The sequence below is a fragment of the Mesorhizobium sp. M1348 genome (assembly GCF_040317925.1).
GTDB lineage: Bacteria > Pseudomonadota > Alphaproteobacteria > Rhizobiales > Rhizobiaceae > Mesorhizobium.
Map to the genome: position 1 here is coordinate 1 of NZ_JAMYLH010000015.1, position 57,671 is coordinate 57,671.

Genomic DNA, 57,671 nt, shown 5'->3' on the forward strand with positions numbered 1-57,671 from the left:
CGGATCGCCTCTGTCGTTGTGGCGCTCCCATGCAGAACCTGGCCCATAGTGCATCCTTTGATTCGGACGACAATGATGAACCATCAAAGCCCGGGATCAAACATCTAGCTGAAAGTCGAGGCATGGCTGTGAGGGCCACTCGGGATAGGAGGGGATTATACGGTGGAGCGTATCTTCCAGTTTATTCGCTGAAGCGCATATTGAAATTTATCTTCCGAAGCGTATATCTCAGAGCTAGAGAGGTACGCTGTGGACCAAATCGCCCGAACGCCCAAGCAACTCGGAGTTGCCATCCGCCGGCAGCGCCGCAAACTCGGCCTGAATCAGACGACTGTCGGGGAGCGCACGATGCTGCGCCAAGCGACCATCTCGGCCGTCGAGAATGGTGCGCCCGGGACACAGCTCGGAACGCTTTGCGACATTCTCGCAGCGCTCGACCTTGAATTGGTTGTCCGCTCTCGGACCAGGGCAAAGTCGACCGAGATCGAGGACGTCTTCTGATGGCTCGTCCGCGGCGGCACCTCCCGCTCAATGTCTTCTTGAACAGCCGTCTCGTAGGGCGGCTGAATAGACAATCCAGCGGCGCGATCGATTTTCAGTATGATCCGTCCTGGCTTGCCTGGGAGCACGCGCTACCAGTCTCGCTGTCTCTGCCTCTACGCGAAGATCGCTATATCGGTGCACCGGTCGTTGCCGTCTTCGACAATCTTTTGCCCGACAGCATCCCGATTCGCCGCCGTATGGCGGAGCGTGTTCATGCTCAAGGGATAGATGCCTACGACTTGCTTGCCGTTGTCGGACGGGATTGTGTCGGCGCACTGCAATTCCTGCCGGATGATGTCGAGCCGGGCCCCGCCGGTATCGTCGACGGCAAACCCGTTGACGATACCGAGATTGCTCGTCTCCTCCGCGAACTGGCATCGGCCCCCCTCGGGCTGGGAGAGGATGAGGATTTCCGGATCTCGATCGCTGGCGCTCAGGAAAAGACTGCGCTCTTGTTCTGGAAAGGACGTTGGTACAAGCCGCTGGCGACGACTGCTACAACACACATCCTCAAGCCACAGATTGGACGCTTGCCAAACGGCATCGATCTTTCCTTCAGTGTTGAAAACGAATTTTTCTGCCTCAAGATGACAGCCGCCCTAGGGCTCCCGTGCGCCGTCGCCGCAATCGAGGAGTTCGAAGGCAATCGCGTGCTCGTAGTCGAACGTTTCGATCGCCGATGGACGAGTGACAACCGTCTCCTGCGCTTGCCCCAGGAAGACTGCTGCCAGGCTTTGTCTGTGCCTCCATCGCTGAAATACGAATCCGATGGCGGGCCTGGGGTTCCGGCTATCCTTGGTCTGATGAAGGGAAGCGACCAACCGGAGCTAGATCAAGCTGCGGTTCTGAAGGCCGTGGTCGCCTTTTGGCTTCTCGGCGCCACAGATGGGCATGCCAAGAATTTTAGCGTCTTTCTTTCTCCTGGCGGCCGGTTCCGCATGACGCCGTTATATGATGTGATCTCAGCGCAGACCAGCCTTGATGCGGGACAGATCAGGCGCAACAAGATGAAGTTGGCGACGGCTATAGGCGACGCACGCCACTACCTTATCGATAGCGTCATGCCGCGCCATTTCTTCCAGACCGCCGCCAAGGCAGGAATTGGTCCAAAACCCGTCACGGCGATCTTTGACGAGCTGCGCCAACAGGCGCTAACGGCAATTGAACTAGTTTCTGCATCACTCCCAAAGGGTTTCCCTTCGCAAGTCGCGGATGCCATTAGCAATGGGGTCAAAGCTCGCGTGCGCAGACTGGAAGAGGTGTGATGCTGAAGATCGAGGCACAACCAGACTGATAGCCATTGGGACGGTCCAATTGATCTTCCTTAGCAGCAGCAACGCCGCGCGGGATGTAATCAACCCAAGGACTTGCCAGCCTGTAACTTTCTAACCAGGCCAATCAGCTGATTCAGATCAGGGCGTGTGCAGTGACGCGTCCGCGGTCACGCGCTCGATGGCGCGCATCAGGCGCGCCGCGGCAGCCGGCTCGCCGAGATGCTCCAGCATCATCACCGCCGACCAGAACGTGCCGACCGGATTGGCGATGCCCTTGCGTGTGATGTCGAAGGCCGAGCCGTGGATCGGGTCGAGCATCGACGGAAACCGCCACTCAGGGTTGAGGTTCGCAGTCAGCGCGATGCCGATCGATCCGGCAAGTGCCGCCGAAATATCCGACAGGATATCGGCGTGAAGATTGGTCGCTACGATCGTGTCGAGCGAGCGCGGATTGAGCGTCATGCGCACCGTCATCGCGTCGACCAGCATTTTGTCCCGTGCGACATCCGGGAAATCGGCCGCGACCTCACGGGCGATGTCGTCCCAATGGCCGCAATCCTGTAGCTTCGCGTTGGTCCGGTCTCCCCTTGTGGCGCTAAACTCCGATGGACCACGTGGTCTTGGCAAACCGAATGTCGCCGTTACCGAAAATGTTCAATCAAACCGTTCAGCAGGAGCAGCAACGCCCCAGCGACAACAGCCGCGGCAGCATCGTCCAGCATGATGCCGGCCCCACCCCTTAGCTTGTCATGCATGATACGGATGGGCCAAGGCTTGACGACGTCGAAAAACCGGAAAGCTAGGAAGCCTGCTGCCCACCAGAGTGGGTCGAGCGGCAGCATGGAAAGTGTTACGGCGGCGCCGAAGGTCTCATCGATGACGACGATCTGCGGGTCCTCCGTCCCGGTACGAGCGATAACATGCGATGAGGCCCATATGCCGACGGCGAACAGGGCCGCATAGGCAAGCACGGTCAGCCAAGGCGATGCAGGTATCAGAGCCGCGGCAACAGCCACTCCAACCATTGCGCCGACCGTGCCCGGCCATATTGGAGATAATCCCGCGCCAAGAGAGGTCGCGAGCAGGTAGGCGAACTTGGGTGGAAATTTATGCATCAAGTTTCGGCCGGCTTCCCAAGAATGGCAAGCAATCATAGTCACATCGTTCGGGTGCGACCGCCAGACCGCCGGCCGATTTGCTCCGTCAGCTTGGCGAGCGCCTTAATCCGCCGGCCGCATTGCGGCGAGTTGAGAACGTTGCTGAGCCAGTTCTCCGTCTGCGTTGACCAAGTCGAACGGTAGCGACGGTGGAACAAACCCGCAAATTGCTGGTAAAGCTCGGTGAAACGACATCATCAGAGGAGCCGCCATGATCGCCGGTCTCATGAAAAGTCGCATCGACCCGCTATGGGAGCAGGCTGCCTCTCCGCTGATCGGGATCGGCATGACGCCGAACCAGGTTACGGCCAGCGGGCTCGTGCTCGTCGCTTTGTCCTCGGCGGCCTACCTCTACCACCATTCAAGTCTTGCCTTTGGCCTTTGCCTGGCGTTTGCCTTCACCTTCGACGCGCTGGACGGTGCGGTCGCCCGCCGGACAAATATGAGCACCAAGGCCGGTGGCTATTTCGACGCCGTCGTCGACCGTTATCAGGAATTGGCCGTCTTTGCGGCAATCGGCTGGGTCGCCGATCTGTGGACGATCGCAATGTTCGCGTTCGCCGGCGGGATCCTCACAAGTTACGCCAAGGCGCGGACGGCGCTGGAAATCCCTGTGGAAAACCACGGTTGGCCGGATTTCTTCGAGCGGATGGAACGTCTGGTGTTCATTTGCGTGCTGCTTGCCGCCGACGGAGTCGCGACCGCCATGGGCGCGGCTTCGCCCTGGATTCTGGCGGGCGGGTTCGCGCTTTACGCAGTGCTGGCCAACGCGACAGCGCTGCAACGGATCAGCCGCGCATTTGCGATGCTGAAACGAGCCGACGGGAAGCAGCCGTGAGACCGCTAGAACGTGAGCGTCGTATCGACCGCCGTGGCTTTTCCAACAAAGTCGCGTCAGCGCCAGCCCAAGCCAGGGGCGACATGGGTCAGGATCGCCTCGATAAGGTGGGCATTGTAGTCGACGCCGAGCTGGTTGGGGACAGTAACCAGCAGCGTATCGGCCTCGGCGATGGCTTCGTCCCCCTTTAGCTGCTCGATCAGCACGTCCGGCTCGGCGGCATAGGAGCGGCCGAACACGGCGCGTCTGTCTGCCTCGATGTAACCGAACTGATCTCCGCTCTGGTTGCCGCCGAAATAGGCGCGGTCGCGATCATCGATCAGCGCAAAAATGCTCCGGCTGACCGACACCCGCGGCTCGCGCGTGTGCCCGGCCGCCTTCCAGGCCTCACGAAAAGCCCGGATCTGTTCGGCCTGCTGGATGTGAAACGGCTTTCCGCCTTCGTCGAATTTGAGCGTGGAGCTCTGCAGGTTCATCCCCAGTTTCGCAGCCCATTCTGCGGTGGCGTTTGTGGCGGCGCCCCACCAGATGCGCTCGCGCAGGCCTTCCGAGTGAGGCTCGACGCGAAGCAGGCCGGGCGGGTTGGGAAACATCGGCCGCGGGTTGGGCTGCGCAAAGCCTTTGCCCAGCAACACTTCGAGCAGCACTCCGGTGTGTCTGCGGGCCATGTCGGCATCGCTCTCGCCCTCTTGCGGGGCGTAGCCGAAGTAGCGCCATCCCTCGATCACCTGCTCCGGCGAGCCGCGGCTGATGCCCAGCTGCAGACGCCCTCCGGCGATTAGATCGGCGGCGCCGGCGTCCTCGGCCATATAGAGCGGGTTCTCGTAACGCATGTCGATCACCGCCGTGCCGATCTCGATTCGGCTGGTCTTCGCCCCAACCGCTGCCAGCAGCGGGAAGGGAGAGGCGAGCTGGCGCGCGAAGTGATGCACGCGGAAATACGCGCCGTCCGCACCCAGCTCCTCGGCCGCGACGGCCAGCTCGACGGAGTGCAAAAGCGCATCGGATGCCGTCCGCGTTTGCGATTGCGGCGAGGGCGTCCAGTGCCCGAACGAGAGGAAACCAATCTTCTTCATGAAATAGCCAGCCTAGAGGGAAGACCGGAGGAGACTATGCTTCGCCGCAGAGCAAAGCACTTCAAAAAATTTGCCCTGACGGCAATCTTCAAAGCCGCTCCGGCCGATTTGGGAGAGGGGGCAGGGGATGAGTTTTGGCAATGCAGAAGGCCAATGTGCGACCGCAAAATGACAGATGGATACGGATCTAGCAGTTGAAATCCAGCACGACGGGTAATACCTTGGTGATTATTGGTATTACCGAGGTTCGAACATGACCACCAAAGTCACAGCCAAGGGACAGGTGACCATTCCAAAGCCGGTCCGCGAACTGCTTGGGATCGTCCCGGGCAGCAGAGTCGACTTCCGCCGCGCCGATGACGGCAACGTCGTGATTACGCGCACTGACAAGAAGCAGCCCGCGAGCCGCTTCGCGAAATTGCGCGGCCATGCCGGCAAGGGTCTCAGTACCGACGCGATCATGGCACTGACGCGTGGCGACGTGTGACGCTGGTCGACACCAACGTTCTGCTCGACCTTGTCACCAATGATCCGAACTGGGCGGATTGGTCGATCGCCCAGCTTGAGGCCCAAAGCCTGAATGGGCCGCTGTTGATCAACGATGCTGTCTACGCCGAGTTGGCCGTCCGATACGGGCGCATCGAGGATCTCGACGCTTTTCTTGACAAAGCTGGTCTCGAAATCGCTTCGATCCCACGGGCAGCACTGTTCCTCGCGGGAAAGGTCTTTATCCAATACAGGAGATCGGGCGGATTGCGCTCCGGCGTGCTGCCCGACTTTTTCATCGGCGCCCATGCCGTCGTCAATGGGCTGTCGCTGCTCACTCGCGATGTTGGTCGCTATCGTACCCATTTTCCATCACTCAAGCTGATCGCACCGAACTCGTGAATAGCCCGCCGAATAGGGTCCGCTAGGAAGGCGCCGCGAATGCGAGCACTATCGCGATGAGGATCAACAGCGGGCCCATCCATTTAAAATGGGTCCCAAAGTTGGTCCACCATGCCTGCTGTTGGCCGGGGCGAGCTTGAGAGGGGTCCGAGAAAAATCCGAAGCCGACGCCAGCCATCCACAGCCCGGCGCAGAACATTATGAACTCGTCGATGTAATCCGCGACCACGCTTCGAAACTTTCGAATTTATGCCGCCGCTACATGCGCCGAATTCGAGCCGATATAGTTACGGATCGTTTCGATGATCCGGTCCTGGTCGGCCTCGCTCAGATAGGGATGCATCGGGAGGCACAGGATGCGCTTCGGCAGCTCTTCCGAAACGGCAAGTCCGGTCGGCGTGCGCGGATAGTCGCGATAGGCAATCTGGCTGTGCAGCGGTTTCACATAGTAGATGACCGACGGAATGCCCTTTTCACCGAGATGTGCCTTGAGCCCGTCGCGTTTCGGCGTTTCGATGGCGTATTGCGCCCAGGCCGAGCGGCCGCCGCCCAGATTGCGCGCCGCCTTGACGATATCGCCGAGACCTTCGGCATAGCGATTGGCGACCGCTTGCCGCGCCACCATCTCGTCCTCGAGGATGGCCAGCTTCTCGATCAGGATCGCCGCCTGCAGCGTATCGAGCCGTGAATTGATGCCGACGCGGACATTGTCGTATTGCGTTTCGCCCTTGCCGTGAAAGGCGAACGAGCGCAGCTGTTCGGCCAGTGCATCGTCATTGGTGAACATCGCACCGCCATCGCCATAGCAGCCGAGCGGCTTTGCCGGATAGAAGCTGGTTGAGCCGACGGTGCCGAACGAGCCGCACATCTTGCCGTCAACCGAGCCGCCGGTCGCCTGCGCCGCATCCTCGATGACCATCAGGCCTTCGCGATCGGCGATGGCCATAATCGCCTCGTAATCGGCGGCGAGGCCGAACAGGTCGACGGGAATGATTGCCTTCGGCCTCAGCCGGCCCTCCGCCTTGATCATGGCGATTGCCGCCTCGAGGCTGGCGATGTCGATATTGTAGCTGTCGGCATCGACATCGACGAACACCGGTTCGGCCTTGGTCAGCGCCACCACTTCGGCCGTGGCGGCGAAGGTGAAGCTCGGCACGAACACCGCATCGCCCGGGCCGATGCCGGCGGCAAACAACGGCAGCAGCAGCGCATCGGTGCCGTTGGCGCAAGCGACCACATGCTTGGTGCCGATATAGGCGGCGAGCTTGTTTTCGAATTCGGTGACCTGAGGTCCGAGAATATAGCGGCCCTCGTCGACAACCCGGTCGATTGCCGCTTTCAGCCTGTCGCGGATGCGTTCGCGCTGCGCGCCAAGATCGATGAACTGCATGTCGGCCTCAAACGGTTTTAGCCAGATAACCGGCCGCTGGTAGCAGACTTGGCACGGCCGAGAAAGCCGCAGGGCAAAACCCTGAATTGCTCAAGTGTCGCAGCCTGTTACCTCTGATTTCCGATCTGCCCTCTTAAACGCGGGGAAATCCGGGCTTCGGCCGGCTCGATATGGGCTTTCACAGCCCCGCCCCGCCGGTCGGCGAAACATAAAGTGATCGCGGCAGGCAGGTCCGTGAGCGTGTTGCCAGCCGGTCAGGCGAGTTCATGCCGCCATGGCGGATTGGCGCCGGCCCGCGATACCGTCACCGCTGCGGCCTTGGCGCCGAGCGTCAGCGCCTTTTGGATGGCTTCTTCCGGCAGGCTGGCGATTGCCGTCTTCGACAGCAGGCCCTGCTCGTGCAAGGAGGCAAGGATGCCGGCATTGAACGTGTCGCCGGCGCCGACCGTATCGACCACCTCGACCTTGTCCGGCACGACCGTGACCCGGTGCTGGCTGCTGTAACCGACCGCGCCCTCGCTGCCATGGGTGACGACGATCAGCTTCGGACCGCGGTCCAGCCAGTTGCGGACCACGTCCTCATGCGAGCCGGCTTCGTCGAACCAGTTCAGATCCTCGTCCGACAGTTTCACAACGTCGGCCATCGCCATCATGTTTCGGATGCGCCTGAGGTGCTTGGCCTTGTCCGGAATGAAGTTTGGCCGGATGTTGGGGTCGAGCATCATCACGCGGCGCTCATGCTCGCGTCGCATGAACTCCTCATAGGCCGACCCGGCCGGCTCCGAGATCAGGCTAATGGCGCCGAACAGCATCGCCTCGATCTCGCTGCCGAGTTCCGGTAGGTCCTCGATGGTCAGCATGCGCCCGGCGGTGTTCTCGTCGTAGAAGGTGTAGGTCGCCTGGCCGTTGGTGAGGCGCACGAAGGCGAGCGTAGTCGGGCGCGGCGAGGTGTGCGCATAGGTGGAACTGACCTTGCTGGCTCCCAGCGCCTCCCTGAGCTGGCCCCCGAACAGATCCGACGACAGGCCGGAGAAGAAGCCGGCCGGCGCACCGAGCCGGCCAAGCGCAATAGCCGAGTTGAAGACGGCACCGCCGACATAGGGCGCAAAGGCCGGCTCGCCCTCCGTCGTGGTCCGCGGCAGCATATCGATCAGGGCTTCGCCGCAGCAGAGGATCATGAAGTCTTGCTTTCCGGCGGATAGATCACGCCCTTGCGGATGATGATGTTGGCATAAAGCCGCGGCTCACTCGTCGCGACGATCGCGTGCGCGACCTTGACCCGTGCATAGAAGTCGGCGCCGGCAAGCGCAACCACCTTGCGGCCCGGCGCACGCCTGGCGCAGATCGCTTCCATCTCGTGGTGAACCGGATCGGCGAGCAGCGGATCGCCTTTGGCCGAGGCGCGAAACAGCGCCTGCGGCACGGCGTCATCGACCGGCAACACGCTCAGTACCGCATCGAGCACGGGGACGAGATGATGACCGTCGGCGCGGATCAGCCGCTGTGCCTGCTGCTCGGCCGGGTAGTTGCCGTCGACCAGGGCGATCTCGTCGCCATGGCCCATGGCGCGCAATATCGCCAGAAGCTCCGGGCCGAGCAGCGCCGGGATGCCGATCAGCATGCTCAGAAGCTCCGGGAAATCGTGGTCGAGCCGATGAGGAAGCGCTCCGACAGCGGCAGGCTGGCGCCACCCAGCGCCCGCGCATGGATGCCGACGGTTCCCTCGCGAACGGCCGGCAGCCTCAGGCCTTCGCCGTCGATCCGGCCGATGGCCTGGATAACGGCATCGACAAGCCGCCTGCGCACGGCGAGCGGCATCCATCCGTCGATCACCGCGGCTTCGAAGTCAATGACGGAGGACGCCGAAACGATGGCATAGGCGAGCGCCTGCGAGGCGCTGGCGATCCAGTCGTCAAGCTCGGCGCCGATCTCACCCCAGTCCCCCGGTGATGTCCACAGATGCGAGGCTTCGATGCCGCGCGCGTTGAGCGCCTTTTCCAGCATGGCGATCGACGCCACGTCGATCAACTGCGTCGGCTTGCCGTCCGGCCCGGGCACCGGCATCGAGCCCAGCGCGCCGGCATTGCCCGTCGGGCCGCCAAACAACCGGCCGTTCAGCACGATGCCACCGCCGGCAAAGGCGCCGATATAGAAATAGACGAAATCGCGTGCCGCACCCGCCGCCTGGCCGAACACGAGCTCGGCGCCGCAGGCCGAGGTGGCGTCGTTCTGCAGATAGACTGGAAATTCGCATTGCGCCTGGATGTCGGCGCGGATGTCGCGGTGGCGCCATTCGTCCATGATTTCACGCGGCGCGCCGGCGGTGTCGGCCCAGTTCCACAACTCGAACGGCATGGCGATGCCAAGCCCGGCGATGCGTTTATCCTGCGCAGGGGTGAGTTCGCCGCGCATCTTCTTCATGCCGCTTGTGACGAATTCCACCGTCTCGCGCGGGGCAGGGTAGCGGTAGGAATGCTGCAGCATCGAGCGCACATTGCCGAGGAAATCAATCAGCACCAGCTCGGCGCTGCGGCGGCCGATCTTCAGGCCGATGAAATAGGCGCCGTCGGGATTGAGCGCCATGGGTATCGAGGGCTGGCCGATCTTGCCGCGCAACGGCGCCTGGCGGACGAGCAGATCGTCCTCCTCCAGCTCGCGCATGATGACTGACACTGTCTGCGCCGAAAGGCCGGTCATGCGTGCAATGTCGGATTTGGCCAGGCTGCCATGCTGTCGCACCAGCGACAGCACCAGCCGCTCATTGTGGTCCCGCATGCCACTTTGATTGGTGCCGCGGTGCAGACGGCTTTCGGCCGCATCGGGCGAGCCGTGCCTCGTAATGCCGGTCTCCACCCCTGTTCCTCCCGTCGTTTCCCCTCAATGCTTTTGGTCTAGAGTGAGTGAACAATCCAGCGTTGTCAATAATAAATAAGAGTGATTTAATTATTGACAGTGCTGGCGGACTGGTGTCTCTTGAGGTCGGCGCCGACACTGGGAGATTTCGTCGGACGCGCTGCAGATGCCGGTTGGCCGGCATCCTAAATGGTTCCATGGGAGGAAAATCGTGACCACGTCAAAACTGTTGAAATCCACCGTGTTTGCCGCGGCCGGACTGAGCCTGATGGCCTTTGCTTCGACGGCATCGGCCGCCGGGGTCGGCGCCTGCTTGATCACCAAGACCGACACCAATCCTTTCTTTGTCAAGATGAAGGAAGGTGCCGCCGCGAAAGCCAAGGAAATCGGTGTCGATCTGAAAGCCTATGCCGGCAAGGCGGAAGGTGACAATGAGGGCCAGGTTGCGGCGATCGAATCCTGCATCGCCGACGGCGCCAAGGGCATTTTGATCACCGCCACCGACACTGCGGCCATTGTGCCGGCGGTGAAGAAGGCGCGCGATGCAGGGGTGCTGGTGATCGCTCTCGACACGCAGCTCGAGCCTGCCAACGCCGCGGATGCGACGTTTGCGACCGATAATTTCAAGGCCGGCGAGCTTATCGGCTCCTGGGCAAAGGCTACCTTGGGCGACAAGGCCAAGGACGCGCACATCGCTTATATGGATCTGATCGCCAGCCAGCCCTCCGTCGACGTGCAGCGTGATCAGGGCTTCATGAAGGGCTTCGGCATCGACCTCGGCGATCCCAAGAAGATCGGCGACGAAACCGACGCACGCAACGTCTGTCATGATCTGTCGAGCGGCAATGAGGATGGCGGGCATACTGCCATGGAGAATTGCCTGCAGAAGGATCCGGATATCAACGTCGTCTACACCATCAACGAACCTGCGGCCGCGGGCGCCTACCAGGCGCTGAAGGCCGTCGGCAAGGAGAAGGACGTCCTGATTGTCTCGGTCGATGGCGGCTGCCCCGGTGTCAAGAACGTTGCCGAGGGCGTGATCGGCGCCACTTCACAACAATATCCACTGCTCATGGCCTCGCTCGGCATCGAAGCGATCAAGACCTTTGCCGACACCGGCAAGAAGCCGGAGCCGTCGCCCGGTCTGGATTTCTACAACACCGGCGTCACGCTGATCACCGACAAGCCTGCCGCCGGCATCGAATCCATCGACACGAAGCAAGGCCTCAGCAAGTGCTGGGGTTGATTTGATCCCCTGATCGGCTCAACTTCAAACAACAATAGAGAATGTGGAGCGGTTTCGGCCGCTCCACATCACAGGCGGGGAGGCCGACTTGAGCGTCGAAACAACCAAGAGCAAGGGACCGCAGGAATTCGAGACGGTCCTGGCCGCCAGCGACGCCAGCGTCGCTTCATTCGAGACGCATTCCCGCTCGACATTGGAGAGCATCCAGCACCGCTTGCACAAAAGCCCCGCCATGGTGCCGCTGATCATCCTGCTCATCTCGGTGGTTCTGTTCGCAGTCGTCGTCGGTGGCCGCTTCTTTTCTCCCTTCACCCTCACCCTGATCCTCCAGCAGGTGGCGATAACCGGCATGGTCGGCATCGCGCAGACACTGGTGGTGCTCACCGCCGGCATCGACCTGTCAGTCGGCGCCATCATGGTGCTGAGCTCGGTTGTTATGGGCCAGTTTGCCATGCATTACGGTGTTCCAGCGCCGGTCGCCGTTGCCGTCGGGCTGCTTGTCGGCGCGATTTGCGGCTTGATCAACGGCATTCTCATCGCCTGGGTGAAACTGCCGCCCTTCATCGTGACGCTCGGCACCTGGTCGATCTACGCTGCCATCAACTTCATCTATTCCGGCAACGAGACCATCCGCAGCCAAGATCTCGAGGCGACGGCACCGCTGCTGCAGTTTTTCGGCGGCTCGTTCAGGATCGGCGGCGCCGTCTTCACCTATGGCGTGCTGTTGGTGCTGATCATGGGGGCAATTGCCTGGTACGTGCTCAATCACACGGCATGGGGCCGGCATGTCTACGCAGTCGGCGACGACCCGGAAGCCGCGGAACTGTCGGGGGTGCGCGTCAGCCGGATGCTGGTCACGGTCTATACGCTGACTGGCATCATTTGTGCCATCGCCGGCTGGGCCTTGATCGGACGCATCGGATCGGTCTCGCCGCAGGCCGGGCAGTTCGAGAACATCAATTCGATTACCGCCGTGGTGATTGGCGGCACATCACTGTTCGGCGGCCGCGGTTCCATCCTCGGGACCATCTTCGGTGCGCTGATCGTCGGGGTGTTCGCGCTCGGCCTCAGGCTTTGGGGGACAGATCCTCAATGGACGCAATTGTCCGTCGGCGCCCTCATCATCATCGCTGTTGGTATCGACCAGTGGATCAGGAAGATCTCGGCATGAACCAGACTCAGGAACCGATCCTTACCGCCCGCAGCCTGGTCAAACGCTACGGTCGCGTCACTGCCCTCGACAATGCCGATTTCGATCTCTATCCGGGCGAAATCCTTGCTGTCATCGGCGACAACGGCGCCGGCAAGTCGTCGCTTATCAAGGCGATTTCCGGAGCCGTCACCCCCGACGAAGGCGAGATCCGGCTTGAAGGCAAGCCTATTGCCTTCAAATCGCCGATGGAGGCCCGCGAAGCCGGCATCGAGACCGTCTACCAGAACCTGGCGCTGTCGCCGGCGCTGTCCATCGCCGACAACATGTTCCTCGGCCGCGAGATCCGCAAGCAGGGCTTTCTTGGCAGCTGGCTGCGCATGCTCGACCGTCCGGCGATGGAAAAGCGCGCCCGCGACAAGCTGACCGAACTTGGCCTGATGACCATCCAGAACATCAGCCAGGCGGTGGAAACGCTCTCCGGCGGTCAACGCCAGGGCGTGGCAGTGGCGCGCGCCGCCGCCTTTGGCAGTCGGGTGGTGATCATGGATGAGCCGACGGCAGCACTTGGCGTCAAGGAGAGCCGCCGCGTCCTCGAATTGATCCTCGACGTGAAGAAGCGAGGCCTGCCGATCGTGCTGATTTCACACAATATGCCGCATGTCTTCGAGGTGGCGGACCGCATTCACATTCATCGGCTCGGCCGTCGCCTGTGCGTCATCGATCCGAAGCAGTATACGATGTCGGACGCAGTCGCCTTCATGACCGGCGCCAAGGTGCCGCCGGAAGCGGCCCTGGCGGCTTGAGCAAGAACTTGAGGCCCATCGCCGAGGGGCCCAAACGCGCTGTTTCAAAATACCAAATTGCCGCAGGGCAACCCGGCTTGCGGTCGCCTGAATCGATTGAACATTCGGTGAGATGCATTAGCATTGGCAGAGATGGTGAAAGCCGCATGATCCTGGCAACGTCACGAGAGGCAGCATGACGCGCGCGATGACAACCGAAGCTCCTCTGCCCACGCTCGAAAACCCGGATCCCAAGACGCTCGCCGACGAAGTCTTGCAGGCCCTCAAATACAGGGTCGGCAAGGGCACCAACGTTGCAACCCAGTACGACTGGCTCACCGCCTCGATCAAGGTTGTGCGCGACCGCATCGTCGATCACTGGATGCAGGCGACCCAAGAGGCCTACGCCCAGCAGGAAAAGCGCGTCTACTACCTGTCGCTGGAATTCCTCATCGGCCGCCTGATGCGCGATGCCTTCTCCAATCTCGGCCTGATGGACAACATGCGCGAGGCGCTTTCGTCGCTTGGCGTCGACCTCGACATCATTGCAGCGCTCGAACCTGACGCTGCCCTTGGCAATGGCGGGCTTGGCCGGCTCGCCGCCTGCTTCATGGAAAGCATGGCGACCGTCAATATACCCGCGCATGGCTACGGCATCCGCTACGCCAACGGCATGTTCCGGCAGGAGATCCATGACGGGTGGCAGGTGGAGCTGCCCGAGACATGGCTCGATCACGGCAACCCCTGGGAGTTCGAGCGTCGCGAACGCTCCTTCGAGGTCGGCTTCGGCGGCTCGGTGGAATCGGTCACCTCGAAGGACGGCCGGCTCGAGCGCCACGTCTGGAAGCCGACCGAACATGTTCTGGCAGTCGCCTATGATACGCCGGTTGTCGGCTGGCGGGCCAACCGCGTCAATACGCTGCGCCTGTGGTCCGGCATGCCGGTCGACCCGATCCTGCTCGACAAGTTCAACGCCGGCGATCACATCGGCGCGCTCGCCGAAAGCAACAAGGCCGATGCGTTGTCGCGCGTCCTTTACCCGGCCGATTCCCACAAGGCGGGCCAGGAGTTGCGGCTCAGGCAGGAGTATTTCTTCTCCACCGCCTCGCTGCAGGACATCGTCCAGCGTCATCTCAGCCAGTATGGCGACCTGCAATCGCTGCCCGACAAGGCGGCGATCCATCTCAACGACACCCATCCCGCGATCGCCGTAGCCGAGCTGATGCGCCTGTTGATGGATGTCCACGGCATGGATTTCGATCAGGCCTGGAGCATCACCAAGCGCACCTTCGGCTACACCAACCACACGCTGCTTCCCGAGGCGCTAGAAAGCTGGCCCGTGCCGCTGTTCGAGCGGCTGTTGCCGCGCCACATGCAGATCGTCTACGCCATCAACGCCGAGGTGCTGCTCGAGGCGCGCGCCTCCGACCAGTTCTCGGACGAGCAGATCAGCCGCATCTCGCTGATCCAGGAAAATGGCGATCGCCGCGTGCGCATGGGCAACCTGGCCTTTGTCGGCTCGCACTCGATAAACGGCGTCTCGGCACTGCACACGGAATTGATGAAGGAGACGGTGTTTGCCGATCTCCACAGGCTCTACCCGGACCGCATCAACAACAAGACCAACGGGATCACGCCGCGGCGCTGGCTGATACAGTGCAATCCCGGCCTCACGGCACTCACCCGAGAGGCGATCGGCGACGGTTTCCTCGACGACATCAACGAGATAAACCGGCTTGATCCTTTCGCCGAGGACGCCGCCTTCCGCGACAAGTTCGCCGCTGTCAAACGGGCGAACAAGACGAGGCTTGCCAATCTCGTTGCCGACCGGCTCGGTATCAAGGTCGACCCCTCGGCGCTGTTCGACATCCAGGTCAAGCGCATCCACGAATACAAGCGCCAGCTCTTGAACATTCTCGAAGCGGTCGCGCTTTACGACCAGATCCGCTCGCATCCGGAGCGCGACTGGATGCCCCGCGTCAAATTCTTCGGCGGCAAGGCGGCGCCCAGCTATCACAACGCCAAGCTGATCATCAAACTTGCCAACGACGTCGCCCGGGTCATCAACCGCGACCCGGCGGTGCGCGGTTTGCTGAAAGTGGTGTTCGTGCCGAACTACAATGTCAGCCTTGCCGAGATCATGATGCCGGCCGCCGATCTTTCGGAGCAGATATCGACCGCCGGCATGGAAGCGTCCGGCACCGGCAACATGAAGTTCGCGCTGAACGGCGCGCTGACCATCGGCACGCTCGACGGCGCCAACGTCGAGATCAAGGAATGCGTCGGCGACGACAACATCTTCATCTTCGGCCTGACCACAGAGGAAGTCGCCGAGCGGCGCAACAATGCTTATGATCCGCGCGTCGTAATCGAGGGATCGCCTGAATTGGCGCAGGCGCTTGCCGCGGTGTCGTCCGGGGTCTTTTCGCCTGACGATCCGGACCGTTATCGCGACCTGATCAACGGCCTTTATCAGAGCGACTGGTTCATGGTCGCTGCGGATTTCGATGCCTACGCCGCCACCCAGCGCGACGTCGATGCCGTCTGGCGCAACAGCCCGGACTGGTACGCCAGAGCGATCCGCAATGTCGCCCGCGTCGGCTGGTTCTCGTCCGACCGCACGATCCGCCAATATGCGAAAGACATCTGGCACGTGCCCGCCTGATGTGATTGCATGAGACCAGGAACAATGTGGCCCTAGTGGAGTGATTTGACCTTCGCATCCCTTGGAAGGTCAGGCGGCCTGCGACTGTCGAATTCAAAACTTCACTAGAAACACACACTTGGTGCCCGAGGAGGGACACTGCCTGATGAGCAAGCCGCGCGCGACCGTTGCGACAAGCGGGCCGGACGGACTGGCGCCAGCCGACGATGTCGCGGCGATTGTCGCCGGCACGCATGGCGACCCGTTCGCCGTGCTCGGCGTGCATGAGGCGGGGAAGGGCTTTGTCGCCCGCTGCTTCGTCCCTCATGCCGAGTTCGTCACCGCCTATACGCTGACCGGCAAAAAGGCCGGCGAGCTGTCGAGACGCGACGACCGCGGCTTCTTCGAAGGCAGACTGTCGCTGCGCAAACGCCAGCCGCTACGCTATCATGCCAGGAATTCCGGCGGTGACTGGTGGCTGACCGATCCATATTCCTTCGGCCCCGTGCTCGGTCCGCTGGACGACTATTACATCGCCGAAGGGTCGCATCTCAGGCTGTTCGACAAGCTCGGCGCCCATCTCATCGACCATGAAGGTGCATCGGGCGTGCATTTCGCCGTATGGGCGCCCAATGCAAGGCGCGTCTCGGTGGTCGGCGACTTCAACGAGTGGGACGGCCGCAGGCACACCATGCGCGACCGCCGCGATACCGGCATCTGGGAGCTGTTCATTCCCGACATCGGCGCTGGCCGCCCGTATAAATATGAGATCATCGGGCCGGATGGCGTGAGATTGCCGCTCAAGGCAGATCCGTTCGCCTTCAAGTCCGAACTGCGCCCGGCCACCGCCTCGGTGACGGCGCTGCCGCCGGCGCACGAATGGGGCGACGAGGCGCACCGGAACTACTGGCGCAATGCCGACCACAGGCGCGAAGCCGTATCGATCTACGAGGTCCATGCCGGGTCATGGCGGCTTCACGACGACGGCAGCTTCCTGTCGTGGGACGAACTCGCCGACAGGCTGATCCCTTACGTGGTCGAGACCGGTTTTACCCACATCGAATTCATGCCGATCTCCGAGCACCCCTATGACCCGTCCTGGGGCTACCAGACGACCGGTCTCTATGCGCCGACTGCCCGCTTTGGCGATCCGGACGGTTTTGCCCGCTTCGTCGACGGTGCCCACCGTGCAGGCATCGGCGTCATCCTCGACTGGGTGCCGGCGCATTTCCCGGTTGACGAACACGGTCTGGCAAAGTTCGACGGTACCGCGCTCTATGAGCATGCCGACCCGCGCAAGGGCTTCCATCCCGACTGGAACACCGCGATCTACAATTTTGGTCGTCGCGAGGTGGTCTCGTTCCTTGTCAACAATGCGTTGTTCTGGGCCGAGAAATATCACGTCGACGGTCTGCGCGTCGATGCGGTCGCCTCGATGCTTTATCTCGATTATTCGCGTAAGGCCGGTGAATGGATTCCCAACGAGAAAGGCGGGCGCGAGAACCTCGAAGCGGTCAGCTTCCTGCAGCGTATGAACAAGGAGGTCTACGGCCATCATCCGGGCGTGATGACCATCGCCGAGGAATCGACCTCGTGGCCGAAAGTCTCGCAGCCGGTGCATGAAGGCGGACTGGGCTTCGGTTTCAAATGGAACATGGGCTTCATGCACGACACTTTGGAGTATTTCTCCAAGGAGCCGATCTTCCGCAAACATCACCACAACGACATCACCTTCGGCCTGGTCTACGCCTTCAGCGAGAATTTCGTGCTGCCGCTGTCCCATGACGAGGTGGTGCACGGCAAGGGCACGCTGCTCAACAAGATGGCCGGCGACGACTGGCAGAAATTCGCGACGCTGCGCGCCTACTACGCCTTCATGTGGGGCTATCCCGGCAAGAAGCTGTTGTTCATGGGCCAGGAGTTCGCACAGCGCCGCGAGTGGAGCGAGGCGCGCGCGCTCGACTGGAACCTGCTCGATTTCCGGCTTCACCGCGGCGTCTGGCAGACGGTGCGCGATCTGAACTATCTTTACCGCTCGCGCCCGGCGCTGCATGGCCGCGACTGCGAGCCGGAGGGCTTTTCCTGGCTGATCGTCGACGACAGCGCGAACTCGGTATTTGCCTGGCTGCGCAGCGCGCCGGGTGGCAACCCGGTCGCCGTCATTTCCAACTTCACGCCGGTGCCGCGCGACAATTACCGCGTGCCGTTACCGCAGGCCGGAAAATGGCGCGAGATCATCAACACCGATGCCACGGATTATGGCGGTTCCGGCAAGGGCAATAGCGGCGTCGTCGACGCTCAGGCGGAAGGAGGAGGCATTTCGGCGACGATGCTTTTGCCGCCGTTATCGACGATCATGCTCGAATTCGTCCCGGACTGAGCTATGTCTGGAGCATCTAACCTGGGAGGATAGGAATGGCTGAAATAAAACGAACACAGCCGCTGGCACGCGACGCCATGGCTTATGTGCTGGCCGGCGGCCGTGGCAGCCGGCTCAAGGAACTGACCGACCGCCGCGCCAAGCCGGCGGTCTATTTCGGCGGCAAGACCCGCATCATCGATTTCGCCCTCTCCAATGCGCTCAATTCCGGTATCCGCCGCCTCGGCGTCGCCACCCAGTACAAGGCGCATTCGCTGATCCGCCATTTGCAGCGCGGTTGGAACTTCTTGCGGCCCGAGCGCAACGAGAGTTTCGACATCCTGCCGGCCAGCCAGCGTGTGTCGGAAACGCAATGGTATGAGGGCACCGCCGACGCCGTGTACCAGAACATCGACATCATCGAGGCCTATGGGCCGGAATACATGGTCATCCTGGCCGGCGACCACGTCTACAAGATGGACTACGAAATGATGCTGCGCCAGCATGTCGAGGCCGGCGCCGATGTCACCGTCGGCTGCCTCGAAGTGCCGCGCATGGAAGCCACCGGCTTCGGCGTCATGCATGTCGATCCCAAGGACACCATCATCTCCTTCATCGAAAAGCCCGCCGATCCGCCGGGCATTCCCGACAAACCGGATTTCGCGCTGGCCTCGATGGGCATCTATGTGTTCAAGACCAAGTTCCTGATGGAGCAATTGCGTCGCGATGCGGCGGAACCCGGCTCCAGCCGTGACTTCGGCAAGGACATCATCCCCTACATCGTCGAGCACGGAAAGGCCATCGCCCATCGCTTCGCCAAATCCTGCGTGCGCTCGACCGCCGAGAACGAGGCCTATTGGCGCGACGTCGGCACTGTCGACGCCTATTGGGAAGCCAATATCGACCTGACCGACATCACGCCGGAACTCGACCTTTACGACCGCGACTGGCCGATCTGGACTTATGCCGAGTTGAAGCCGCCGGCAAAGTTTGTGCATGACGAGGATGGCCGCCGCGGGTCTGCCGTGTCGTCTCTCGTGTCGGGCGATTGCATCGTTTCGGGCGCTTCGCTGAAGCGAAGCCTGATCTTCACCGGCGCGCGCATCAATTCCTATTCGACGCTGGAGGAGGTCGTCATGCTGCCGGACGTCCATGTCGGCCGCAACGCCAGGCTGAAGCGCGTGGTCATCGATCACGGCGTCAGGATCCCGGAGGGTCTGGTGGTCGGCGAGGATCCCGTCCTGGACGCCAAGCGTTTCCGCGTTTCGGAAAAAGGCATCTGCCTGGTCACGCAGGACATGATCAACAGGCTGGGATCGTAGTGCATGCAGGTTCTGTCGGTGGCGCCCGAGATCTTTCCGCTGGTCAAGACCGGCGGGCTCGCCGACGTAACCGGCGCCTTACCCGTGGCATTGGCCGGCAACGGCGTCACCATGCGCACGCTCGTCCCCGGCTATCCCCAGGTGATGGGCGCCTTCAGGAAAAAGAAGGCGGTTCAGCAATATCCATTGCTGCAGGGCGGCAAGGCTTCGGTGCATGCCGTCCATATTGCCGGGCTCGACCTGTTCGTGCTTGAAGCGCCGCATCTTTTCGACCGTCCCGGCGGTCCATATGGCAATGCGACCGGCGCCGACTGGCCGGACAATTGGCGACGGTTCGCGGCCTTGAGCCAGGTCGGCGGCGACATCGCCGGCGGCGCCATCTCGGGCTACCTGCCCGATATCGTCCATGCCCATGACTGGCAGTCGGCAATGACGCTCGCCTATATGCGCTACGGCAAGGCGATCGGCACGCCGTCGATGATCACCGTCCACAACCTCGCATTCCAGGGTCAGTTCGGCGCCGGCATCTTTGGCGAGCTTGGCCTGCCGGCGGCGGCGATGGCGCTCGACGGCGTCGAATATTATGGCGGCGTCGGCTTCCTCAAGGCCGGCCTGCAGGCTGCGTGGGCGATCACCACGGTCAGCCCGACCTATGCGCAGGAAATCCGCTTGCCCGAATTCGGCATGGGCCTCGACGGCCTGATCAATATGCGCTCCGTCGATCTCCATGGCATCGTCAACGGCATCGATACCGAGATCTGGAACCCGGAAACCGACACGCATCTGGTCTCCAACTACACGGCAAAGACGCTCAAGGCGCGAATGCTCAACAAGGCCGCGGTCGAGGATCGCTTCAGCCTCGATCGCGATGACAGCCCGATCGTCTGCGTCGTCAGCCGGCTGACCTGGCAAAAGGGCATGGACATATTGGCGGCTGCCGTCGACGGCATCGTCGCGGCAGGTGCACGGCTGGCAATCCTTGGGTCTGGCGACGCTGGGCTGGAAGGCGCGTTGCTTGCCGCCGCAGCCCGCCATCGCGGACGCATTGGCGTCGTCGTCGGCTATGACGAGGGGCTCTCCCACACCATGCAGGGCGGCTGCGACGCCATCATTATCCCGTCGCGCTTCGAACCGTGCGGGCTGACGCAGCTTTACGGCCTGCGCTATGGCTGTGTGCCGGTCGTCGCCCGCACCGGCGGCCTTGCCGACACGGTCATCGATGCCAACGAAGCCGCCATCTCGGCCGGCGTGGCGACCGGCTTCCAATTCGCGCCCGCCAATGCCGGCGCCTTGCTGCACGCCGTCCGCCGCCTTGTCGAGGCGCATGCCAATCCCGCTGTGTGGGCGTCGATGCAGCGGCAAGGCATGAAGGCCGACGTGTCGTGGGACAAAAGCGCCGAAAAATATGTCCAACTTTATCGCTTGCTGCTTTCGAAAAGGGCTGCCTGACTGATGATCCGCACTATCGCCACCAAACCCTATCCCGACCAGAAGCCCGGCACCTCCGGGCTGCGTAAAAAGGTCCCGGTGTTCCAGCAGGAGCACTATGCCGAGAACTTCATCCAGTCGATCTTCGACGCGCTGGACGGATTCGAGGGAAAAACCCTGGTGATCGGCGGCGACGGCCGCTTCTATAACCGCGAGGTCATCCAGAAGGCCATCGCCATGGCCGCGGCAAACGGCTTCGGCAAGGTGATGGTCGGGCAGGGCGGCATCCTGTCGACGCCGGCCGCTTCGCATGTTATCCGCAAATACAAGACCTTCGGCGGCATCATCCTGTCGGCCAGCCACAATCCGGGTGGCCCGCATGAGGATTTCGGCATCAAGTACAATGCCAGCAATGGCGGCCCGGCGCCGGAAAAGCTGACCGACGCGATCTTCGAAAAAACCAAGGCGATTTCGAGCTTCAAGATCGCCGATATCGGGCCGGTCGACATCGACACGATCGGCACGGTCAAGGCGGCTGACATGACCGTCGAAATCATCGATCCGGTCACCGACTATGCCGAACTGATGGAAAGCCTGTTCGATTTCGATGCCTTGCGGGCGCTGTTCAAATCGGGCTTCCGCATGCGCTTCGATGCCATGCATGCGGTGACCGGCCCCTACGCCAAGGAGATCCTCGAAAACCGGCTCGGTGCGCCGAACGGCACCGCCCGCAATTTTATCCCGCTGCCGGATTTCGGCGGCCACCATCCCGATCCCAATCTGGTGCATGCAAAACACCTCTACGACGAGATGATGGGGCCGGATGCGCCAGACTTTGGCGCTGCCTCCGACGGCGACGGCGACCGCAACCTGATCATCGGCAAGGGCATTTTCATCACCCCGTCGGATTCGGTGGCGATGCTCGCTGCCAATGCCCATCTGGCTCCGGGCTACAAGGCCGGGCTGAAAGGCATCGCCCGTTCGATGCCGACCAGCGGTGCTGCCGACCGCGTCGCCGAAAAGCTCGGCATCGGCATCTACGAGACGCCAACCGGCTGGAAGTTTTTCGGCAATTTGCTCGATGCCGGCATGGCAACGATCTGCGGCGAGGAGAGTGCCGGGACCGGCTCCAACCATGTCCGCGAAAAGGACGGCCTGTGGGCCGTGCTTTTGTGGCTCAACATCCTTGCCGTGCGCGGCGAAAGCGCCAAGCAGATCGTCACCCAGCATTGGGCGGCCTATGGCCGTAACTACTATTCGCGCCACGACTACGAGGAGGTCGAGACCGATCGCGCCAACGCGCTTGTCGACGAGCTGCGCGCCAAGCTTGGCTCGCTGCCTGGCACCAGCGTGCGCGGCATGACGATCGCCAGCGCCGATGATTTCGCCTATCACGATCCGGTTGACGGCTCGGTCAGCAAGAACCAGGGCATCAGGGTGTTGTTCGAAGGCGGCTCACGCGTCGTCTTCCGCCTGTCAGGCACCGGCACCTCGGGCGCGACGCTACGTCTTTATGTGGAGCGCTACGAGCCGGACAACAGCCGCCACGATCTCGACACCCAGGAGGCGCTTGCCGACCTGATTGCGGCCGCCGACGACATTGCCGGGATTCGCAGCCATACCGGTCGCGCCAAGCCGAGCGTGATTACGTGAGCTTGGCATCCAACTTTGTCCTCGCGCTTATCAGGAGGGTTGGACCGTATTGCCGATCGGGGTGCTGCTTTCGCGACGCAGATATTTGACAGGTCGGATGTGCTTGCGCTGGCGGATCGAATGCCTTGGAGATCGACCACAACACCTGTCGTTTCCTCATCCTGGGGCGAAGCAAGGAGCGAAGCGACGCGGCGCAGACCCCAGGATCCATGCCATGACTCCAGAGCGATGCCACGGTGCAGAATTCTGTTCGGCCGTGCACTTCGGCCGAGGCCACGGCATGGATCCAAGGGTCTTCGCGACGAAGCTTCGCTCCTGCTTCGCCCAGGGATGACGAAGTTGGAGAGGCCTGCTCGGCCAATCCCGAACCTTTGCGCTGCTCAACAACAAGGTTGGTCCGCGTGAGCCAGCTCGGCGCAACCATCACCAAGGAAGGTATCCGCTTCGCCGCATGGTCCTCGTCGGCTCGGCGCATCTGGGTCTCGATCTTCGACGAGCGCGGCAACCGCGAGATCGACCGGCTTGAACTCCAGCCCGAGGGCGACGGCGTGCATACGCTTTTTGTTGCCGGTCTCGCCGCCGGCACCCGATACGGGTTCCGCGCCGACGGCGACTACGCGCCGGAACACGGTCTCTGGTTCGATCCCGACAAGCTGCTGGCCGATCCCTATGCCGTCGAGATCGACAGGCCCTATGCCTATGACGGCCGGCTGGCCGCGCGCCGGGGCGAGGCGGCCGACACGGCGTCGCTGATGCCGAAGGCCATTGCTGGCGCCTTGCCGGAACCCTTGCCTGCCTTGCCGCCTCTGTTTCGGTCCGGCGGCCTCATCTACGAAGTGCCGGTACGCGCCTTCACAAAGCTGCATCCGGACATTCCCGAGAAGCAACGCGGCACCATTGCAGCGCTCGCTCATCCCCTTGTTGTCGAGCATCTGCAAAAACTCGGCGTCGCAGCCATTGAGTTGATGCCGGTGACTGCATCGATCGACGAACGGCATTTACCGCCGCTCGGTCTGCGCAACGCCTGGGGTTATAATCCCGTGACCTTCATGGCGCTCGATCCGCGACTGGCGCCCGGCGGTCTGGCCGAGTTGCGCGCCACGGTTGCCGCGCTGCGTGAGGCCGGCATCGGCGCCATCCTCGACCTGGTGTTCAACCACACCGGCGAAAGCGACCGGCTCGGCCCGACATTGTCGCTGCGCGGGCTCGACAACCGCGCCTACTACGGGCACGAGGCCGACGGCGCTCTGGTCAATGACACCGGAACCGGCAATACGCTCGCCTGCGATCATCCCGTCGTCCGGGAAATGGTCCTCGACGCACTTCGTCACTTTGCCCAGCACGCCGGTGTCGACGGATTCCGCTTTGATCTGGCGCTGATCCTCGGCCGCGTCGACGGCGTTTTCGACGCTGATGCGCCGCTGCTGAACGCCATTCGCAACGACCCTGTTCTTGGCGACCGGGTGCTGGTCGCCGAGCCCTGGGACATCGGACCGGATGGCTATCAGCTCGGCAATTTTCCGCCGCCCTTCCTCGAATGGAACGACAGATGCCGTGACGATATCCGCCGCTTCTGGCGCGGCGACGGCGGCATGATCGGCGCGCTGGCGACGCGGCTTGCCGGTTCGTCCGACGTCTTTTCCAAAGCAGGCCAGACAACGAGCCGCAGCGTCAATTTCATCGCTGCGCATGACGGCATGACGCTGGCCGATATCGTTGCCTATGAGCACAAGCACAACGAGGCCAATGGCGAACAGAACCGCGATGGTCACGACGACAACCTGTCCTGGAACAATGGCGTCGAGGGCAAGGCCGACGACCGCGCAATCGTTACGGCCCGTTTCGATGACCAGCGCGCGCTGCTGGCGACGCTCTTTGCCTCGCGCGGCACGATCATGCTGACGGCCGGCGACGAGTTCGGCCGCACGCAACGCGGCAACAACAACGCCTACGCGCAGGACAATGACATCACCTGGCTCGACTGGGCCGGGCGCGACCAGGCGCTTGAGCAGTACACCGTTCTGCTCGCCAAGATGCGTCGTGCCGTGCCGGCGCTTTTGGACGCAAGCTTTCTCACCGGCGAGCCAGCGGCCGGCTCGGAAATGCCAGACGTTGCTTGGCTGACTGAAACCGGCGTGACGCTCGACGAGGCAGCCTGGCACGATGCCACGCGGCACCGGCTGGTCATGGTTCTCGCTAGCGATCGGGACAGTCGTCTTGCAGTGATCATCAATGGCGACCGCCGGGCCTGCATGTTCACGCTGCCGGAACGGGCGGGTTTTCATTGGCGCCCAGCCATCGAAACGGATAGTGGCGATATCTCACGGCCGGTGCCTGGGCGAACGGTCATATTCATGATCGAACGCAGGACCGCGCAGGCGGGCGCAGAGGAGAGCCATGATGGCTGACAATGCCGAATGGTGGCGCGGCTGCGTCATCTACCAGATCTACCCGCGTTCCTTCCAGGACACGACAGGCGACGGCAGCGGCGATCTCAACGGCATCACCTCGAGGCTGGCCCATGTCGCATCGCTTGGTGTCGACGCAGTTTGGCTGTCGCCTTTCTTCAAGTCGCCAATGGCCGACGTGGGCTACGACGTTTCGGATTACTGCGCCGTCGATCCGATGTTCGGCACATCAGAGGATTTCGACGCGCTGATTGCAGAGGCGCATCGACTCGGCCTGAAGGTGATCATCGACCAGGTCTTGTCGCATTCGTCGGATCGGCACGAATGGTTCGTCGAAAGCCGCACGAGCCGCGACAACCCCAAGGCCGACTGGTACGTCTGGGCCGATGCGAAGCCCGACGGCACCGCCCCTAACAACTGGCTGTCGCTTTTCGGCGGCCCGGCCTGGGAATGGGACGCAACGCGCAGGCAATATTACCTCCACAATTTCCTCGCCTCGCAGCCGGACCTTAATTTCCACAATCCGCAGGTGCAGGACGCCTTGCTGGAAACGGTGCGGTTCTGGCTCGAGCGCGGCGTCGACGGGTTTCGGCTGGACACGGTCAACTACTATGTCCACGACCGCTGGCTGCGCAGCAACCCGCCTTTGGCGGAAAGCGTCGCCGGCGTCAATACGGCAACCAGCACCTATCTTTACCAGGAGCATCTGTTCGACAAGAGCCAGCCGGAAAACCTGGCTTTCCTCAGGCGCTTCCGGGCCTTGCTTGACGAATATGAAGGCCGCGCCGCGGTCGGCGAGATTGGCGACGAAACCCGTTCGTTGCAGACACTCGCCGCCTATACCGGCGGTGGCGACAAGCTCCAAATGTCCTACACCTTCGACCTGCTCGGCCCGCAATTCTCGGCGGCGCATGTGCGTGGCTGTGTCGAGGCCTTCGAGAGTACGGTGTTCGACGGCTGGGTTTGCTGGGCATTTTCCAACCACGATGTCGTGCGCCATGTCAGCCGCTGGGCAAGGCAGGGCGGCGCGCCGGACAAGCTGGCGAAATTCTCGATTGTGCTGCTTTCCTGCCTGCGCGGATCAATCTGCCTCTACCAGGGCGAGGAGCTCGGGCTGGAGGAGGCCGAACTGGCCTTCGAGGATTTGCGCGATCCTTTCGGCGTCCGCTTCTGGCCGGCAATCAAGGGGCGGGATGGGTGCCGAACGCCGATGGTCTGGGAGGCTAGCGTCGACAATGCCGGCTTTTCGACCGGCAAGCCGTGGCTTCCAATCCCGGCAAGCCATCGCGCCCGGGCGGTCGACGTCCAGTACGGCGAGCAAACCTCCGTCCTGGCGAGCTACCGGGCGATGCTGGCCTTGCGCAAGCAGCATCCGGCGCTGGTTCGAGGCTCGATCCGGTTCCTCGATGCCGAAGGCGACGTCCTTGCTTTCGTTCGAGAAGGCGGTGACGAAAAGCTGCTCTGCGTCTTCAATTTCGCCGACGAGTTGGCCGACTGGCAATTGCCGCCAGATCTGGATGCGATAGAACCGATAGATCTTGGCGGTGCTGACGGGGTCTTGCAGGAAAGAACTCTGTCGCTGTCGCCGCTAGGCTGCTTCCTCGGCCGGATCGGCTGATCTCTATTTCATCATCTCATTGAACAAGCACAGAGCGCCCGCAAGTCGCGCCGACAACCCGGACATCGGCCTCGCCGACATGCACACCAAGCGCCGCAAGCACGTTATAGACCAGTGCGTCGACCGGCGCCGTCACGCCGTTCAGAACCGTTACCACCGCCGGCTTAACCGTTCCGAGCAGGGCCGTCACGTCCAGCCCGAGGCCCAGTGCATTGACCGAGAGCGAGAGGCCGCTGACCAGCGATGTCGTGAGTGATTGCGTCAGGTTTTTTGTGGCGACAGTTTTTATCGTCTTGTTGGCGATATCGGTGCTGTCGAAGGTCAATGTGGTCGGATCGTTGTTGGTGATGGCAAGTGATGAAGAACCCTTCACATCGAGCAGATTGAGGGTGAGCAGCAGAAGCTTCACGCTTACCTGTGCAATCGTGGCATCGGAGAACGATTGCGGATTGCTGAAATCGGCGAAGGCCGATGGGTTGTTGTCGGCGTCGCTGGCGGCAAGGTGCAGCGAGGCCACACCGGGCTGCGCGGCGATCGAGACCTTGATGCTATCCGGCCGGCCCGTCGGGCAGCTGATGTCGGTTAGCTTGGCTTCCGCATAGGCGACTTCGACATGCAGAGGCAGGTTGACGGACAGCAGACTGATGCCGCCGCCGAGACTGGAATTGCCGATGCCGACTGTGGTGACCAGCTTGATGCGCGTCTGCGCGGTGCGCACCACGGTGCCTTTTTCCCCGACGGCCAGCCAGGGTGAATATTGCATCGGTTCACCGATAGCGATGGCGAGCGTGGTGGAGGTAAGTCCCGGAATAGTGGCGCCGAGATCGACCTGGACCTGGTTTGAGCCATTGGCCAGCGAGGCGGCGGCACCCAGCATGCCCATCGCGCTTGCGTCGACGGAAAAGCCGGGAGACTTTTGTCCGAGGCCGAGCCTACCGATCGAGCCAAGATCGATAAGATGACTGAGGGGTATCTTGACCGCGTTGGTGGCCCTGGATGCGATCGTCTGCAGCACAAGTTTGCTGGCGCTGCCCGACCCGGACGCATTGGCCATGGCGGTCGCGATCTGGCCTACCGTCGCTTTTGACGCCAGCACGTCGGAATAGCTGACACCTGTTAGTTGCAACTGTACGGCAAGGGCATCGACGAACGAAAGCACGTTGACATCGGCCGAGATCAGCGCGTTGTAGTCCATGACGCTGAGCGAGATGTTGGCGCCCAGCAGCTTGCTGAGAAGCGCGTTGAGGATGCCGCCATTGACGCTGAGCAACCTGGACCCGACCGAGAACATCGCTTGCGGGGTCACGCTGGCAATGGCTTCGGTGCCGACAACCGGGGTAGGGATGAGCGAACTGGCGAAATACCGGGCGGGGATTTTTTGGAGAGTGACGCGAACGGCGTTGTAAGGCGTTTTACCGGCTTCGAAGCGCTTGTCGACTTCGACGGAGGACGCCGCTGAGTATCGGCCGCCGGTGACGGACACGACGGTTTTCCCAACCGTGGGAACGATTGTCTCACCTGGCTTTTGAACAATGATGCCGGGCATTCGGTTGTCACTGAGCGTGGTTACCGCCGCGGCTTCCATATTGTTGATGTTCGACGCCGCGGTGATCGCCGCCAGATCGGTCATCGCCTGGGCTTCCCTGCGCTCCGTGTAGATCGAACCTTCGTCGACAGCGAAGGCCGCCAGCCCCAGCGCGAATGGCGCTATCAGCGCCGTCATGACGGCAAAGTTCGCCTTCTCGTCGCCAACCATCGAGCCAGCGATCCGGCCGATGCCCCTCAGCAAGAACTGCGACATTTCAAATGCCTCCAATCCTTATGGTAGACCTGCGTGAGATCGTGGTTTGGGGCATTGCAACGCTTGGTAACAGGTTCCAGATCGGCAGGTTGCTGGCATCGTACTGGATCGACACGACGAACTGATTTCCGTCGGCCGTGCTGTCCGTCGCCTGATAGGTCAGCTTGCCGGAATCGACGAACGGGTATCCACTGGCATTGTTTTTGACGAAACCGGCCACCAGCGCCTGGCGCTCGGTTTGATTCAATCCGGCAATTGCAGTGCGGGCGGCATCGGCGGCGATCTGCTGCAAGGAGTTGCTTGCACCAAAATAGATACCATATGCAACCATTCCGAGTATGAGCAGGATAAAGACCGGTGAAAGCAGGGCGAATTCGACCGCGGAAGTTCCCGACTCATCTCCAATTTTGCGTAGATTTGTCCTTATTTGGCGCGATATTTTACGCTTTAATGCGACAGTATTACTGTCTATCTTGTTCATTGCCCTTGCCCGTTGGACCATAAGGTCGATCTGCCGAACCCATCGAAATTTGTAACCCTTGGTTGCCTAAGAACCAATTAATACATTCCGGTAAACTGAAATGATCGGCCAGATTATTTCCCAGATCGGCGTTCTGGCCAGGAAACCCAGCCAAACTCATGGTTTCGATCATTGATTGGCCGCTCGCAAAGCGACTGCCCCGGCCCCCTTACTTTGGGTGACCCCGAGAGTCTGTTGAAATAAAAAATCTCCACGTTACTGTTTGGCCACCAGCTGCCGGAAAGGGAACCGGCTGCGCGCTCGAAAGGAACCAATCAATCGGTTTCGGGGCGTCAACACTTAGAGACGTGGCTGAAGGGCGACGTCATTAGGGAGAACTCCATGCTGAAACATGTGCTGAAGGCGACGGTACTCGCCACGACCATGGTCTTGGCCGCCGGTACGTTCTACACGCCGGCTTTCGCCGAAACCGTCTACAACCGCGGAGCCGCCGCCGAAGCGGAGACGCTCGATCCGCACAAGACCTCGACGGTCTACGAAGCCGATATCATACGCGACCTGTTCCAGGGCCTCGTCATGCATGACCAGAAGACGAATCTCATTCCGGGCGCCGCCGAAAGCTGGACGGTGTCCGACGACGGCACTGTCTACACCTTCAAGTTGCGCAAGGACGGCCTCTGGTCGGATGGCAGCCCGGTGACGCCGGACGACTTCGTTTATTCGTTCCGTCGGCTGGAAGATCCGGCCACCGCTGCCGAATACGCTTCCATGCTCTATCCAGTGAAGGGTGCCGAGGAAGTCAACACCAAGAAGGGCAAGCCGGAGGAAATGGGCGTCAAGGCGATTGACGCAAATACCCTCGAAGTCACGCTCAAGGCGCCAACGCCTTACTTCCTGGAGATGCTGACCCATCAGGCGACCTATCCGGTTAATAAGGCGTCTATCGAAAAGCTTGGCGCCGACTGGATCAAGGCAGGCAAGCTGGTCTCCAACGGGGCCTTTACAGCGGCGGAGTGGATTCCCAACGACCATCTGAAGCTGGTCAAGAATCCGAAATTCTGGGACGCCGCGAGCGTCAAGTTCGACGTGGTCAACTACATCCCGACCGAGGATCGCTCGTCGGCGATGAAGCGCTTCGAGGCCGGCGAACTCGACAGTTACGGTGACCTGCCGACCGAACAGCTCGCCGACCTCAGGGCCAAATTCGGCGACCAGGTCCGTGTCGGGCCATATCTCGGCACCTACTATTATGCGATCAAGACCGACAAGGCGCCGTGGGACAATGTCGAACTGCGCAACGCCATCTCGATGGCGATCGATCGCGACTTCCTCGCCGAAAAAGTCTGGCAGAATTCGATGCTGCCCGGCTATTCTATGGTGCCTCCGGGCATCGAGGGCTACACGCCGGCACTGGCCAAATACGCCGACATGTCGCAGATCGACCGCGAGGATGAAGCCAAGAAAATCCTGGAAAAGCTCGGCTATACGCCCGAGCATCCGTTGAAGATGGAAATCCGCTACAACACCTCGGAAAACCACAAGAACACCGCTGTCGCCATCCAGGAACAGCTGAAGCCGCTTGGCGTCGAGGTCAGCCTGCTCAACACCGATACCAAGACCCACTACTCGTTCCTCGAGCAGAAGGGCGACTATGACGTCGCGCGTGCCGCCTGGATTGCGGATTACAAGGATCCGGAAACCTTCCTTGGCATCTCCCGCAAGGCCAGTGGCAACAACTATTCCATCTACAACAGCCCGAAATACGAAGAGGCCATGGACAAGGCCGCCGCCGCCGGCGGCAAGCCCGAAGAGCGTATGAAGGAACTCGCCAAGGCCGAGCGCATCCTCGTCGATGAGGTCGGCAACATTCCGATCCTCTACTATAGCTATCACGACATCGTTTCCTCAAAGCTGCATGGCTTCGACGACAATGTGATGGACATCCATCCGTCCCGCTTCATCAGCAAGGACTGACCCTTAGCCAGGCCGCCGCGCACCTCAATGCCCGGCGGCGCTGGTTTGCCATCGCATCGGCCCGGGAACCGGATTCGATTTTCGACAATGTCGGTGCGAAGATTTGAAGGCTAGAGCGCAATCGTCCAGCTGGACGCGCGCTGCTCTGGATCAAGCGGGGCATCGATGCTGCGTTACGTATTTCGGCGGCTGCTGACCGCCATCCCGACGCTATTCGTCATCGTGACCATAGCGTTCTTCCTGATACGCGTCGCACCGGGCGGACCGTTCAACCAGGAGCGGGGCCTGAGCCCCGAGATCAGAGCTAATCTCGAAGCCCAGTTCGGCCTCAACGACCCGCTCTGGCTGCAGTACCTCCATTATCTAGGCAATCTTCTGCGCGGCAATTTCGGCCCCAGCTACAACATGCCGGATTTCACCGTCGGCGAGCTGTTCAGGGAAGGCCTGCCGATCTCGATCCAACTCGGCGCTTCGGCGCTCGTTCTGGCGCTGCTCCTCGGCAGCGTGCTCGGCACTGTTGCCGCGCTCAACCAGAACAAGCTTGCCGACTATTCGGTGATCGCGCTGGCGACCGCCGGCAGTACCATACCGACCTTCGTCATCGCCCCGGTAATCCAGCTTGTATTCGGATTGACCTGGAAGCTGCTGCCGATCGGTGGCTGGGGCGATGGAGCCCTCATCAACAAGGTCGGCCCGGTGCTGACGCTCGCTCTGCCGCAGATCGCCATCGTCGCCCGCCTGATGCGCGGCTCGATGATCGAATCGCTGCACTCGCATCACATCCGCACCGCGCGCGCGCTCGGCCTGTCCGACTGGTCAGTCGTCGTCAAGCATGCGCTGCGCGGCGCCATCCTGCCGATCGTCTCCTTCACCGGTCCGGCAGCCGCAGCCCTTCTCACAGGCTCGATCATCGTCGAGACCATCTTTTCTATCCCGGGCATCGGCCGCCATTTTGTCGTTGCCGCGCTAAACCGCGACTACACTCTGGTGATGGGGACGGTGGTGGTCATCGCGCTCTTCACCATTGTCTTCAACCTGATCGTCGACGTCCTCTATGGGGTCGTCGATCCGAGGGTGCGCTATGACTGATATCGCAGTTGCCGCACCGGTCGTCGGCCGATCCCTGTGGGGTGACGCCTGGGCGCGCCTCAAGGCCAATCGCGCGGCCATGTTCAGCCTCTATTATCTTGCCTTCATCGCCGTCATCAGCGTGTTTGGGCCCTATTTCGTGCCGCACCAATACACAACCATCTATGCCGACTATGTCCGGACGCCGCCGAGCTTCTCCGCCTATCCGAAGGCCGACATGATCGAAGGCGCTCTCGATGAGGCGATCAGGCGTATGCGCGTCGACATCAAGGAGTGGCGGCAGGAGGGCAGCCGTGTGTTCGTTACCGTCAGATCGTCCAAGCAGATCGACGACCGCAACATTCGCTACCTTGATCGTTCCGATACCTTTGATGACACAAAGATCGAGAGCAAATCGCCGGATGGTCTCGAAATGGTGATGAGTGCCTCGATCAAGCAGCAATATTTCCTGTTCGGCACCGACAATACCGGCCGCGATCTCCTGTCCCGAACGCTGATGGCCGGGCGCATATCGCTGGCCATCGGCCTGCTTGCCGGCATTGTGGCCGTGGTCATCGGCGTGCTCTACGGCGCCACCGCCGGCCTCGCCGGCGGCAGGGTCGACGAGGTGATGATGCGTATCGTCGACGTGCTCTATTCTTTGCCGTTCATCTTCTTCGTCATTATGCTGGTGGTGTTTTTCGGCAGGAATTTCGTGCTGATGTTCCTGGCCGTCGGCGCCGTACTGTGGCTCGACATGGCGCGCATCGTGCGCGGACAGGCGCTGTCGATCCGCCGGCAAGAATATGTCCAGGCGGCGGAGGCGATGGGCGTCAGGCAGCGCGGCATTCTGCTGCGCCATGTGATCCCCAATTTGCTCGGGCCGGTGGTGATCTACATGACGCTGCTGGTGCCGCAGGTCATCATCCTGGAGAGTTTTTTGTCGTTCCTCGGGCTCGGCGTCCAGGAGCCGATGACCAGCTGGGGCGTGCTGATCTCGGTCGGCGCCCAGAACATCGGCTCGGCCAACTGGCTGCTTTTGTTCCCGGCCTTCTTTCTCGTCTCCACGCTGTTCGCGCTGAATTTCGTCGGCGATGGGCTGCGCGACGCGCTCGACCCGAAGGATCGTTGAGATGGCTGCTTCCGAAACCATCCTCAGCGTCAAGGACCTTCGCGTCCGCTTCCGCACCCTCGACGGTGTGGTGGAGGCGGTGAAGGGCATCAACATCCACGTCAAATCAGGCGAAACCGTCGCCGTCGTCGGCGAATCCGGTTCCGGCAAGAGCCAGACGATGATGGCGGCGATGAGCCTGCTCGCCTCGAACGGCGAAGCCACCGGCACCGTCGATTATCGCGGCCGCAATCTTTTGACCTTGAGCAAGCCCGAGCTCAACAAGATCCGCGGCCGCAAGATCAGCATGATCTTCCAGGAGCCGATGACTTCGCTCGACCCGCTCTATTCGATCGGCAACCAGTTGATTGAACCGATCCGCAAGCATCGTGGACTTGGCGCCGCCGAAGCACGCGAGGAGGCGCTCAAGTTGCTGCGGCTGGTCCATATTCCCGATCCGGAGCGGCGGATGAACTCCTATCCGCACGAGTTGTCGGGCGGTCAGCGCCAGCGCGTCATGATCGCCATGGCGCTGGCCAACGACCCCGACATACTGATCGCTGACGAGCCGACGACCGCGCTCGACGTGACCATCCAGGCGCAGATCCTCATGCTGCTCGCCGAACTGCAGCGTAAGCTCGGCATGGCGATCGTCTTCATCACTCACGATCTCGGCATCGTCAGGCGCTTTGCCGATCGGGTCTATGTGATGCGCTATGGCGAGGTCGTCGAGGAGGGCGAGGCGGAAGCGATCTTCGCCAACCCGCAGCACGCCTATACCAAGATGCTGCTCGCCGCCGAACCGACCGGCACCAAGGCGCCGCCGCCTCCGAATGCCCCTGTCCTGCTTGAAGGCAGGAACGTCGAGGTGACCTTCAAGATCGGCGGCGGATTTCTTGGCGGAGAACCGCTGATATTGCGCGCTGTCGATCGCATTTCGATCCAGCTGAGGCGTAACCAGACCATCGGCATCGTCGGCGAATCCGGCTCGGGAAAATCGACGCTCGGCCGCGCCTTGCTGCGGCTCCTGCCCAGCGACGGCATCATCCGGCTTGGCGACCGCGACATTTCCCACGCCGACCGGCAGGCGATGCGGCCGCTGCGGCGCGAATTGCAGCTGGTTTTCCAGGATCCATTCGGCTCGCTATCGCCACGCATGACCGTCGGCCAGATCATCACCGAGGGGCTCCTGGTCCACGAGCCCAATCTGTCGGGCAGGCAGCGCGATCTCCGCGCCGTCGACGCCTTGCTCGAAGTCGGGCTCGACCCCAATACGCGCAACCGCTATCCGCATGAATTCTCCGGCGGCCAGCGGCAGCGCATCGCCATTGCGCGCGCCATGATCCTCAAGCCGAAAGTGGTGGTGCTGGACGAGCCGACCTCGGCGCTGGACCGCTCGGTGCAGAAGCAGATCGTCGAATTGCTGCGCAAGCTGCAAGCCGACCACGAGCTGTCCTATCTGTTCATCAGCCACGATCTCGCCGTCGTGCGCGCCATGGCCGACTACATTATCGTCATGAAGCAGGGCAAGATCGTCGAGGAGGGACCGGCCGAGGCGATCTTCAGCAACCCGCAGGCCACCTACACACAGACGCTGATGGCCGCGGCCATCGACGTGACGCGATTTCGCCTGAGCGCATAGCGCGATTGGTCAGAACTGCGGCGGATGGTGGTCGTTTCGGGAACAAGAACAGCTAAGCCGCTGTTTTTTCTGGTCGGAGTGGCAGGATTTGAACCTGCGACCCCATCGTCCCGAACGATGTGCGCTACCAGGCTGCGCTACACTCCGTGACCAGACCGCGGGCTTATAGCCGCCGCGTTTGGTTACTGCAAGCGCCAATGGCAGCGCTTCGGTCGCATTTCTTTCGCTTTAGCCGCCACGTCATACAGGTTTCAGTTTCCTGTCGCACAAACACGGCTTAAAGGGGCTTCTGGGTAATCGTCCACTTGCCTCGAAGCACCTGATTCAGCCGCCTGGAGTTTGCAGCCTTGTCGATGAAGATCGTTAGCGATGTCAGACCAAACACTTTTAAGTTTGAAACCTCGGCGCTGATCAAGCCGTCCGGGTTTCGCGAATATGATGCGCGCTGGTGGTTCGGCCATCCCGGCTCGAACGAGCCGCCGGAACTCAATCTGATCGGCGTCCAGGCGCTCGGCATGGGGCTCGGCACGCTGATCCGCCGCCTGGGTGCCGGACCCGACATCGTCACCGGTCACGATTTCCGCTCTTATTCGCTTGCCATCAAGCTGGCATTGGTTTCCGGGCTGATGGCGGCCGGCGCACGGGTCAAGGATGTCGGGCTTGCCCTGTCGCCGATGGCTTATTTCGCCCAGTTCGCGCTCGACACGCCCTCCGTCGCCATGGTCACTGCCTCGCACAACGAGAATGGCTGGACCGGCGTCAAGATGGGCGCGGCGCGCCCGCTGACTTTTGGTCCGGAGGAGATGAGCGCGTTGAAGGCGATAGTGCTCTCAGGCGATTTCGACCTTGTCGGTGGTGGCTCCTATGACTTCGTTGCGGATTTCCGCAAAACCTACCTTGACGATCTGACAGCGGGAAAGCGTATCTCGAGGAAGCTCAAGGTGGTGGCCGCCTGCGGCAACGGCACCGCCGGGGCTTTCGCTCCCGAGGCACTGGAAAGGATCGGCTGCGAGGTGATCCCGCTCGACGTCGAGCTCGATCATACGTTTCCCAATTACAATCCCAACCCCGAAGACATGCAGATGCTGCACGCCATTCGCGACAAGGTGCTGGAAACGGGCGCCGATGTCGGGCTCGGTTTCGACGGCGACGGCGATCGCTGCGGCGTGGTCGACAATGAAGGCAACGAGATCTTCGCCGACAAGGTCGGCGTCATGCTGGCGCGCGACATCTCGCACCTCTACCCAGGCTCGACTTTCGTCGTCGACGTCAAGTCGACCGGATTGTTCATGACTGACAAGGTGTTGCGGGAAAATGGCGCGGTCACCGACTATTGGAAAACCGGTCACTCCTATATCAAACGGCGCGTCGCCGAACTCGGCGCCGCCGCCGGTTTCGAAAAATCGGGCCATTTCTTCTTCAATCCGCCGATCGGCCGCGGCTATGACGATGGCCTGGTAACGGCCATCACCATATGCCAGATGCTGGATCGCAGCCCGCAAAGCAGCATGGCCGACCTCTATCGCGATCTGCCGCTAACCTTCGGCACGCCGACCATGTCGCCACACTGCGCCGACGAGCTCAAATACGGCGTCGTCGAGCGCGTCGTAGGCGACTTTCGCAAGATGAAGGACGAGGGCGCGGTCTTCGCCGGCCAGAAGATAGCCGAACTGATCACCGTCAACGGCGTCAGGGTCGTGGCGGAGGATAGTACCTGGGGGCTGGTGCGGGCATCATCGAACAAGCCGGAGCTTGTGGTGGTGGTCGAAAGCCCGGTATCGTCCGAGCGGCGGCGGCAGATGTTCGAAGCCGTCGACGCGGTGCTGCGCCGCAGCCCGGAAGTCGGCGCCTACAATCAGACCTTTTGAACGCGGGGCTTGTTTTCATGACCGAACGGATCGTCAGTTTTGTGATGAGCGGCGGCGTCGGCTCGCGGCTGTGGCCGCTGTCGCGCGAGGACAATCCCAAGCAGTTCCATGATTTCTCCGGCGACGGCTCGATGCTGGCCAAGACGCTGCGGCGGCTGACCGCGCGGCCGGAGGGCGAAACGCCGGTTTTCCTGATTGCGTCGGAAAGGCATGCCGACCGCGTTCATGCCGACATTGCTGGTCACGAGCTTTCCGGCGGCGGCCCGCTATTCGAGCCGACCGGGCGCAACACTGCCGCGGCCGTCGCTTTGGCAAGCCTGCGCACCTTGTCGGAATTCGGCGACAGCCTGGTGCTGGTGGTGCCGTCCGACCATGAGATTGCGACCGCGCAGCAATTCTGGCGGAGCGTCGAGGCCGGCACGGCGGCGGCGCGCGAAGGCAGGCTGGTGGTGTTCGGCATCAAGCCCGCCCAACCCGAGACCGGGTATGGCTACATCGAGGTGGCCGGCGAGCGCGATGGTATCTGCGATGTCTCGCGTTTCGTCGAAAAACCCGATCTCGCCACCGCGCAGAGCTATCTCGAGGCCGGCAATTTCTACTGGAACACCGGCATCTTCCTGTTTCGCGCCAGTGCCATGCGCGACGCGTTCATGGCTTTCCAGCCAGACATCTGGAGCGCCACAGAGGCTGCCTACCAAGCTGCGACATCGGACCTTTCCGGCCTCTACATGCCTCTGGAGCTCTATGCCGCCATCCCATCGACATCGATCGACTATGCGATCATGGAGCGCGCCAGCGGCATCGCCATGGTGCCGGCCGGCTTTCGCTGGAACGATCTCGGCTCCTGGCAATCGCTGCTCGACGTCGGCCCCTCCGACACCCAGGGCAATGTCATCGTCGGCGACGTCGTCGCCATCGATTGCGAGAACTCCTATATCCGCAGCGACGGCCGCCTGCTGTCGGCCATAGGCCTGAAGGACGTCGCCATCGTGTCGACCGCCGACGCCACTTTCGTCGCTCCGGTCAGCCACAGCCAGAACGTCAAGAAGATCGTCGAGCAGCTCGAAAAGAGCGGTCGCCTGGAGACCAGGTTCACGCCCGCCGACGATCGAGTCATCGAAAGCGGCGCCTGGCAGCGCCGCGTTCACCATTGGCTGTTCGAGGAGACGGTGCCGTTATGGTCGACGGTCGGCGTCGACGAGCGCCATGGCGGGTTCCACGAGGCGCTCGGTTTCGATGCCGCCCCGCTGATGAAACCAAAACGCATGCGCACTCAGGCCAGGCAGATTTACGCCTTCGCGGTCGCCAAGGCGCGCGGCTGGAACGGCCCGGCCGATCGGCTGATCAGCCACGGCCTCGAATTCATGGCCAGGCACGGCCGCACCGACAATGGCGGCTGGGTACGCACGCTCAACATCGACGGCACTGTCGCCGACGCCGCCGAGGATGCCTATGACCATTCCTGCGTGCTCCTGGCGCTGGCGCATGCCCATATGTGCGGCAATCCCGATGCGTTGCGGCTTGGCGAGGAGACCTTTGCGTTCATCGACGCGCATCTCGAGGACGAACGCCTGACCGGCTTCCGCGAGACCTCGAGCGGCGAGGGCGAGCGCCGCTCCAACCCGCACATGCATCTGCTCGAGGCATTCCTGGCCTGGCATCAGGCGACGGGCGAGCGCGCCTATCTTCGCCGCGCCGCGCGCATCGTCGATCTGTTTCGCAGCCATTTCTTCGACCCGGAAAGCTGGACGCTGGGTGAGTATTTCGACAATGAATGGCGGCCGGCCCCTGGCGAGAAGGGCACGTGGACCGAACCCGGCCATCATTTCGAATGGGCCTCGCTGCTGGTCGACTTCGCCGGGCGCAGCGGCCAGAGCGGCTTGACCGGCCTTGCCCGGAAGCTTTACGCGTCGGCAATTGCCAATGGCCTCAACCGCGCCACAGGCCTCGCCTACGGCGCGGTCTCGCGGCAAGGGCTGCCGCTCGACCGCGTCTCGCGCAGTTGGCCGCAGGCCGAAGCGATCAAGGCGGCGATCGCGCTGGATGGTTCGGGCGGTCCCGACCTGAAGCCGGAAATCGAGGCGCGTGTCGGCCGGCTGTTCCGCTGGCACATCAATCCGGCACCGCTCGGCCTGTGGATCGACCGCATCGACGAGCGTGGCCGCTCGCTGGCAAGCGAGGTGCCGGCCAGCATCTTCTATCATCTCGTCTGCGCGCTGACGCAGTATCTGGACGGCACCGCCCGCAAGGATCAGTATGGGCTGGCGACGTCCCCCGTCTCGACATAGACCGACTTCAGCTGCGAATAGAGTGCCAGTGCCGCGAGCGAATTCTCGCGGCCGATGCCGGACTGCTTGAAGCCGCCAAAGGGGATTTCGACCGGCGTCAGATTGTAAGCGTTGATCCAGCAGGTACCGGCCTGCAATTCGGCGATGACGCGGTGGGCGCGCTGCAGGTCGCGCGTGAACACGCCGGCGGCGAGGCCGAATTCGGTGTCGTTGGCGCGCTCGACTACCTCGTCCTCGCTGTCGAATTTCAGCACGCTCATGACTGGCCCGAAAATCTCCTCGCGGGCGATGCGCATCGTGTCTGCGACACCGGTGAACACCGTCGGCTCGACGAAGAAGCCGCCCTGGAAGCCCTGCAACGCCGGCACGTTGCCGCCGCAGGCGAGCACCGCGCCATCCTGTTTGCCCGCTTCGATGTAAGAGACCACCTTGTCATGCTGCGCCTTGGAGACCAGCGGCCCCATCTGCGTGTCCGGATCGAGCGGATCGCCGATGCGGATTTTCTTGGTCCGCTCGGTCAGCCTCTCGACGAAACGGTCATGGATGCTGCTCTGCACGAACACCCGCGTGCCATTGGAGCAGATCTGGCCGGTCGAATAGAAATTGCCGAGCATCGCGCCGCCGATGGCGTTTTCGAGGTTGGCGTCTTCGAAGACGATCAGCGGCGACTTGCCGCCGAGCTCCATCGTCGCGTGCTTCATCTTCGAGCCGGCGAGCGACAGCACCTTGCGGCCGGTCGGCACGGAGCCGGTCACCGAGACCTTGGCGACGACCTCATGGCCGACAAGGCCGGCGCCGACATCGCCAAAACCTTGCACGACGTTGAACAGGCCGTCGGGCAGGCCGGCCTCGGTATAGATTTCGGCGAGCGCCAGTGCTGAAAGCGGCGTGTTTTCCGACGGCTTGAACACCATCGCATTGCCCATGGCGAGCGCCGGTGCGGATTTCCAGCCGGCGATCTGGATCGGGTAATTCCAGGCGCCGATGCCGACGCAGACGCCGAGCGCCTCGCGCCTGGTATAGGCAAAGGGTCCGCCGAGATCGACGGCCTCGCCATTAAAGGCGGCGACCGCGCCGCCGAAATATTCCAGGCAGTCGGCCGCCGACGGGGCGTCCGCAACCAGCGTCTCCTGGATAGGCTTACCGGTATCCAGCGTCTCGATGCGCGCCAGATCGGCATTGCGCGCGCGCAAGATGTCGGCGGCGCGGCGCAGGATGCGGCCGCGTTCGACCGGCTTCAGCCGCGCCCAGGCCGGTTGTGCCACACGCGCCGCCTCGATCGCGAGCTCCAGCACGTTCGGCGTCGCCGAGCGCAGCATGGCGATGGTCTCGCCGGTTGCAGGATAGATTACCTGCAGCGGCGCGCCGCGCTCGTCGTCGATATAGCGGCCGTTGACATAATGCGATGCCGTTGGCTGGGCGCGCATGACTGTTCTCCAAATCGTCTTTTCGCGGCATCGGAATATGCGTCCGCCGGATCATGGCCTATCTGTCCGACGCCTGCCAGCGCGGATTGATCCATGGTTCCTGGTTGGACGGTGGCAGCGGCGTACGCCCGAGAATGTGGTCGGCGGCCTTCTCGCCGGTCATGATCGACGGCGCGTTGAGATTGCCGTTGGTGACGCGTGGAAAGATCGAGGAATCGGCGACCCGCAGCCCTTCGACGCCAATGACGCGGCATTCCGGATCGACGACGCTCATCGCATCATCGGCACGGCCCATCTTGCAGGTGCCGCAAGGGTGGTAGGCGCTTTCGGCGTGGTCGCGAATGAAGGCGTCGAGCTCCTCATCCGATTGCACATGCGAGCCCGGCGACAGTTCCTTGCCGCGGTAGGGATCGAAGGCCGCTTGCCCGAAGATCTCGCGGGTCAGCCGGATGCAGTGGCGGAACTCCGTCCAGTCATCCGGATGCGACATGTAGTTGAAGCGGATCACCGGCTTCGACTTGGGATCGGGCGAGCGCAGCGTGACCGAACCGCGCGACTTCGACCGCATCGGCCCGACATGCGCCTGGAAACCATGCGCCTTGGCCGCCGCCTTGCCGTCATAGCGGACCGCGGCCGGGATGAAGTGATACTGGATATCGGGATAGTCGACGCCGGCGCCCGAGCGCACGAAGGCGGCCGCCTCGAAATGATTGGTGGCACCGAGGCCGGATTTGAAGAACAGCCATTGTGCCCCGATCAGCGCCTTCGAGAACGGGTTCAAGACGGAGTTCAGCGTGATCGGCTTTGTCGATTCCTGCTGGATGTAGAGTTCCATATGGTCCTGCAGATTGCGACCGACTCCAGGCCGGTCAGCGATCACCGGAATGCCGTTCTCCCTAAGGTGCTGGCCGGGGCCGATGCCGGACAGCATCAGGATCTTGGGCGAGTTGATCGAGGACGCGGCAACGATCACCTCGCGCCGCGCTCTGACCGCCTGAATCCGTTTGCGCACTTCGATCTCGACGCCGGTGGCGCGTTGATTCTCGATGATTACCCGCCGGGCGAAACCCTTGACCAGGCTGACATTTTTCCGCCTCAGCGCCGGCCTCAGATAGGCGCTCGCGGCCGACCAGCGACGGCCGCCGCGGATGGTCTGCTCCATCGGCCCAAAGCCTTCCTGCTTCGCGCCGTTATAGTCGTCGGTCAGCTCGAAGCCGGCCTGACGGCCTGCCTCGACGAAGGCGCCATAGAGTGGGTTCGTTCTCGAGCCGCGCTGCACAGTAAGCGGGCCGCCATGGCCGCGCCAGCCATCCTCGCCGCCTGCGCTGTCCTCCATGCGCTTGAAATAGGGGAGCACGTCGGCAAAGCCCCAGCCGGCCGCGCCCTGTTCGGCCCAGTGGTCGAAGTCGCGGGCATGGCCGCGCACATAGACCATGCCGTTGATCGACGACGAGCCGCCGATCACCTTGCCGCGCGGCGTCGCCAGCACGCGGCCGCCGAGGTGCGGCTCCGGCTCGCTGACAAAGCCCCAGTCGTAGAGGCTCATATTGAGCGGGATCGACAGCGCCGACGGCATCTGGATTAGCGGCCCGATATCGCTGCCGCCATATTCGATGACGATCACCGAATGCTTGCCGTCCTCCGACAGCCGGTAGGCCATGGCCGAACCGGCCGAGCCGGAGCCGATAATGACGAAATCCGCTTCAAGCATAGTTCATGCGCGTCCATGGTTCATATGGGCAATGAAATCGGCCAGCGAGACGTTGCCGCCGGTTGCCATTACGAGAACGGTCTTGCCGGTCACGTCGACCTTGCCGCCGAGCAACGCCGCCAGCGAAGCAGCGCCGGATGGTTCGAGCACCAGCTTCATCCGCTCGAAGGCGATGCGCATGGCGCGCCGCACCGAAGCATCGTCGACGGTGACGCCGCGAACGCCGGCGGCCTTCACCGCTGCGAACGGCGCGTCGCCGGGCCGCCGCGACATCAGCCCGTCGCAGATCGATTTCGGCCCGATCGGCATGGTTTCGATGGCGCCATGCGCCAACGACGAGCCCATGCCGTCAAAACCTTCCGGCTCCACGCCGATGATCTTCGTGGCTGGCGACAGGTAGTGGAAGGCCAGCGAAACACCGCCGATCAGGCCGCCGCCGCCGACCGAGCAGAACAAGAGATTGGCCTCGGCTTGCTTGGCGGCGAGCTGGTCGAGTGCCTCCAGCCCGGCACCGGCCTGGCCGGCGACGATCTCCGGATCGTCGAACGGGTGCAGCAGCGCCAGGCCTTCGCTCGCGGCGATCTCGCGCGCCTTCGCGGCAGCGACTTCCTCACGCGCGCGCTCGCCATGGTCGGTCAGCACGACACGGGCGCCGTAGCCCGACGTGGCATCGCGTTTGGCGGCAGGCGCGTCGATCGGCATGACGATGGTGACGGGAATGCCAAGCGCTTGGCCTGCCGCCGCCAGCCCTTGCGCGAAATTGCCGGAGGAATAGGCGACGACGCCCATTTTGGCTTCGTCGGGCGACAGCCGCTTCAGCCGCCAATAGGCGCCGCGCACCTTGAACGATCCGGCCCATTGCAGCGACTCGGCCTTGACGAAGACGCGTTCGGCGCCGGTCTCGCGGGCGAGTGCCGCCGATTCCAGCAGCGGCGTGATCTGCGTCGCCTTGGAGGTGACGGCATAGGCCTGCCTGAGATGGTCGACAGAGGGGACGAGACTGTCTGCCATCATTCGCCTCGGGGAAAGCGCTTCTGCTCTTCGAGCAGGTCGAGGTTCATGTGATTGCGCATGTAGCGTTCCGACGCCTTCTGCAGCGGCTGGAACTCCCAGGGATAATGGGTGCCGTTGCGCAGCGCCGGGTAGACCACCCAGCGGCGTGCCTGGCTGGCACGCACCGCGGCATCGAACGCCGCCATGTCCCAGCGCTCCCGCACCTTGTCGGTGAAAGCGGCCACCAAAGCCGCATTGGCCGGATCGGCGGCGAGGTTGGTCAATTCCCGCGGATCCGATTCAAGATCAAACAGTTGCGGCGGGTCGATCTCGCAATGGATGAATTTGTAGCGGCCCCCGCGCATCGCCACCATCGGCGCATTGGAGCCTTCGGCCGCATATTCCATCAGCACCGGCGCGGAGCGTTTCTTTCCGTTTAGCAGCGGCAGCAGCGACTGGCCGTCGGTCCACGGCGCAATCGCGCTGATGTCGATGCCGGCGAGATCGCAAAGCGTCGGCGTCACGTCGAGATTGGAAACCGGCGTCTCGATCAGCCCGGCGTGTATGCTCTTGCCGGCGATCATCAGCGGCACCCGCGCCGAACCCTCGAAAAAGCACATCTTGAACCACAGCCCGCGCTCGCCGAGCATGTCGCCATGGTCCGAGCAGAACAGGATGATCGTGTCGTCGAGCATGCGCGTGCGCTCGAGCACCGACAGCAGCTCGCCGAGCTTGTCGTCGAGATAGGAGACATTGGCGAAATAGCCGCGCCGCGCGCGGCGTATCTGCTCAGTGGTGATGTCGAACCTATCATAGTCGCTGGCGCGGTAGAGCCGCTGCGAATGCGGGTCCTGCCTGTCGTAAGGAATGAAGCCGACCTCAGGCTCGAGCGCCGGGCAATCCTCGTAGAGGTCCCAGTAGCGCCGGCGTGCGACGTAAGGATCGTGCGGATGGGTGAAGGAAACCGTCAAGCACCAGGGCCGATGTGCGGCATCGTCCGAGACGCGGGCAAAATCGTAAAGCTTCTGCACCGCATGGAAGGCGACCTCGTCGTCATATTCCAGCTGGTTCGTGATCTCGGCAGTACCGGCGCCGCTCACCGAGCCGAGATTGTGATACCACCAGTCGATCCGCTCGCCGGGCTTGCGATAGTCCGGCGTCCAGCCGAAATCGGCCGGATAGATGTCGGTGGTCAGCCGCTCCTCGAAACCGTGCAATTGGTCCGGGCCGACGAAATGCATCTTGCCGGAGAGGCAGGTGTGATAGCCGGCAGCGCGCAGATGATGGGCAAATGTCGGGATCGAAGACGCGAATTCGGCGGCGTTGTCGTAGACCCCGGTGCGTGACGGCAACTGGCCGCTCATGAATGCGGCGCGGCCCGGCGCGCAGAGCGGCGAGGCGGTGTAATTGTTGCAAAAACGCGCCGAACGTGTGGCCAGCGCCTTCAGATGCGGCGCGTGCAGGAAGTCCGCCAGCCCATCCGGAAACAGCGTTCCGTTGAGCTGATCGACCATCACGATCAGGATGTTGGGTCGCTTGGATGTCACTGCTTCTGCCGTCCGCTGAGCTTCGTTTCGAGATAGTCCTCGACCAGTGCAATCGCGGTCGCGGCATCGGGGACGCCGTCCTTCAGCGCGCGCCTGATATAGAGCCCGTCGATCAGCGCCGCCGTCGCTTCGGCGACCCGGTCCGCCTCGCTTCTGGGCAGGATGCCGGCCAGCCCGCTGAGCAGATTGGAATGCAGCCGCCGCGCATAGACCTTGAGCAGCCGGCGAAGTGCTGCCGATTTCTGCGCCTCGACGTAGAAGGCGAGCCAGGCGGCGATCGTTTCGGGCTGGAACTGGATGTCGGAGAAATTGACCGCGACCACTGCCGAGACGCGCTGGCGCGCCGTGCCGGCCGCGCGAAGTGCACGGCGTGTATCGGCGGTGAGCTCGCTCAGGATGTGCCGCATCGTCGCCAACAGCAATTCGTCCTTGGCGCCGAAATAATGGTGGGCAAGCGCCGAGGACACGCCGGCGCGCCCGGCGATTTCCGACATCGTCACATCAAGCGAACCGCGCTCGCCGATCGCCGAGATCGTTGCGTCGATGAGCGCCCTGCGGCGCAACGGCTCCATTCCGAGTTTCGGCATTCTTGCTCCGGTCTTGTCATGGCAAGATTATTTTTTATTGACGCATCAATCAACAAAAATCCAGCCTGATTTGCTGGCAAAAGCCAGGCACTATGACCAGATATCAAGATCAAGCGATTGTGCGGTTCTGGCCCCTTCACGACGCCGGGCGGAACGGTTCATGCTTGAACAATGCTGAGGCGCGCCGCAGTATCGCGTAGCCCAGGTCCACAGGATGGAGATCGCCATGACAGCATGCATCGTCGGTTGGGCGCATTCGCGCTTCGGCAAGCTCGAAGGCGAGACGCTGGAGGGCCTGATCACCAAGGTGGCAGTCGAGGCGCTCGACCATGCCGGCATCGGTCCAGATGACGTCGACGAGATCGTGCTCGGCCACTTCAACGCCGGGTTTTCCGCCCAGGATTTCACCGCGAGCCTGGTCCTCCAGGCCGACGACCGGCTGCGCTTCAAGCCGGCGACCCGCGTCGAGAACGCCTGCGCCACCGGCTCGGCGGCGGTCAGGCAAGGCATCCGCGCCATCGACGCCAATGCCGCCCGTATCGTGCTGGTGGTCGGCGCCGAGCAGATGACGACGACGCCCGGTCCCGAGATCGGCAAGAACCTGCTCAAGGCCTCATATCTGCCGGAGGACGGTGACACGCCGGCAGGCTTCGCCGGCGTCTTCGGCAAGATCGCCCAAGCCTATTTCCAGCGCTACGGCGACCAGTCGGATGCGCTGGCGACGATCGCCGCCAAGAACCACAAGAACGGCGTCGACAATCCCTACGCGCAGATGCGCAAGGATTTCGGCTACGAGTTCTGCCGGCAGGAAAGCGAAAAAAACCCCTTCGTCGCCGGTCCGCTGAAGCGCACAGACTGCTCGCTGGTGTCGGACGGCGCCGCCGCACTTGTCCTTGCCGATACGGCCACGGCGCTGAAGATGCGCCGCGCGGTCGCTTTCCGCGCCAATGAGCATGTGCAGGATTTCCTGCCGATGTCGAAGCGCGACATCCTCGCCTTCGAAGGCTGCGAGCAGGCCTGGAACCAGGCGTTGAAGAAGGCGGGCGTGACGCTCGGCGACCTGTCCTTCGTCGAGACGCACGACTGTTTCACCATCGCCGAACTGATCGAGTATGAGGCGATGGGCCTGGCAAAGCCGGGCGAGGGCGCCAAGCTGGCCTTGGATGGCGAGACGGCGAAAGATGGAAGGCTGCCGGTCAATCCGTCGGGCGGGCTGAAGGCCAAGGGCCATCCGATCGGCGCCACCGGTGTATCGATGCATGTGCTGAGCGCCATGCAGCTCGTCGGCGAGGCGGGCGGCATCCAGGTGCCGGGAGCAAAGCTCGGCGGCATCTTCAACATGGGCGGCGCCGCGGTCGCCAACTACGTTTCCATTCTCGACCGGATCAGATAAAAGCGGCCCCGCATTACAGCGCCGCGCGACCGTTCGGGAGCGCAAAGGACGCTGTAACACTTTGATTTTGCGCATGATCCTTTTCGAAATGGATTCCGATTTTCGAGATCATGCGCTAGCGGGGAATTCATGACAAATCCGGTTCTGGTCGAAGTCTTGCGCGGCGCAATCGTCGAGAGCGCGCATCGCGGCGCTGTTGCCGTCTTCGACGCTGACGGCAAGCCTGTCTGGGAGATCGGCGACACGGCACAGCCGGTGTTCCCGCGTTCGGCGGTCAAGGCGATCCAGGCGTTGCCGCTGGTCGAGAGCGGCGCTGCCGATGTCTACGGCTTCGGTGACCGGGAGCTGGCGCTGGCCTGCGCCTCGCATTCCGGCGAGCCGCCACATGTCGAGCTCGCGCGGGCCATGCTGGCGAAGGCCGGCCTGGACGAGGCGGCACTCGAATGCGGCGCGCATTGGCCGTCGAGCCATGGAGCGACGCTGGCGCTTGCCCGCGCCGGCAGCGTGCCGAACGCGCTGCACAACAATTGTTCCGGCAAGCACTCAGGCTTCCTATGCACCTGCGTTCACAGCGGCATCGCCCATCGTGGTTACGTCAAGGCTGGCCATGCTTCGCAGGAGATGGTGCGCGAAGCGATGGAGGCGGTGACCGGCGCTGCCCATGACGCCGATCACCGCGGCACCGACGGCTGCTCGATTCCGACCTATGCCGTGCCGTTGCGCAGCTTTGCCCTTAGCTTTGCCCGCATGGCGACAGGTGCCGGCTTCGAGCCGGTGCGCGCCCGGGCGGCGAAGCGGCTGCTTTCTGCCTGCATGGCCGAGCCGTTTTTCGTCGCCGGCACGGGCAGGTCCGACGTCGCGATGATGGAGGCCGCCCCGGGTCGGATTTTCGTCAAGGGAGGCGCCGAAGGTGTTTTTTGCGCCGCCGTTCCGGAGCTTGGCCTTGGCATCGCGCTGAAATGCGACGATGGCGCCGGCCGCGCCGCTGAAGTGATGGTCGCGGCTGTGCTGGCAAAGCTTTTGCACGCCGACCACGCGCTCGCTGCGAAACTGATCGAACAGGCAAATCCGCCTATCGAAAGCCGGATCGGCGCCAAAGTCGGCGCGCTCCGGCCGACGGCCACCCTCAACTGACGTGGTTGCGCTCGACGGTCAGATGCGCATAGCCGGCATTGCCTGACGCGGCGAGGTCGCCGGTCACCGGCTCGGCCCAGCGCTGGCCGACGATCGCGCCGTTCTGGACCCCGTCGATGACATTGTCGGAAATGATTGCCGTTCCGGCACCTTCGACCACGGTGACGACGATACCGGTCCCCGCCTTGCGGATGATGTTTCCCATGGCGACCACATTGCGCATGAACGGTCCCCAGCCGATCTGCATGCCGTAGAGCGGCGCATTCTCGACGACATTACCGGAAACGGTGCTGTCTGCCTCGACGCTGATGCCGACGCCGAAGCCGGGCGCGTCGGCAGGGTAGGGACCGCTGGTCGACAGATTGCGGACGATGTTGCCGGAGCAGACGCCCATGCGGCCGCCTTCGTTGAAATTGACGATCGAAATACCGTTCGCAGCGCCATCGACGATGTTATTGCCGATGACGGCACCTTCAAAGGAGAATTCGGAATACACGGCCGTTTCGCCCGAGCGCGAGCAGGTATTGCCGGTGATCTGCAAATTGCTGGCACTGTTGGCGCGGATCGCCGAAAACGCGCAGTCCGAAACAATATTGCCGGAGATGATGACATTGCCGGCGCGGAAGGCATTGATGCCATTGCCGTTCTGGCCGGTTCCGCCGCCGCGCGCCTGGATGCGTTCGATCCGGTTGCCGCTGACGATGGTGTTGTCTTCAGCCGCCTGCCAGCGGTGCACGAGGATGCCGCCATTGGCGCAGTCGGAGACGCTATTGCCTGATATTTCCAGGCCATCGGCCTCGACCGAATAGATGCCGGCATCGGCCGCACCGGATATCTCCGAGCGCTCGATGCGGCCCGAGGCGTGTTCGAGCGCCAGACCGTTCTTGCCGCTGTCGGTAAGCTGGCAGTTGTCGACGACCAGATGGGCGATGCGGCGCAGATCGAGCAGGCCATGCGTGTAGTCGCCCATCCAGCGGTTGCTGCCGTCGAACACCAGCCCGCTGAGTTCGATATGCTCGGCCTGTTCGGCCATGATGAGATGGCCATTGCCGCCGTAGACGATCCGCGATGCGCCCGGCACGCCGGACAGGCGCACGCGGCCGGGCAGCGACAGGTTGGAAACGATATAGATCCCCGGCGGCAGGAACACCGGCATGTCGCGGTCGTGCGCGTCGCGCAGCAGCTTGGTGAAGGCCTTGCTCTGGTCGTCAAGCGCGCCGGGCCGGACGCCGAGCTCGCTTGCGTTGATCGCGCTACGCATCGCGGCTTTCTCGATGCCGGGCAGGTTTTTCGCCGCTGCCTTGCCGAGCGAAAGCCCCATGACGGCAAAGCCGGCGGTCTGCGCAAGCAGCGTTCGTCTGTTCAACATCGGCACAGATTCCTTGCGTTCAACGGTCGCGCCGCAGGATTCGTGCCAGACAGGATCGGCCGGATCGGCCCCGACGTCGGTTCGCCGGCTACGGCTTGTGGAGTCGTCGCGTCAGGCATAAGTTCGATAAATGAGCAGGGCCTTCACCCGCGAGGAAGACAGCGAAAACGCCATCGCCGGCATCGGCGAGCGGCCGATCAGCCATCACCGCAATCTGGTGACGGAACGCGGCCTGGCGCTGATCGATGCGGAGGTGGCCGCTCTGCGCGACGAACTGGGCAGAGCCGAAAAGAGGGCCGACCGCGAGCGGATCGCGCTGGTGTCGCGCGATCTTCGCTATTGGACGGCAAGGCGGGAAAGCGCCGAGCTCTCCGTGCCGGAACCGGGTAGCGACCTGGTTCGTTTCGGCATGGGTGTCACCCTGGAAAGCGACGACGGCAAGAAGGTGCACTGGAAGATCGTCGGCGAGGATGAGGCAAATCCCGCCAAGGGGACAATTTCCCATATGTCGCCGATGGCGATGGCGCTGTTCGGCAAGAAGGTCGGCGAAATTGCCGCAGTCAACGGCAAGGAATGGGAGATCGTCAAGCTTTCCGACAGTTAGTCTTCGAGCTTCACCACATGATCGCGGAAGAACGCCGCGGCACCAGCCTCGTCGATTTCGCCGGCGGCGACCATCATGACCAGTTGAATAATGTCCGCCTGCTCGGCTTCGATGCTCAAGCCATTGAAATAAAGGAACAGATCGGCCGCCGCGAAAGCAGTACGCTTATTGCCGTCGACGAATGGATGGTTTTTGGCAATACCGAAAAGGTAGCCGGACGCCAACTCACAGAGATCGGGCTCGCCATAGATTTCCCTCTGCTGCGGCCTGTAGAGCGCCGACTCCAGCATTCCTTCGTCGCGGATGCCCGCTGCGCCGCCGTGGAGGCGCAACTGCTCGGCATGAAGCGCCTCCACGAACTCCCGCGAATGATGCTCGGTCATTTTGCGAGCGCGCGGTAAGCAACCTCGTACTTTTTCATCCGCTCGCGCGCGATCTTCATCTTGCGCTCGAATTCTTCGGCAGTGTCCTCGGTGCGGCGCAGGCGAAGCTCATCGCCTTCCTGAACGATGACGATGCTGTCGCCCGCCTTCAGATTCATGCGATCGAGAATTTCCTTCGGCAGGATCACGCCTTCGGAATTGCCGATCTTGCGAATGGTCGTGTTCATGGTGACATCCTGTTGCAACGCCGATTATAACTCAGCGTGTTTTCGTTGCAACAGACATTATAACAAAGCGTCAGCCCCCTGCAGCAGCCGGTCCATCAGCCGGTCCGCCGCTTCCGGGATGACCGTGCCGGGTGGGAATATTTCAGTGGCGCCTGCCTGCCGGACTGCATCGTAATCCTGCGGCGGGATGACGCCGCCGGCGACGATCAGCATGTCGTCGCGGCCGAGCTTCTTCAGTGCAAGCTTGAGTTCGGGAATGAGCGTCAAATGGCCTGCTGCCAGCGACGACGCGCCGACGACGTGCACGTCATGCTCGACCGCCAGCCTGGCGATCTCGTCCGGCGTCTGGAACATCGGCCCGACGGTGACGTCGAAGCCGAGGTCGGCAAAGGCGGTGGCGATCACTTTCTGGCCGCGATCATGGCCGTCTTGCCCCATCTTGGCGACCAGAATGCGCGGCTTGCCGCCGGACTTCTCCTCGAACGCTACGATCTTGTCCTGCAGCCGGTCGACCACTGGATTGTCGCCGAGCGCGTTGCGGTAGACGCCGGAGATCGTCTGCACCGAGGCGACATGGCGGCCGAAAACCTTTTCCAGCGCCAGCGAAATCTCGCCGACCGTGGCGTTGGCGCGTGCGGCCCGGATGGCGAATTCCAGCAGGTTTTCGTTACTCCCGGCAGCACGGGTCAGCGCATCGAGCGCGCTCTCGACGGCGGCGACGTCACGCGTGCCTTTCAGCCGCTGCAGCTTCGACAATTGCCGTGCCCTGACTTCGGCATTGTCGATCCTTAGTACGTCGACATCGATATCCGTCCCAGGCCGGTGGGCATTGACACCGACCACGATCTGTTCGCCTGAATCGATGCGCGCCTGGGTGCGCGCGGCAGCCTCTTCGATGCGCAGCTTCGGTAGGCCCTTTTCGATCGCCGCGGCCATGCCGCCGAGGCTCTCGACCTCCTCGATATGCGCAAGCGCACGCGCCGCCAGATCATGCGTCAGCCGTTCGAGATAGGCGGAGCCGCCCCACGGATCGATGATGCGCGTCGTGCCGGATTCCTTCTGCAGGATGAGCTGTGTGTTGCGGGCGATGCGGGCCGAATGGTCGGTCGGCAGCGCCATTGCCTCGTCGAAGGAATTGGTGTGCAGCGACTGCGTATGCCCTTGAGTCGCCGCCATCGCCTCGATCATGGTGCGGATGATGTTGTTGTAGGGATCCTGCGCCGTCAGCGACCAGCCCGAAGTCTGGCAATGGGTGCGCAGTGACAGCGAGCGCTCGTCCTTCGGCGAAAAGTTCTTCAGCATCAGGCTGGCCCACAAAAGGCGCGCTGCTCTCAGCTTCGCGACTTCCATGAAGAAATTCATGCCGATCGCCCAGAAGAAGGAAAGGCGCGGCGCGAAACGGTCGATGTCGAGGCCGGCCGCGACGCCGGCGCGGGCATATTCGATACCGTCGGCAATCGTGTAGGCGAGTTCAAGGTCCGCCGTCGCTCCCGCCTCCTGCATGTGGTAGCCGGAGATCGAGATCGAATTGAACTTCGGCATGTGCTTCGACGTGTAGGAAAAAATGTCCGACACGATCCGCATCGAAGGTTTTGGCGGATAGATGTAGGTGTTGCGCACCATGAACTCTTTCAGGATGTCGTTCTGAATGGTCCCAGTGAGGTCCTTCTGCGCAACGCCCTGTTCCTCCGCCGCGACGATATAGAGCGCCATGATCGGCAGCACCGCGCCGTTCATCGTCATCGATACCGTCATCTCGTTAAGCGGGATGCCATCGAACAGCTGGCGCATGTCGAGAATGGAATCGATGGCGACGCCGGCCATGCCGACATCGCCGGCGACGCGCGGATGGTCGCTGTCGTAGCCGCGATGCGTGGCGAGATCGAAGGCGACCGACAGGCCTTTCTGGCCGGCGGCAAGGTTGCGCCGGTAGAAGGCGTTGGATTCCTCTGCCGTCGAGAAGCCGGCATATTGCCGGATCGTCCAGGGTTGCTGGACATACATCGTCGGATAGGGGCCGCGCACGAAGGGCGGCAGGCCCGGATAGGTATCGAGATGCGGCAAGCCCTTGAGATCGCCCTGGTTGTAGAGATGCTTGACGGCGATGCCTTCCGGCGTCATCCGCTGACCTTTGACCTCGACCGGCACCCGCCGCGGCGGCGACCAGCCGATCTGGCTGAAATCCGGGATCATGGTACGGCTCCGATCGACTGATCGATGCGGATCGGAAACAGCGGCTCGCACACCGCAACGCCTTCGGTGAAGGCAGGCCGCCGCTCCGCCGCCAGCGTCTCGACAGGACGCTCGGTTTTCGAGGGGTGCAGCGTCGTGCCGACGATCGCCCGTTCGCCCGCCTGGTAGGCTGCGTTGCGGCGGGCGGAAGCTGCCTGGACGCGTCTCTGGATGTGGCCTTGTTCGAGGCTGGACAGCACGCCGCCTTCCGCCTCGATCTGCTGGAACTCCTGCCAGGCCGCCGCGCAGAGCTCCGCAGTCAGCGCTTCGACGGCGCCCGAACCGCAAGCCGGATCGGCGACGTGGTCGATGTGGCCCTCATTGGCCATGATCAGTTGCGCGTTGCGGGCAACGCGGCGGGCAAAACTCGCAGGCAGGCCGTGCGCGATCGTGTGCGGCAGGATGGCGATCGAATCCGCGCCGCCGGCGGCAGCCGCAAAAGCGGCAATGGTGGTGCGCAGGATGTTGGTTTCCGGGTCGGCCGCCGTCATCATCTGGAAGGAAGTTTCGGCATGGATGCTGGCGGTGGAGGGCGGTATCGAGCAGGCCTCCTGGACACGCGCCCACAGCCTGCGCAACGCCCTGACCTTGGCCATCGACACGAACTGGTCCTGGTCGACGCTCAGCGCAAAGCCGATATGCGGCGCCGCATAGACAAGCGGCTGGCGCGCCTTCTCGAACAGCCTCAGATAGGAGACGGCCGACGCGAGCATGGTGCCAAGCTCCTGCGCCTCGGTGGCGCCGGCATTGTGGAATACCCGCCCGTCCGCTTCCAGCAGGACACCGGGCACACCCATCGAAAAGAAATGCGCCAGCGACTGCGGCATCGAAGCCTGCAAAGCCTCGATCGACATGCGCAGCCTACCGGTCCCGGCAAAGATCGCCGCCGGATCGATGCCGAAGGAGAGATTGAGCTTTGCCGGGTCGGAGCGGCGCTTGGTCAAAAACGCCACCAGCCAGTCGGCCACGGCGCGGCTCCAGGGATGGGCGTCGATGCGGATCTGGATGCGGTTGAGCGGCACGCCGTCGAGTACACCCTCCAGCGCCTCCGCCGTCCTCGGCAAGCCGTAGCCGAAGGCGTTCGGCGCACCTTCGAAGACAAGCGACAGTCCGGTAGCACCCTGCGCGACGTCTTCCAGCGCCTGCGCACTGGCGCGGCCTATGTCCGGATCGTCGATACGCTGGCTGACGATCCACGGTGATTCCGGGTTGGCGCGCACGACAGGCTCGGCGGTTACCGAACGCTCGTAGAGCGGCTCGATGCGGATGGCGTCGTCCGTATGCGAGACGAGCTTTTCCTCGAAGGACCCGCCGGCCAGCGCCTTCTCTGCCAGCGCCAGCCATCGTTGCCGGTCGACGTTCGGAAGTTCGGCATCCTGGGTCAAGGCACCGGCGCCCATCGGTTCTCCTCGTTCTAGCGGCCGCAGCGGCCGACTATGTCAGTCTACGGTCCCCGGCCCGATATCACAATGCAGCACACATGCCGTGCAACACGCCTTCCGTGATGGTGACCGTCAACCGATTGCCAAACATGGGCAGGTTCCGCAAGCTCCAAAAGCCATTTTCGACGACGCCCATTGTCGCTGTGCAATGGCCTCACTATACCTGCGGCGGGGCTCCCTTTTCTTCAAGGGATCAGGGCATTCAACCCTATAGGTTTGCGGAGACCGGACACATGGCCGACGACACCAGTATCTTCATAGGAGCCAGCCGCAAGCCGGACGACAGCTATCAGCGGCCCGAACGGCTTTTGCTGCAATATGGAAATCGTCACGGCCTGGTCACCGGCGCGACCGGCACCGGCAAGACGGTGACCCTGCAAATATTGGCCGAGGGTTTCTCCAATGCCGGCGTGCCGGTATTCTGCGCCGACATCAAGGGCGACCTGTCGGGTATCGCCATGATGGGCACAACGCAGGATTTCCTGGTCAAGCGGGCCGAGCAGGTCAAGCTCGATCCCTATGAGTTCCAGGAATTCCCGGTCATCTTCTGGGATCTGTTCGGCGAGCAGGGCCACCCGATCCGCGCCACCATCTCGGAGATGGGGCCGCTGCTTCTGTCGCGGCTGATGAACCTTTCCGAGGCACAGGAAGGCATTATGAACATCGTCTTCCGCATCGCCGACGAGGAAGGCCTTTTGCTGCTCGACTTGAAGGACCTGCAGTCACTGCTTGCCAACATCGCCGACCGCGCCGAAGAGATCGGCGCCCGCTACGGCAATGTGACGAAACCTTCGGTCGGCGCCATCCAGCGCACGCTGCTGGTCCTGGAGCAGCAGGGCGCTGCCAATTTCTTCGGCGAGCCGGCATTGCGGATCGCCGACATCATGCGCACCACGCGCGATGGACGCGGCGCCATCAGCGTGCTCGCCGCCGACAAGCTGATGATGAATCCGCGGCTCTATGCGACGTTCCTTCTGTGGCTGATGTCGGAACTGTTCGAGGAACTGCCCGAGGTCGGCGACCCGGACAAGCCGAAGCTGGTCTTTTTCTTCGACGAGGCGCACCTTCTGTTCGACGACGCGCCGAAGGTGCTGGTCGACCGGGTCGAACAGGTGGTCCGGCTGATCCGCTCGAAGGGCGTCGGCGTTTATTTCGTCACGCAAAATCCGCTGGATATCCCTGAAACGGTGCTGGCCCAGTTGGGCAACCGCGTGCAGCACGCACTTCGTGCCTATACGCCGCGCGAACAGAAGGCCGTCAAGACAGCGGCCGAGACGTTCAGGCCCAATCCCGATTTCGACTGCGCAACCGTGATCACGCAGCTCGGCACCGGCGAGGCGCTGGTCTCGACGCTGGAAGCCAAGGGCGTGCCGTCCATGGTACAGCGGACGCTGATCCGCCCGCCATCGTCGCGCCTTGGCCCGATCACGCCCGAAGAGCGCCGCAAGCTGATCACTGAGAGCCCGGTTGCGGGACAATACGACCAGACCGTCGACCGCGAATCGGCTTTCGAGATGCTGCAGAAAAAGGCCAAGGACGCCCAGGAGGCGCAAGCGCAGCAGCAGGAGAGCGGCCGTTCGCGCTGGACCATTCCCGGCTTCGGCAACGACGATCCCCAGCCGACCGGCGGCCGCCGCGCGCCGCGGCCCTCCAACCGCCAGACGGTGGCGGAGGCGGCGATCAAATCCGTCGTGCGCTCGGTCGGCTCGTCGGTCGGACGAGCGATCGTGCGGGGTATTCTGGGGAGTTTGGCCAGGGGGCGATGAGGCAGGGCGAAGGTCAGCTTCGCGCCAGGAGCGGTCATTGCCGCGCAGATCACTCTAAATTCGCATTTGGGGCGAGACCAAAATGGCAGCTTTACATAAAAAAGGGAGAAGCAGACGCACGTCCATCATCTCACCATGACTTCCCGTACAAGAGCCCGGCGCGGTAGAAATGATTTGTTTGGTAGCAGGTCGCCTTCGACCTATCGCTGCCGCGCCGGAAGGCAGAAGCTCAGCTAGACAATCTGGTTGACCTTCCATCCGACGAGATAGAGAATGTCGAACGTCCCCTTGATCGCCTGCTGTCCGCCGACAACGACCTTGGCCGCCATTTTCAGAGTAGCCGAGATGCCGAGGCTGACCAGCTTCTCCAGTTCGGCCGAGCCCTTGAGTTCGCGCGCCAGATCGCCGGAAAGCTCGCCGCTTTCATTGACCTGGAGCGTGATCTCGATCGATTTCTTCTCGATCTCGGCGATCCCGCGAAGGCGGATGACGCTCGACCCTTGCGGGAATTTGAGGTCGTCCACATTCGAGTCCAGCTCCACGGGGAAATTGTTCGCAACCGAGCGCAGCGGGAGCTGGTAGGTCTTTTCCTTGAGCGCGAAGCCGTCGATGTCGAGTCCGGGGATGTTGACGGAAAATTGATCGGTGAACGGCTCGATCTCCGTCGCGATCATCGAGATGCCGACCGTTCGGCCCTGAGCACGATATTGTCCCATTTGACGATCTGGTTCGACGCGAACGGGGTTGGGTTGAGCAGCGTCGACTCCTCGCCCGCCACGAAGACCTCGCCCACATAGGACGCCTTCATCGGCTTCTTGGTGATCTCTTTGCCCTGCCATTCGGAGTTAAGCGATACGGTCCATTTCTTGCCCTTGGCCCAGTCATTCTCGATGACCTGCTTGCGGACGATGGCCTGCTGTGCCGGCGGCAGGAAGCCGGTCGCGGCCTTGAGCTTCTTGGTGCCGTTATCGATCTGATCGCTCTCCACTTGCTGGGGGGTGCGCGCGGGGGGTTCAGGACGAGGGGTAGGCTGGCTGGGCGGTGGCGCCGGCGGACCCGAAGGCGTCGCGCCCGCGCCTGGCGCTGCCCCGCCACCGCCTGGACCGCCTCCGCCCCCGACCGCCGCCTTTTGCGCCTGCACCGCCGCCTCGGCGATCTTCACGCTGTTGTCGGACAGGGTCTTGAGGAGGTCGGCGACCTGCGCCTGGCCAGACATGTCGCGGAAGATGTTGGCGGTGGCGAGCACGCCCAGCGCCGCGCCGAGGCCGGCCGGATCGGGCGCAGGCGACGGATTGACGATGTTGACGAGCGACTGTGGAAAGGCGGTCGGCACCACGCCCGCGTCCTGCGGGCTTGGCGTGACGGGGGTGACCGGCGCTATCTCCGGCGCCTGGATCGGGATCGGGTGCTCGTCCCATTTCCAGAAGCGGGTGTTGTCGATCTCTTCCGAGACGTTGCAATGGCCCAGCTTGCCTTCGGCGAAGACTCCGCGGGTCGGCAGGGTGATCAGCCGCTCCGACTTGGCTGTGGCGAGCGGCAATCGCTCGATCACCGAAGCCCGGTCGGCATCGCTCATCGCGGCCAGCTGGTCCGCGGCGCGCTGGCGCTGCGCGGGGTCGGTGCCGTTCAGCGCCGCGGCGATATCGACCACCAGAGTGTCGTCGATGCCCGACAGGGGCTTGACCAGCGGATAGGCGACATAGCTGCCGAACACTTCGAGCGGGATCGGCTCGACGTGATCGTCCATCGTCGTGGGGGCCCAGGGCACGGCTTCGAACTGGCGGGCTATCGCGTTCACGTCGGTGCCGAGCTGCACGGCCGAGGCGTAGTGGTCGAGGTGCCCCACGACATGGTCCTTGAGCCGCTTGATCTGGTACGATTCCTCCAGCGACAAGCTGCGGTCGGGTGACAGGACGGGACCGATCGGCGGGGGCGGTGGACCTGGGCGCTTGATATCGGAAAAGGCCTGGGACCCGGGTTCGGAATCGTCG

At 62.6% G+C, this 57,671-nt stretch carries 47 protein-coding genes, 1 tRNA gene and 1 pseudogene (1 of these 49 running past the window's edge); 25 read left to right on the forward strand and 24 right to left on the reverse strand.

The window, feature by feature from the left end:
• The first annotated feature begins 249 nt into the window (after positions 1 to 249).
• Positions 250 to 501 carry a helix-turn-helix domain-containing protein gene (locus tag NKH13_RS22460; RefSeq protein WP_352914399.1) on the forward strand — a complete coding sequence of 84 codons (252 nt, stop codon included), beginning with the start codon at positions 250 to 252 and terminating at the stop codon, positions 499 to 501.
• Positions 501 to 1,808, forward strand: coding sequence for a type II toxin-antitoxin system HipA family toxin (locus tag NKH13_RS22465; RefSeq protein WP_352914402.1), 1,308 nt, complete (start codon positions 501 to 503; stop codon positions 1,806 to 1,808). The genes NKH13_RS22460 and NKH13_RS22465 overlap by 1 nt, the downstream gene beginning before the upstream one ends.
• 150 nt (positions 1,809 to 1,958) lie before the next feature.
• On the opposite strand, the pseudogene NKH13_RS22470 reads toward NKH13_RS22465, so the two are convergent.
• Positions 1,959 to 2,363, reverse strand: a pseudogene (locus tag NKH13_RS22470) (isocitrate/isopropylmalate family dehydrogenase); the annotation flags it as partial.
• Between the two features lie 95 nt (positions 2,364 to 2,458).
• Complete coding sequence (locus NKH13_RS22475; RefSeq protein ID WP_352914405.1) at positions 2,459 to 2,971, reverse strand: phosphatidylglycerophosphatase A family protein; 513 nt, start codon at positions 2,969 to 2,971, stop codon at positions 2,459 to 2,461.
• Positions 2,972 to 3,185: 214 nt separating this feature from the next.
• Here NKH13_RS22475 and NKH13_RS22480 point away from each other — a divergent pair, with 214 nt between their 5' ends.
• Positions 3,186 to 3,812 (forward strand): CDP-alcohol phosphatidyltransferase family protein, encoded by a 627-nt coding sequence (locus NKH13_RS22480; RefSeq protein WP_352914407.1) that lies wholly within the window; start codon positions 3,186 to 3,188, stop codon positions 3,810 to 3,812.
• A gap of 56 nt (positions 3,813 to 3,868) precedes the next feature.
• Here NKH13_RS22480 and NKH13_RS22485 read toward each other — a convergent pair whose 3' ends face one another.
• Positions 3,869 to 4,888: an LLM class flavin-dependent oxidoreductase gene (locus tag NKH13_RS22485; protein ID WP_352914409.1), complete on the reverse strand. Its 1,020-nt coding sequence runs from the start codon at positions 4,886 to 4,888 to the stop codon at positions 3,869 to 3,871.
• Between the two features lie 253 nt (positions 4,889 to 5,141).
• Here NKH13_RS22485 and NKH13_RS22490 point away from each other — a divergent pair, with 253 nt between their 5' ends.
• Positions 5,142 to 5,375, forward strand: a complete 234-nt coding sequence (locus tag NKH13_RS22490; RefSeq protein WP_352914412.1) for an AbrB/MazE/SpoVT family DNA-binding domain-containing protein — start codon at positions 5,142 to 5,144, stop codon at positions 5,373 to 5,375.
• Positions 5,372 to 5,776: a type II toxin-antitoxin system VapC family toxin gene (locus tag NKH13_RS22495; protein ID WP_352914415.1), complete on the forward strand. Its 405-nt coding sequence runs from the start codon at positions 5,372 to 5,374 to the stop codon at positions 5,774 to 5,776. The genes NKH13_RS22490 and NKH13_RS22495 overlap by 4 nt, the downstream gene beginning before the upstream one ends.
• A gap of 22 nt (positions 5,777 to 5,798) precedes the next feature.
• Here NKH13_RS22495 and NKH13_RS22500 read toward each other — a convergent pair whose 3' ends face one another.
• From NKH13_RS22500 to NKH13_RS22520, 5 genes are all read right to left on the reverse strand, one after another.
• A complete protein-coding gene (locus NKH13_RS22500; RefSeq protein ID WP_292653636.1) occupies positions 5,799 to 6,005 on the reverse strand; it encodes a hypothetical protein in 207 nt (68 codons plus the stop codon).
• Positions 6,006 to 6,023: 18 nt separating this feature from the next.
• Entirely contained in the window at positions 6,024 to 7,166 is a 1,143-nt protein-coding gene (locus NKH13_RS22505; RefSeq protein WP_352914418.1) for a DegT/DnrJ/EryC1/StrS family aminotransferase, read from the reverse strand.
• A 254-nt stretch (positions 7,167 to 7,420) separates the two neighbouring features.
• Complete coding sequence (locus NKH13_RS22510; protein WP_352914421.1) at positions 7,421 to 8,344, reverse strand: carbohydrate kinase family protein; 924 nt, start codon at positions 8,342 to 8,344, stop codon at positions 7,421 to 7,423.
• Positions 8,341 to 8,787 carry an RbsD/FucU family protein gene (locus NKH13_RS22515; RefSeq protein WP_352914424.1) on the reverse strand — a complete coding sequence of 149 codons (447 nt, stop codon included), beginning with the start codon at positions 8,785 to 8,787 and terminating at the stop codon, positions 8,341 to 8,343. The genes NKH13_RS22510 and NKH13_RS22515 overlap by 4 nt, the downstream gene beginning before the upstream one ends.
• Positions 8,788 to 8,789: 2 nt before the next feature.
• Complete coding sequence (locus tag NKH13_RS22520; protein ID WP_352914427.1) at positions 8,790 to 10,019, reverse strand: ROK family transcriptional regulator; 1,230 nt, start codon at positions 10,017 to 10,019, stop codon at positions 8,790 to 8,792.
• Positions 10,020 to 10,248: 229 nt separating this feature from the next.
• On the opposite strand from NKH13_RS22520, the gene NKH13_RS22525 reads away from it, so the two are divergent.
• The 10 genes from NKH13_RS22525 (at position 10,249) to bglA (ending at position 26,632) form a co-directional block, all read left to right on the forward strand.
• Positions 10,249 to 11,265 (forward strand): sugar ABC transporter substrate-binding protein, encoded by a 1,017-nt coding sequence (locus NKH13_RS22525; protein ID WP_352721264.1) that lies wholly within the window; start codon positions 10,249 to 10,251, stop codon positions 11,263 to 11,265.
• Between the two features lie 88 nt (positions 11,266 to 11,353).
• Positions 11,354 to 12,436, forward strand: coding sequence for an ABC transporter permease (locus tag NKH13_RS22530; RefSeq protein WP_352721207.1), 1,083 nt, complete (start codon positions 11,354 to 11,356; stop codon positions 12,434 to 12,436).
• A complete protein-coding gene (locus NKH13_RS22535) occupies positions 12,433 to 13,221 on the forward strand; it encodes an ATP-binding cassette domain-containing protein (protein ID WP_352721208.1) in 789 nt (262 codons plus the stop codon). The genes NKH13_RS22530 and NKH13_RS22535 overlap by 4 nt, the downstream gene beginning before the upstream one ends.
• 175 nt (positions 13,222 to 13,396) lie before the next feature.
• Positions 13,397 to 15,865, forward strand: a complete 2,469-nt coding sequence (locus tag NKH13_RS22540; protein ID WP_352914431.1) for a glycogen/starch/alpha-glucan phosphorylase — start codon at positions 13,397 to 13,399, stop codon at positions 15,863 to 15,865.
• A gap of 145 nt (positions 15,866 to 16,010) precedes the next feature.
• Positions 16,011 to 18,224 carry a 1,4-alpha-glucan branching protein GlgB gene (gene glgB / locus NKH13_RS22545; protein ID WP_352914434.1) on the forward strand — a complete coding sequence of 738 codons (2,214 nt, stop codon included), beginning with the start codon at positions 16,011 to 16,013 and terminating at the stop codon, positions 18,222 to 18,224.
• Between the two features lie 35 nt (positions 18,225 to 18,259).
• Positions 18,260 to 19,525, forward strand: a complete 1,266-nt coding sequence (glgC, locus tag NKH13_RS22550; protein ID WP_254819896.1) for a glucose-1-phosphate adenylyltransferase — start codon at positions 18,260 to 18,262, stop codon at positions 19,523 to 19,525.
• Positions 19,526 to 19,528: 3 nt separating this feature from the next.
• A complete protein-coding gene (gene glgA, locus NKH13_RS22555; protein ID WP_352914438.1) occupies positions 19,529 to 20,974 on the forward strand; it encodes a glycogen synthase GlgA in 1,446 nt (481 codons plus the stop codon).
• A gap of 3 nt (positions 20,975 to 20,977) precedes the next feature.
• A complete protein-coding gene (locus NKH13_RS22560; RefSeq protein ID WP_352914440.1) occupies positions 20,978 to 22,606 on the forward strand; it encodes an alpha-D-glucose phosphate-specific phosphoglucomutase in 1,629 nt (542 codons plus the stop codon).
• Between the two features lie 401 nt (positions 22,607 to 23,007).
• Entirely contained in the window at positions 23,008 to 25,014 is a 2,007-nt protein-coding gene (gene glgX, locus NKH13_RS22565) for a glycogen debranching protein GlgX (protein WP_352914443.1), read from the forward strand.
• Positions 25,004 to 26,632, forward strand: coding sequence for a beta-galactosidase BglA (gene bglA, locus NKH13_RS22570; protein ID WP_352914446.1), 1,629 nt, complete (start codon positions 25,004 to 25,006; stop codon positions 26,630 to 26,632). The genes glgX and bglA overlap by 11 nt, the downstream gene beginning before the upstream one ends.
• Before the next feature lie 16 nt (positions 26,633 to 26,648).
• Here the strand turns inward: bglA and NKH13_RS22575 are convergent, their stop codons facing one another.
• Genes NKH13_RS22575 through NKH13_RS22585 form a run of 3 tightly spaced genes read right to left on the reverse strand, consistent with a single transcriptional unit; the run spans position 26,649 to position 29,086 of the window.
• The gene (locus NKH13_RS22575; protein WP_352914449.1) at positions 26,649 to 28,433 is read right to left on the reverse strand and encodes a pilus assembly protein TadG-related protein; all 1,785 of its coding nucleotides are present in this window, start codon (positions 28,431 to 28,433) and stop codon (positions 26,649 to 26,651) included.
• 1 nt (position 28,434) lies between these two features.
• On the reverse strand, positions 28,435 to 28,914 hold the full coding sequence (locus NKH13_RS22580; protein WP_352721220.1) for a TadE/TadG family type IV pilus assembly protein: 480 nt from the start codon (positions 28,912 to 28,914) through the stop codon (positions 28,435 to 28,437).
• Positions 28,895 to 29,086 carry a hypothetical protein gene (locus NKH13_RS22585; RefSeq protein WP_352914451.1) on the reverse strand — a complete coding sequence of 64 codons (192 nt, stop codon included), beginning with the start codon at positions 29,084 to 29,086 and terminating at the stop codon, positions 28,895 to 28,897. Before NKH13_RS22585 ends, NKH13_RS22580 begins: the two co-directional genes overlap by 20 nt.
• Positions 29,087 to 29,295: 209 nt before the next feature.
• Between NKH13_RS22585 and NKH13_RS22590 the strand changes: the two genes are divergently transcribed.
• The 4 genes from NKH13_RS22590 (at position 29,296) to NKH13_RS22605 (ending at position 34,709) form a co-directional block, all read left to right on the forward strand.
• A complete protein-coding gene (locus tag NKH13_RS22590) occupies positions 29,296 to 30,888 on the forward strand; it encodes a peptide ABC transporter substrate-binding protein (RefSeq protein ID WP_352914453.1) in 1,593 nt (530 codons plus the stop codon).
• Between the two features lie 165 nt (positions 30,889 to 31,053).
• The gene (locus tag NKH13_RS22595) at positions 31,054 to 31,977 is read left to right on the forward strand and encodes an ABC transporter permease subunit (RefSeq protein ID WP_292653620.1); all 924 of its coding nucleotides are present in this window, start codon (positions 31,054 to 31,056) and stop codon (positions 31,975 to 31,977) included.
• Positions 31,970 to 33,088, forward strand: coding sequence for an ABC transporter permease (locus NKH13_RS22600; RefSeq protein WP_352914456.1), 1,119 nt, complete (start codon positions 31,970 to 31,972; stop codon positions 33,086 to 33,088). The genes NKH13_RS22595 and NKH13_RS22600 overlap by 8 nt, the downstream gene beginning before the upstream one ends.
• Position 33,089: 1 nt before the next feature.
• Positions 33,090 to 34,709: an ABC transporter ATP-binding protein gene (locus tag NKH13_RS22605; RefSeq protein WP_352914459.1), complete on the forward strand. Its 1,620-nt coding sequence runs from the start codon at positions 33,090 to 33,092 to the stop codon at positions 34,707 to 34,709.
• A gap of 70 nt (positions 34,710 to 34,779) precedes the next feature.
• On the opposite strand, the gene NKH13_RS22610 is transcribed toward NKH13_RS22605, so the two are convergent.
• Positions 34,780 to 34,856: transfer RNA gene (locus tag NKH13_RS22610), tRNA-Pro, on the reverse strand.
• Between the two features lie 206 nt (positions 34,857 to 35,062).
• Between NKH13_RS22610 and NKH13_RS22615 the strand changes: the two genes are divergently transcribed.
• Together NKH13_RS22615 and NKH13_RS22620 are read left to right on the forward strand one after the other, a co-directional pair.
• A complete protein-coding gene (locus tag NKH13_RS22615; RefSeq protein WP_502914303.1) occupies positions 35,063 to 36,577 on the forward strand; it encodes a phosphomannomutase/phosphoglucomutase in 1,515 nt (504 codons plus the stop codon).
• Between the two features lie 17 nt (positions 36,578 to 36,594).
• Positions 36,595 to 38,865, forward strand: a complete 2,271-nt coding sequence (locus NKH13_RS22620) for an AGE family epimerase/isomerase (protein WP_352721228.1) — start codon at positions 36,595 to 36,597, stop codon at positions 38,863 to 38,865.
• On the opposite strand, the gene betB is transcribed toward NKH13_RS22620, so the two are convergent.
• From betB to betI, 5 genes are read right to left on the reverse strand one after another with little or no spacing between them, the layout of a single operon-like run.
• On the reverse strand, positions 38,829 to 40,292 hold the full coding sequence (gene betB / locus NKH13_RS22625) for a betaine-aldehyde dehydrogenase (RefSeq protein WP_352914465.1): 1,464 nt from the start codon (positions 40,290 to 40,292) through the stop codon (positions 38,829 to 38,831). The genes NKH13_RS22620 and betB overlap by 37 nt on opposite strands.
• 58 nt (positions 40,293 to 40,350) lie before the next feature.
• Entirely contained in the window at positions 40,351 to 42,003 is a 1,653-nt protein-coding gene (gene betA, locus NKH13_RS22630; protein ID WP_352914467.1) for a choline dehydrogenase, read from the reverse strand.
• Between the two features lie 3 nt (positions 42,004 to 42,006).
• Positions 42,007 to 43,014, reverse strand: coding sequence for a threonine/serine dehydratase family protein (locus NKH13_RS22635; RefSeq protein WP_502908358.1), 1,008 nt, complete (start codon positions 43,012 to 43,014; stop codon positions 42,007 to 42,009).
• The gene (gene betC, locus NKH13_RS22640) at positions 43,014 to 44,543 is read right to left on the reverse strand and encodes a choline-sulfatase (RefSeq protein ID WP_352914473.1); all 1,530 of its coding nucleotides are present in this window, start codon (positions 44,541 to 44,543) and stop codon (positions 43,014 to 43,016) included. The genes NKH13_RS22635 and betC overlap by 1 nt, the downstream gene beginning before the upstream one ends.
• The gene (gene betI, locus NKH13_RS22645; RefSeq protein WP_352449081.1) at positions 44,540 to 45,130 is read right to left on the reverse strand and encodes a choline-binding transcriptional repressor BetI; all 591 of its coding nucleotides are present in this window, start codon (positions 45,128 to 45,130) and stop codon (positions 44,540 to 44,542) included. Before betI ends, betC begins: the two co-directional genes overlap by 4 nt.
• Positions 45,131 to 45,356: 226 nt before the next feature.
• On the opposite strand from betI, the gene NKH13_RS22650 reads away from it, so the two are divergent.
• Together NKH13_RS22650 and NKH13_RS22655 are read left to right on the forward strand one after the other, a co-directional pair.
• A complete protein-coding gene (locus NKH13_RS22650; protein WP_352914476.1) occupies positions 45,357 to 46,523 on the forward strand; it encodes an acetyl-CoA acetyltransferase in 1,167 nt (388 codons plus the stop codon).
• Between the two features lie 129 nt (positions 46,524 to 46,652).
• Positions 46,653 to 47,657 carry an asparaginase gene (locus NKH13_RS22655; RefSeq protein ID WP_352914479.1) on the forward strand — a complete coding sequence of 335 codons (1,005 nt, stop codon included), beginning with the start codon at positions 46,653 to 46,655 and terminating at the stop codon, positions 47,655 to 47,657.
• Here NKH13_RS22655 and NKH13_RS22660 read toward each other — a convergent pair.
• A complete protein-coding gene (locus NKH13_RS22660) occupies positions 47,650 to 49,026 on the reverse strand; it encodes a TIGR03808 family TAT-translocated repetitive protein (RefSeq protein WP_352914482.1) in 1,377 nt (458 codons plus the stop codon). The two genes, NKH13_RS22655 and NKH13_RS22660, sit on opposite strands and share 8 nt — an antisense overlap.
• A 130-nt stretch (positions 49,027 to 49,156) precedes the next feature.
• Here NKH13_RS22660 and NKH13_RS22665 point away from each other — a divergent pair, with 130 nt between their 5' ends.
• Positions 49,157 to 49,630, forward strand: a complete 474-nt coding sequence (locus tag NKH13_RS22665; RefSeq protein ID WP_352468520.1) for a GreA/GreB family elongation factor — start codon at positions 49,157 to 49,159, stop codon at positions 49,628 to 49,630.
• Here the strand turns inward: NKH13_RS22665 and NKH13_RS22670 are convergent.
• The 4 genes from NKH13_RS22670 to NKH13_RS22685 are packed head-to-tail and all read right to left on the reverse strand — an operon-like array spanning position 49,627 to position 53,872.
• Positions 49,627 to 50,013, reverse strand: coding sequence for a type II toxin-antitoxin system death-on-curing family toxin (locus tag NKH13_RS22670; protein WP_352914485.1), 387 nt, complete (start codon positions 50,011 to 50,013; stop codon positions 49,627 to 49,629). The two genes, NKH13_RS22665 and NKH13_RS22670, sit on opposite strands and share 4 nt — an antisense overlap.
• On the reverse strand, positions 50,010 to 50,240 hold the full coding sequence (locus NKH13_RS22675) for an AbrB/MazE/SpoVT family DNA-binding domain-containing protein (RefSeq protein WP_352501761.1): 231 nt from the start codon (positions 50,238 to 50,240) through the stop codon (positions 50,010 to 50,012). The genes NKH13_RS22670 and NKH13_RS22675 overlap by 4 nt, the downstream gene beginning before the upstream one ends.
• 57 nt (positions 50,241 to 50,297) lie before the next feature.
• Entirely contained in the window at positions 50,298 to 52,433 is a 2,136-nt protein-coding gene (gene scpA / locus NKH13_RS22680; RefSeq protein ID WP_352914488.1) for a methylmalonyl-CoA mutase, read from the reverse strand.
• Positions 52,430 to 53,872, reverse strand: coding sequence for a methylmalonyl-CoA mutase subunit beta (locus NKH13_RS22685; RefSeq protein WP_352914491.1), 1,443 nt, complete (start codon positions 53,870 to 53,872; stop codon positions 52,430 to 52,432). Before NKH13_RS22685 ends, scpA begins: the two co-directional genes overlap by 4 nt.
• Positions 53,873 to 54,147: 275 nt before the next feature.
• On the opposite strand from NKH13_RS22685, the gene NKH13_RS22690 reads away from it, so the two are divergent.
• Positions 54,148 to 55,680, forward strand: coding sequence for a helicase HerA-like C-terminal domain-containing protein (locus NKH13_RS22690; protein ID WP_352914493.1), 1,533 nt, complete (start codon positions 54,148 to 54,150; stop codon positions 55,678 to 55,680).
• A 233-nt stretch (positions 55,681 to 55,913) separates the two neighbouring features.
• Here NKH13_RS22690 and NKH13_RS22695 read toward each other — a convergent pair whose 3' ends face one another.
• Positions 55,914 to 56,396, reverse strand: coding sequence for a hypothetical protein (locus NKH13_RS22695; protein WP_352914496.1), 483 nt, complete (start codon positions 56,394 to 56,396; stop codon positions 55,914 to 55,916).
• Positions 56,351 to 57,671: the 3' end of a hypothetical protein gene (locus NKH13_RS22700; protein WP_352914499.1), read on the reverse strand. It continues 2,183 nt past the right edge of the window; the window shows 1,321 of its 3,504 coding nt (coding positions 2,184-3,504); the start codon falls outside the window, past its right edge; it ends in the stop codon at positions 56,351 to 56,353. Before NKH13_RS22700 ends, NKH13_RS22695 begins: the two co-directional genes overlap by 46 nt.

Excerpts from the sequence above, each read along its gene's own strand:
- NKH13_RS22660 (WP_352914482.1), bottom strand. The coding sequence starts at position 49,026 with ATGTTGAACAGACGAACGCTGCTTGCGCAGACCGCCGGCTTTGCCGTC.
- NKH13_RS22485 (WP_352914409.1), bottom strand. The coding sequence starts at position 4,888 with ATGAAGAAGATTGGTTTCCTCTCGTTCGGGCACTGGACGCCCTCGCCG.
- NKH13_RS22475 (WP_352914405.1), bottom strand. The coding sequence starts at position 2,971 with ATGATTGCTTGCCATTCTTGGGAAGCCGGCCGAAACTTGATGCATAAA.
- NKH13_RS22575 (WP_352914449.1), bottom strand. The coding sequence starts at position 28,433 with ATGTCGCAGTTCTTGCTGAGGGGCATCGGCCGGATCGCTGGCTCGATG.
- NKH13_RS22480 (WP_352914407.1), top strand. The coding sequence starts at position 3,186 with ATGATCGCCGGTCTCATGAAAAGTCGCATCGACCCGCTATGGGAGCAG.
- NKH13_RS22690 (WP_352914493.1), top strand. The coding sequence starts at position 54,148 with ATGGCCGACGACACCAGTATCTTCATAGGAGCCAGCCGCAAGCCGGAC.
- NKH13_RS22685 (WP_352914491.1), bottom strand. The coding sequence starts at position 53,872 with ATGGGCGCCGGTGCCTTGACCCAGGATGCCGAACTTCCGAACGTCGAC.
- NKH13_RS22465 (WP_352914402.1), top strand. The coding sequence starts at position 501 with ATGGCTCGTCCGCGGCGGCACCTCCCGCTCAATGTCTTCTTGAACAGC.
- NKH13_RS22655 (WP_352914479.1), top strand. The coding sequence starts at position 46,653 with ATGACAAATCCGGTTCTGGTCGAAGTCTTGCGCGGCGCAATCGTCGAG.
- betI (WP_352449081.1), bottom strand. The coding sequence starts at position 45,130 with ATGCCGAAACTCGGAATGGAGCCGTTGCGCCGCAGGGCGCTCATCGAC.
- NKH13_RS22560 (WP_352914440.1), top strand. The coding sequence starts at position 20,978 with ATGATCCGCACTATCGCCACCAAACCCTATCCCGACCAGAAGCCCGGC.
- NKH13_RS22695 (WP_352914496.1), bottom strand. The coding sequence starts at position 56,396 with ATGGGACAATATCGTGCTCAGGGCCGAACGGTCGGCATCTCGATGATC.
- NKH13_RS22620 (WP_352721228.1), top strand. The coding sequence starts at position 36,595 with ATGACCGAACGGATCGTCAGTTTTGTGATGAGCGGCGGCGTCGGCTCG.
- NKH13_RS22535 (WP_352721208.1), top strand. The coding sequence starts at position 12,433 with ATGAACCAGACTCAGGAACCGATCCTTACCGCCCGCAGCCTGGTCAAA.
- betB (WP_352914465.1), bottom strand. The coding sequence starts at position 40,292 with ATGCGCGCCCAGCCAACGGCATCGCATTATGTCAACGGCCGCTATATC.
- NKH13_RS22670 (WP_352914485.1), bottom strand. The coding sequence starts at position 50,013 with ATGACCGAGCATCATTCGCGGGAGTTCGTGGAGGCGCTTCATGCCGAG.
- NKH13_RS22590 (WP_352914453.1), top strand. The coding sequence starts at position 29,296 with ATGCTGAAACATGTGCTGAAGGCGACGGTACTCGCCACGACCATGGTC.
- NKH13_RS22600 (WP_352914456.1), top strand. The coding sequence starts at position 31,970 with ATGACTGATATCGCAGTTGCCGCACCGGTCGTCGGCCGATCCCTGTGG.
- NKH13_RS22540 (WP_352914431.1), top strand. The coding sequence starts at position 13,397 with ATGACGCGCGCGATGACAACCGAAGCTCCTCTGCCCACGCTCGAAAAC.
- NKH13_RS22665 (WP_352468520.1), top strand. The coding sequence starts at position 49,157 with ATGAGCAGGGCCTTCACCCGCGAGGAAGACAGCGAAAACGCCATCGCC.
- glgA (WP_352914438.1), top strand. The coding sequence starts at position 19,529 with ATGCAGGTTCTGTCGGTGGCGCCCGAGATCTTTCCGCTGGTCAAGACC.
- scpA (WP_352914488.1), bottom strand. The coding sequence starts at position 52,433 with ATGATCCCGGATTTCAGCCAGATCGGCTGGTCGCCGCCGCGGCGGGTG.
- betA (WP_352914467.1), bottom strand. The coding sequence starts at position 42,003 with ATGCTTGAAGCGGATTTCGTCATTATCGGCTCCGGCTCGGCCGGTTCG.
- NKH13_RS22585 (WP_352914451.1), bottom strand. The coding sequence starts at position 29,086 with ATGATCGAAACCATGAGTTTGGCTGGGTTTCCTGGCCAGAACGCCGAT.
- NKH13_RS22490 (WP_352914412.1), top strand. The coding sequence starts at position 5,142 with ATGACCACCAAAGTCACAGCCAAGGGACAGGTGACCATTCCAAAGCCG.
- NKH13_RS22510 (WP_352914421.1), bottom strand. The coding sequence starts at position 8,344 with ATGATCCTCTGCTGCGGCGAAGCCCTGATCGATATGCTGCCGCGGACC.
- glgB (WP_352914434.1), top strand. The coding sequence starts at position 16,011 with ATGAGCAAGCCGCGCGCGACCGTTGCGACAAGCGGGCCGGACGGACTG.
- NKH13_RS22675 (WP_352501761.1), bottom strand. The coding sequence starts at position 50,240 with ATGAACACGACCATTCGCAAGATCGGCAATTCCGAAGGCGTGATCCTG.
- glgC (WP_254819896.1), top strand. The coding sequence starts at position 18,260 with ATGGCTGAAATAAAACGAACACAGCCGCTGGCACGCGACGCCATGGCT.
- bglA (WP_352914446.1), top strand. The coding sequence starts at position 25,004 with ATGATGGCTGACAATGCCGAATGGTGGCGCGGCTGCGTCATCTACCAG.
- NKH13_RS22615 (WP_502914303.1), top strand. The coding sequence starts at position 35,063 with ATGAAGATCGTTAGCGATGTCAGACCAAACACTTTTAAGTTTGAAACC.
- NKH13_RS22635 (WP_502908358.1), bottom strand. The coding sequence starts at position 43,014 with ATGGCAGACAGTCTCGTCCCCTCTGTCGACCATCTCAGGCAGGCCTAT.
- NKH13_RS22650 (WP_352914476.1), top strand. The coding sequence starts at position 45,357 with ATGACAGCATGCATCGTCGGTTGGGCGCATTCGCGCTTCGGCAAGCTC.
- NKH13_RS22605 (WP_352914459.1), top strand. The coding sequence starts at position 33,090 with ATGGCTGCTTCCGAAACCATCCTCAGCGTCAAGGACCTTCGCGTCCGC.
- NKH13_RS22515 (WP_352914424.1), bottom strand. The coding sequence starts at position 8,787 with ATGCTGATCGGCATCCCGGCGCTGCTCGGCCCGGAGCTTCTGGCGATA.
- NKH13_RS22595 (WP_292653620.1), top strand. The coding sequence starts at position 31,054 with ATGCTGCGTTACGTATTTCGGCGGCTGCTGACCGCCATCCCGACGCTA.
- NKH13_RS22505 (WP_352914418.1), bottom strand. The coding sequence starts at position 7,166 with ATGCAGTTCATCGATCTTGGCGCGCAGCGCGAACGCATCCGCGACAGG.
- NKH13_RS22580 (WP_352721220.1), bottom strand. The coding sequence starts at position 28,914 with ATGAACAAGATAGACAGTAATACTGTCGCATTAAAGCGTAAAATATCG.